This window comes from Streptomyces aidingensis, assembly GCF_900112355.1.
Classification (GTDB): domain Bacteria; phylum Actinomycetota; class Actinomycetes; order Streptomycetales; family Streptomycetaceae; genus Streptomyces; species Streptomyces aidingensis.
Window position 1 is genome coordinate 903146 of sequence record NZ_FOLM01000001.1, and the last position, 56760, is coordinate 959905.

The 56760-nt window shown below is 73.2% G+C and carries 49 protein-coding genes and 1 pseudogene (2 of these 50 only partly in view); 30 read left to right on the forward strand and 20 right to left on the reverse strand.

Annotated features, from left to right (window positions below):
• Positions 1-95: the 3' portion of a molecular chaperone DnaJ gene (gene dnaJ, locus BM242_RS03940; protein WP_093837137.1), read on the forward strand. The gene continues 1039 nt to the left of window position 1, outside the view; 95 of the gene's 1134 nt are visible here — the last part of the coding sequence; its start codon lies off the left edge, out of view; its stop codon occupies positions 93-95.
• A gap of 98 nt (positions 96-193) precedes the next feature.
• Positions 194-937 carry a 16S rRNA (uracil(1498)-N(3))-methyltransferase gene (locus tag BM242_RS03945; protein WP_093837138.1) on the forward strand — a complete coding sequence of 248 codons (744 nt, stop codon included), beginning with the start codon at positions 194-196 and terminating at the stop codon, positions 935-937.
• A 52-nt stretch (positions 938-989) separates the two neighbouring features.
• Here the strand turns inward: BM242_RS03945 and BM242_RS03950 are convergent, their stop codons facing one another.
• Together BM242_RS03950 and BM242_RS03955 are read right to left on the reverse strand one after the other, a co-directional pair.
• Positions 990-1124, reverse strand: coding sequence for a methionine/alanine import family NSS transporter small subunit (locus BM242_RS03950; RefSeq protein WP_093837139.1), 135 nt, complete (start codon positions 1122-1124; stop codon positions 990-992).
• Entirely contained in the window at positions 1124-2683 is a 1560-nt protein-coding gene (locus tag BM242_RS03955) for a sodium-dependent transporter (protein WP_093837140.1), read from the reverse strand. Before BM242_RS03955 ends, BM242_RS03950 begins: the two co-directional genes overlap by 1 nt.
• A gap of 169 nt (positions 2684-2852) precedes the next feature.
• Here BM242_RS03955 and BM242_RS29985 point away from each other — a divergent pair, with 169 nt between their 5' ends.
• From BM242_RS29985 to BM242_RS03980, 5 genes are all read left to right on the forward strand, one after another.
• Positions 2853-6317: a S41 family peptidase gene (locus tag BM242_RS29985; RefSeq protein WP_483883319.1), complete on the forward strand. Its 3465-nt coding sequence runs from the start codon at positions 2853-2855 to the stop codon at positions 6315-6317.
• Between the two features lie 208 nt (positions 6318-6525).
• Positions 6526-7431 (forward strand): alpha/beta hydrolase family protein, encoded by a 906-nt coding sequence (locus tag BM242_RS03965; RefSeq protein ID WP_093837142.1) that lies wholly within the window; start codon positions 6526-6528, stop codon positions 7429-7431.
• 263 nt (positions 7432-7694) lie between these two features.
• Entirely contained in the window at positions 7695-8597 is a 903-nt protein-coding gene (locus BM242_RS03970; RefSeq protein ID WP_093837143.1) for a poly(ethylene terephthalate) hydrolase family protein, read from the forward strand.
• 207 nt (positions 8598-8804) lie between these two features.
• The gene (locus BM242_RS03975; protein WP_093837144.1) at positions 8805-9164 is read left to right on the forward strand and encodes a histidine triad nucleotide-binding protein; all 360 of its coding nucleotides are present in this window, start codon (positions 8805-8807) and stop codon (positions 9162-9164) included.
• Between the two features lie 5 nt (positions 9165-9169).
• A complete protein-coding gene (locus BM242_RS03980) occupies positions 9170-10078 on the forward strand; it encodes a ribonuclease Z (RefSeq protein ID WP_093837145.1) in 909 nt (302 codons plus the stop codon).
• Positions 10079-10120: 42 nt separating this feature from the next.
• On the opposite strand, the gene BM242_RS03985 is transcribed toward BM242_RS03980, so the two are convergent.
• Entirely contained in the window at positions 10121-11095 is a 975-nt protein-coding gene (locus tag BM242_RS03985; RefSeq protein WP_093837146.1) for a helix-turn-helix domain-containing protein, read from the reverse strand.
• Positions 11096-11428: 333 nt separating this feature from the next.
• On the opposite strand from BM242_RS03985, the gene BM242_RS03990 reads away from it, so the two are divergent.
• A complete protein-coding gene (locus tag BM242_RS03990) occupies positions 11429-11716 on the forward strand; it encodes a hypothetical protein (protein WP_175541239.1) in 288 nt (95 codons plus the stop codon).
• Here BM242_RS03990 and era read toward each other — a convergent pair.
• The 6 genes from era to BM242_RS04020 all read right to left on the reverse strand — a co-directional run bounded on the left by era (position 11658) and on the right by BM242_RS04020 (position 17506).
• Positions 11658-12581: a GTPase Era gene (era, locus tag BM242_RS03995; protein WP_093837147.1), complete on the reverse strand. Its 924-nt coding sequence runs from the start codon at positions 12579-12581 to the stop codon at positions 11658-11660. The two genes, BM242_RS03990 and era, sit on opposite strands and share 59 nt — an antisense overlap.
• Positions 12582-12625: 44 nt before the next feature.
• Positions 12626-12976 carry a cytidine deaminase gene (locus BM242_RS04000; RefSeq protein WP_093837148.1) on the reverse strand — a complete coding sequence of 117 codons (351 nt, stop codon included), beginning with the start codon at positions 12974-12976 and terminating at the stop codon, positions 12626-12628.
• A gap of 33 nt (positions 12977-13009) precedes the next feature.
• Positions 13010-14407, reverse strand: coding sequence for a hemolysin family protein (locus BM242_RS04005; RefSeq protein WP_093837149.1), 1398 nt, complete (start codon positions 14405-14407; stop codon positions 13010-13012).
• A 23-nt stretch (positions 14408-14430) separates the two neighbouring features.
• Complete coding sequence (gene ybeY / locus BM242_RS04010; RefSeq protein ID WP_093837150.1) at positions 14431-14928, reverse strand: rRNA maturation RNase YbeY; 498 nt, start codon at positions 14926-14928, stop codon at positions 14431-14433.
• Positions 14929-14963: 35 nt separating this feature from the next.
• The gene (locus BM242_RS04015; RefSeq protein WP_093837151.1) at positions 14964-16061 is read right to left on the reverse strand and encodes a PhoH family protein; all 1098 of its coding nucleotides are present in this window, start codon (positions 16059-16061) and stop codon (positions 14964-14966) included.
• A 92-nt stretch (positions 16062-16153) separates the two neighbouring features.
• Positions 16154-17506, reverse strand: a complete 1353-nt coding sequence (locus BM242_RS04020) for a carbohydrate kinase family protein (RefSeq protein ID WP_093837152.1) — start codon at positions 17504-17506, stop codon at positions 16154-16156.
• 185 nt (positions 17507-17691) lie between these two features.
• Here BM242_RS04020 and BM242_RS04025 point away from each other — a divergent pair, with 185 nt between their 5' ends.
• Positions 17692-19065, forward strand: coding sequence for a family 4 glycosyl hydrolase (locus BM242_RS04025; protein ID WP_093837153.1), 1374 nt, complete (start codon positions 17692-17694; stop codon positions 19063-19065).
• Positions 19066-19261: 196 nt separating this feature from the next.
• Here the strand turns inward: BM242_RS04025 and BM242_RS04030 are convergent, their stop codons facing one another.
• Together BM242_RS04030 and leuA are read right to left on the reverse strand one after the other, a co-directional pair.
• On the reverse strand, positions 19262-19939 hold the full coding sequence (locus tag BM242_RS04030; protein ID WP_093837154.1) for a zinc ribbon domain-containing protein: 678 nt from the start codon (positions 19937-19939) through the stop codon (positions 19262-19264).
• Positions 19940-20122: 183 nt separating this feature from the next.
• The gene (leuA, locus tag BM242_RS04035; protein ID WP_245833823.1) at positions 20123-21838 is read right to left on the reverse strand and encodes a 2-isopropylmalate synthase; all 1716 of its coding nucleotides are present in this window, start codon (positions 21836-21838) and stop codon (positions 20123-20125) included.
• Positions 21839-22280: 442 nt separating this feature from the next.
• Here leuA and BM242_RS04040 point away from each other — a divergent pair, with 442 nt between their 5' ends.
• The 3 genes and pseudogenes from BM242_RS04040 (at position 22281) to BM242_RS04050 (ending at position 24795) form a co-directional block, all read left to right on the forward strand.
• Positions 22281-22922: a polysaccharide deacetylase family protein gene (locus BM242_RS04040; RefSeq protein WP_093837156.1), complete on the forward strand. Its 642-nt coding sequence runs from the start codon at positions 22281-22283 to the stop codon at positions 22920-22922.
• A 25-nt stretch (positions 22923-22947) separates the two neighbouring features.
• Positions 22948-23691, forward strand: a pseudogene (recO, locus tag BM242_RS04045) (DNA repair protein RecO); the annotation flags it as partial.
• Positions 23692-23943: 252 nt separating this feature from the next.
• On the forward strand, positions 23944-24795 hold the full coding sequence (locus BM242_RS04050; RefSeq protein WP_093837158.1) for an isoprenyl transferase: 852 nt from the start codon (positions 23944-23946) through the stop codon (positions 24793-24795).
• 6 nt (positions 24796-24801) lie between these two features.
• Here BM242_RS04050 and BM242_RS04055 read toward each other — a convergent pair whose 3' ends face one another.
• The 4 genes from BM242_RS04055 to BM242_RS04070 form a co-directional block, all read right to left on the reverse strand.
• Entirely contained in the window at positions 24802-25227 is a 426-nt protein-coding gene (locus tag BM242_RS04055; protein WP_093837159.1) for a Fur family transcriptional regulator, read from the reverse strand.
• Positions 25228-25293: 66 nt separating this feature from the next.
• Positions 25294-26169 carry a metal ABC transporter permease gene (locus BM242_RS04060; protein ID WP_093837160.1) on the reverse strand — a complete coding sequence of 292 codons (876 nt, stop codon included), beginning with the start codon at positions 26167-26169 and terminating at the stop codon, positions 25294-25296.
• A 49-nt stretch (positions 26170-26218) separates the two neighbouring features.
• Positions 26219-26974 (reverse strand): metal ABC transporter ATP-binding protein, encoded by a 756-nt coding sequence (locus BM242_RS04065; RefSeq protein WP_093837161.1) that lies wholly within the window; start codon positions 26972-26974, stop codon positions 26219-26221.
• 48 nt (positions 26975-27022) lie between these two features.
• Positions 27023-28135, reverse strand: a complete 1113-nt coding sequence (locus BM242_RS04070; RefSeq protein WP_093837162.1) for a metal ABC transporter substrate-binding protein — start codon at positions 28133-28135, stop codon at positions 27023-27025.
• 172 nt (positions 28136-28307) lie between these two features.
• On the opposite strand from BM242_RS04070, the gene BM242_RS04075 reads away from it, so the two are divergent.
• The 3 genes from BM242_RS04075 (at position 28308) to dusB (ending at position 31454) form a co-directional block, all read left to right on the forward strand.
• Positions 28308-29690 carry a glycine--tRNA ligase gene (locus BM242_RS04075; RefSeq protein WP_093837163.1) on the forward strand — a complete coding sequence of 461 codons (1383 nt, stop codon included), beginning with the start codon at positions 28308-28310 and terminating at the stop codon, positions 29688-29690.
• A gap of 192 nt (positions 29691-29882) precedes the next feature.
• Positions 29883-30170, forward strand: a complete 288-nt coding sequence (locus BM242_RS04080; protein WP_093837164.1) for a hypothetical protein — start codon at positions 29883-29885, stop codon at positions 30168-30170.
• Positions 30171-30257: 87 nt separating this feature from the next.
• Positions 30258-31454: a tRNA dihydrouridine synthase DusB gene (gene dusB / locus BM242_RS04085; protein WP_093837165.1), complete on the forward strand. Its 1197-nt coding sequence runs from the start codon at positions 30258-30260 to the stop codon at positions 31452-31454.
• Here the strand turns inward: dusB and BM242_RS04090 are convergent.
• Entirely contained in the window at positions 31417-33429 is a 2013-nt protein-coding gene (locus BM242_RS04090) for an amylo-alpha-1,6-glucosidase (RefSeq protein ID WP_093837166.1), read from the reverse strand. The two genes, dusB and BM242_RS04090, sit on opposite strands and share 38 nt — an antisense overlap.
• A 62-nt stretch (positions 33430-33491) precedes the next feature.
• Positions 33492-35054: an amylo-alpha-1,6-glucosidase gene (locus tag BM242_RS04095; RefSeq protein ID WP_175541241.1), complete on the reverse strand. Its 1563-nt coding sequence runs from the start codon at positions 35052-35054 to the stop codon at positions 33492-33494.
• Positions 35055-35495: 441 nt separating this feature from the next.
• On the opposite strand from BM242_RS04095, the gene BM242_RS04100 reads away from it, so the two are divergent.
• From BM242_RS04100 to BM242_RS04115, 4 genes are all read left to right on the forward strand, one after another.
• A complete protein-coding gene (locus BM242_RS04100) occupies positions 35496-36719 on the forward strand; it encodes an ROK family protein (RefSeq protein WP_245833780.1) in 1224 nt (407 codons plus the stop codon).
• Between the two features lie 514 nt (positions 36720-37233).
• Positions 37234-39942: a pyruvate, phosphate dikinase gene (ppdK, locus tag BM242_RS04105; protein ID WP_093837345.1), complete on the forward strand. Its 2709-nt coding sequence runs from the start codon at positions 37234-37236 to the stop codon at positions 39940-39942.
• A gap of 151 nt (positions 39943-40093) precedes the next feature.
• Entirely contained in the window at positions 40094-40420 is a 327-nt protein-coding gene (locus tag BM242_RS04110; RefSeq protein ID WP_093837167.1) for a plasmid mobilization protein, read from the forward strand.
• On the forward strand, positions 40417-40902 hold the full coding sequence (locus tag BM242_RS04115) for a hypothetical protein (protein WP_175541242.1): 486 nt from the start codon (positions 40417-40419) through the stop codon (positions 40900-40902). Before BM242_RS04110 ends, BM242_RS04115 begins: the two co-directional genes overlap by 4 nt.
• Before the next feature lie 861 nt (positions 40903-41763).
• Here the strand turns inward: BM242_RS04115 and BM242_RS04125 are convergent.
• Complete coding sequence (locus tag BM242_RS04125; protein ID WP_093837168.1) at positions 41764-42093, reverse strand: hypothetical protein; 330 nt, start codon at positions 42091-42093, stop codon at positions 41764-41766.
• A 151-nt stretch (positions 42094-42244) separates the two neighbouring features.
• Between BM242_RS04125 and BM242_RS04130 the strand changes: the two genes are divergently transcribed.
• The 3 genes from BM242_RS04130 (at position 42245) to BM242_RS04140 (ending at position 44525) form a co-directional block, all read left to right on the forward strand.
• Positions 42245-43111 (forward strand): helix-turn-helix domain-containing protein, encoded by an 867-nt coding sequence (locus BM242_RS04130; RefSeq protein ID WP_093837169.1) that lies wholly within the window; start codon positions 42245-42247, stop codon positions 43109-43111.
• The gene (locus tag BM242_RS04135) at positions 43108-43311 is read left to right on the forward strand and encodes a DUF397 domain-containing protein (protein WP_093837170.1); all 204 of its coding nucleotides are present in this window, start codon (positions 43108-43110) and stop codon (positions 43309-43311) included. Before BM242_RS04130 ends, BM242_RS04135 begins: the two co-directional genes overlap by 4 nt.
• A gap of 113 nt (positions 43312-43424) precedes the next feature.
• Positions 43425-44525: a DUF5954 family protein gene (locus BM242_RS04140; RefSeq protein WP_245833781.1), complete on the forward strand. Its 1101-nt coding sequence runs from the start codon at positions 43425-43427 to the stop codon at positions 44523-44525.
• Positions 44526-44536: 11 nt separating this feature from the next.
• Here BM242_RS04140 and BM242_RS04145 read toward each other — a convergent pair whose 3' ends face one another.
• Both BM242_RS04145 and BM242_RS04150 read right to left on the reverse strand, forming a co-directional pair.
• Complete coding sequence (locus tag BM242_RS04145; RefSeq protein ID WP_175541243.1) at positions 44537-45493, reverse strand: Gfo/Idh/MocA family protein; 957 nt, start codon at positions 45491-45493, stop codon at positions 44537-44539.
• A 192-nt stretch (positions 45494-45685) separates the two neighbouring features.
• On the reverse strand, positions 45686-47845 hold the full coding sequence (locus tag BM242_RS04150) for an outer membrane protein assembly factor BamB family protein (protein ID WP_107365071.1): 2160 nt from the start codon (positions 47843-47845) through the stop codon (positions 45686-45688).
• A gap of 268 nt (positions 47846-48113) precedes the next feature.
• On the opposite strand from BM242_RS04150, the gene BM242_RS04155 reads away from it, so the two are divergent.
• From BM242_RS04155 to BM242_RS04195, 8 genes are all read left to right on the forward strand, one after another.
• On the forward strand, positions 48114-48812 hold the full coding sequence (locus BM242_RS04155) for a maleylpyruvate isomerase family mycothiol-dependent enzyme (protein ID WP_093837173.1): 699 nt from the start codon (positions 48114-48116) through the stop codon (positions 48810-48812).
• A 369-nt stretch (positions 48813-49181) separates the two neighbouring features.
• Positions 49182-50603 carry an ATP-binding protein gene (locus BM242_RS04160; protein WP_245833782.1) on the forward strand — a complete coding sequence of 474 codons (1422 nt, stop codon included), beginning with the start codon at positions 49182-49184 and terminating at the stop codon, positions 50601-50603.
• Complete coding sequence (locus BM242_RS04165) at positions 50600-51013, forward strand: roadblock/LC7 domain-containing protein (protein ID WP_093837174.1); 414 nt, start codon at positions 50600-50602, stop codon at positions 51011-51013. Before BM242_RS04160 ends, BM242_RS04165 begins: the two co-directional genes overlap by 4 nt.
• Positions 51010-51369 (forward strand): DUF742 domain-containing protein, encoded by a 360-nt coding sequence (locus tag BM242_RS04170; RefSeq protein WP_093837175.1) that lies wholly within the window; start codon positions 51010-51012, stop codon positions 51367-51369. The genes BM242_RS04165 and BM242_RS04170 overlap by 4 nt, the downstream gene beginning before the upstream one ends.
• Before the next feature lie 16 nt (positions 51370-51385).
• The gene (locus tag BM242_RS04175) at positions 51386-52012 is read left to right on the forward strand and encodes a GTP-binding protein (protein WP_245833783.1); all 627 of its coding nucleotides are present in this window, start codon (positions 51386-51388) and stop codon (positions 52010-52012) included.
• On the forward strand, positions 52009-53442 hold the full coding sequence (locus tag BM242_RS04180) for a cytochrome P450 family protein (protein WP_093837177.1): 1434 nt from the start codon (positions 52009-52011) through the stop codon (positions 53440-53442). Before BM242_RS04175 ends, BM242_RS04180 begins: the two co-directional genes overlap by 4 nt.
• Before the next feature lie 72 nt (positions 53443-53514).
• Positions 53515-56259 (forward strand): cytochrome P450, encoded by a 2745-nt coding sequence (locus BM242_RS29990; RefSeq protein ID WP_245833784.1) that lies wholly within the window; start codon positions 53515-53517, stop codon positions 56257-56259.
• Between the two features lie 85 nt (positions 56260-56344).
• On the forward strand, positions 56345-56760 hold the start of the coding sequence (locus BM242_RS04195) for an inositol monophosphatase family protein (RefSeq protein ID WP_093837178.1). The gene runs 430 nt beyond the window's last position; the window shows 416 of its 846 coding nt (coding positions 1-416); it begins with the start codon at positions 56345-56347; its stop codon lies beyond the right edge, outside the window.

Consider the following 56760-nt stretch of genomic DNA (forward strand, 5'->3'; position numbering starts at 1 on the left):
CGCAGTTGCGCGGCGAGGAGCGCCCGGCCGGGCAGTTCCAGCCCGGCCAGCAGGGCCTCTTCTCCCGTCTGAAGGACGCCTTCAACGGCCGCTGAGGCCCGCGGTGCCGGGGCGCGCCGCTGCTGCGGTGCTCATCGGGTGTGTGCGGCGGCGTGCGGGGTTCTGGCCGGATGGCGGGAGAGGAACGGGGACGATGAGCGCTCCGGTGTTCGTGTGCGCGGCGGCGGCCGGGGCGGGCCCCGGGGACACGGTGTGGCTGGACGGGGCCGAGGGCCGGCACGCCGTCTCGGTGAAGCGGCTGCGGGCCGGTGAGGAGATCGTGCTCACCGACGGCCTGGGCAGCGGCGCGGCCGGCCTGGTCACCGCGCTGGAGGGCAAGGACCGGCTGGCCGTGCTGGTCACCGGGACCCGCCGGGAACCGGCGCCCGCCCCGTCCCTGACCGTGGTGCAGGCCCTGCCCAAGGGCGACCGCGGCGAGCTGGCCGTGGAGACCATGACCGAGACCGGGGTGGACACGATCGTGCCCTGGTCCGCCGCCCGCTGCATCACCCAGTGGCGGGGCGAGCGCGGCGCCAGGGCGCTGGCCAAGTGGCGGTCCACCGCCCGGGAGGCGGGCAAGCAGTCCCGGCGGCTGCGCTTTCCCGGGATCGCCGGGCTCGCCACCACCGGGGAGGTGGCCGGCCTGCTGGCCGGGGCCGGCCTGGCCGCGGTGCTGCACGAGGAGAGCAGCACCCCGCTGGCCACCGTGCCGCTGCCGGACGAGGGCGGCATCGTCCTGGTGGTCGGTCCGGAGGGCGGCATCGCGCCGGAGGAGCTGGCGGCCTTCGAGGCGGCCGGGGCCACCGCCGTCCGGCTCGGCCCGACGGTGCTGCGCACCTCCACCGCGGGCACCGCCGCCGGTGCCGCCGTGCTCTCCCGCACCGCCCGCTGGCGCTGACCCGCCGCCGCGGCGGACCGGCGCCGGCGGGCGGTCAGCCGCCCCGGAGGCGTCAGACGTGGGGGTGGCCGGGCTGGATGTCGCGGGGGTCGTCGGGGTGGCGGCGCAGCAGCAGGATGGCGGTGAGCAGACCGCCCCAGACAATGGCGATGGCCACGAGCATCATCACGATGGCGGAGGCGGACATTACGGGCGCTTCCCTTCGTCGGGGGTGCTCGGGGCGCCGGGGACGGGAGCGGCTTCGGCGCCGGCCGCCGGGCGGCGGCGCCAGGGGATCAGGGTGAGCAGGACGCCCAGCAGGATCGCGCCCGCCGCCACCGCCCAGCCGGAGTAGACCAGGAACGAGGTCGGATAGCCCTCGTAGTTCTCGTCGAATTCGTTGACCAGGCTGTCGATCATCATCCAGCCCAGCACCAGCGGTGTGATGATCCCCAGGCAGATCCGCCACCACATGCCCAGCCGGACCGCCGAGGTGGCGTCCGCGTCGGCCTGGAGCGCGGGCAGCCTGCGCAGCAGCCAGGAGACCGTGATCACCACCGCCAGCGCGGCCAGCGCGATGCCGTACTGGTTGATGAAGTGGTCGGCCGCGTCCAGGAAGTACAGCCCGCCGTCGGTGGAGAACAGCAGCACCGAGACCACCCCGGTGACCCCGCCGACCAGCAGCACCGAGCGGGTCCGGCCCAGTCCGGTGCGGTCCTGCACCGCCGAGACGATCACCTGCACGATGCTGATCAGCGAGGAGAGTCCGGCCACCACCAGCGAGCCGAAGAACAGCAGCCCGAACAGCCAGCCGGCCGGCATCTCGGAAATCACCTGCGGGAAGGCCACGAAGGCCAGGCCCAGTCCGGAGCCGGAGACCTCGTCCACCCCCACGCCCGCCTGGGCGGCCATGAAGCCCAGGGTGGCGAACACCCCGATCCCGGCGAGGATTTCGAAGGAGCTGTTGGCGAACCCGGCGACCAGCGCCGAGCCGGTCAGATCCGAGCGCCGCCGCAGATAGGAGGCATAGGTGATCATGATGCCGAAGCCGATGGAGAGCGAGAAGAAGATCTGCCCGTAGGCCGCGACCCACACACTGCCGTTGTTCAGCTCGCCCCAGTCCGGGGAGAACAGCGCGTCCAGCCCGTCCGCCGCCCCGTCCAGGGTGAGCGCCCGGATCACCAGGATCGTGAAGAAGATCACCAGCAGCGGGATGAAGATCTTGTTCGCCTGCTCGATGCCGCGCCGCACGCCCATGGCGAGGATCGCCAGCACCACGATCCAGACCGCGATCAGCGGCACCGCCACGCCCGGGACGAACGCCGAGACGTCCCCCGGTTCGTCGGCCAGCTCCAGGAAGTCGGCGAAGAGGAAGGTCTCCGGATCGTCCCCCCAGTCCTGTCCCGCCGAGAAGCCGACATAGCGCACCGCCCAGGCCAGGATGACGGCGTAGTAGGTGGCGATGACGAAGCAGATGGCCACCTGCCACCAGCCCAGCGCCTCGGCCGGCCGGGCGAGCTGATGGAACGCGGCGGGCGGCGAGGCCCGGTACCGCCGCCCGATCGTGTATTCGAGGATGAGCAGCGGAATGCCGGCCGTCACCAGCGCCACCAGATACGGCAGCAGAAAGGCACCGCCACCGTTCTCGTAGGTGACGGCGGGGAAGCGCCAGATGTTGCCCAGTCCGATGGCCGAGCCGATCGCGGCGAGGATGAAGCCCGCCCGGGTGGCCCACTGTTCCCGCGGCCGGTGAGCCTGCTGAGCCATGACACCGTCCCGTCCTGGATGGTCACTTTTCCGGTATTCCGGGGTTTTGGCGATGTCTGGCACGTTAGCAGTGAGTTCGTCCCTTCGCCCGTCCGTGCGCACCGTCCGCGCCCGTAAGGGTGGCGGGGTGCTCTTCCGCACTGTCGGAGCGGACTCTTAGGGTTCCAGGGTGAGCCAACCTGCCTATTTCCGTTTCCCCCATCTGCGGGGCGACGTCATGACCTTCACCGCAGAGGACGATGTCTGGGCCGCCCCGCTGGACGGCGGGCGTGCCTGGCGGATCAGCGCCGACCACGCGCCCGTCAGCACTCCGCGCATATCGCCCGACGGCACCCAGGTCGCCTGGACCTCCACCCGGGACGGTGCCCCGGAAGTGCATCTGGCCCCGCTGGACGGCGGTCTGTCCCGCCGTCTCACCCACTGGGGCAACGGCGAGTCCGGCGTCCGCGGCTGGCTGCCGCCGGGCGAGGGCACCCCCGCGGGCGGTGGTCCGGAGATCCTGGCCATCACCGCCCACGGCCAGGCGTCCGACCGCCGCACCTGGGCCCATGCCGTGCCGGTGGACGGCGGCCCGGCCCGCCGGCTGCCCTACGGCCCGCTGAGCTCGGTGGCCTTCGGGCCGGACGGCGCGGTGCTGCTGGTCTCCGCCGGCCAGAGCCGCGGCCGGGACGGTGCCCGCTGGAAGCGCTACCGCGGCGGCACCGCCGGCAAGCTGTGGATCGACCGGGAGGGCGACGGGCAGTTCGTCCGTGTCCACGCCGGGGTCGACGGCAATCTGGAGTGGCCCATGTGGGTCGGGGAGCGGATCGCCTTCCTCTCCGACCACGAGGGCACCGGGGCCGTCTACTCCTCCCTGCCCGACGGCACGGATCTGCGCCGGCACGGCCCGCTGGACGCCGGCTACGCCCGCCAGGCCGCCACCGACGGCAAGCGGATCGTGTACGCCTGCCGCGGCGAGCTGTGGCTGCTGGAGGACCTGGCGGAGGGCGCCGGGCCGCGGAAGCTGGAGATCCGGCTCGCCGGGCAGCGCACCGCCCGGCAGCCCCGGCCGGTCAGCGCCGCCCGCTGGCTGGGCGAGGCGGTGCCGGACCACACCGGGCGGGGCAGCGCGGTGGAGGCCCGCGGCACCCTGCACTGGGTCACCCACCGGGAGGGCCCGGCCCGCGCGCTGTCCGTCACCCCGGGCGTCCGGGCCCGGATGCCGCGGGTGTTCCGGCTCGACGGTGCCGAGCATGTGCTGTGGGTGACGGACGCCGAGGGGGACGACGCGCTCGCCCTCCGGGCCGCCGCGCCGGAGCCGGACGCGCCCGGTCCCCGGCTGCTGGCCGCCGGGCGGCTGGGCCGGGTACTGGACCTGGCGGTCGCCCCGGACGGCAGCCGTGCCGCGGTGGCCGGCCACGACGGGCGGGTGCTCCTGATCGAGCTCTCCGACGGCACCGTGCACGAACTGGACCGCAGCGAGACGGCCGAGGCCGACGGGCTGGTCTTCTCCCCGGATTCCCGCTGGCTGGCCTGGTCGCACGCGGGCATCGAACCGCTGCGGCAGTTGAAGATCGCGCATCTGGAGGACCGCAGTGTCGCCGAGGCCACTCCACTGCGCTTCCGCGACTTCTCGCCCGCGTTCACCCGGGACGGCAAGCATCTCGCCTTTCTCTCCGAGCGCACCTTCGACCCGGTGTACGACGCGCATGTCTTCGACCTGTCCTTCACCGCTGCCTGCCGGCCGTATCTGCTGACCCTGGCGGCCGACACCCCCTCGCCGTTCGGCCCGCAGCGGCACGGCCGCCCGGTGGGCGGCGCCGCCGCCAAGGAGGACTCCTCGCCCGAGGGGGAGACCACCGCGGCGGACACCCCGGGCGAGCACCGGCAGCAGGGCGAGGGCGAGAACGAGAGCGCGGAGCGGGAGCAGTCGCGGGAACAGGGGGACGGCGGGACGGAGCAGGAGAAGGACAAGTCCCAGGACAAGGACAAGTCCCAGGACAAGGACAAGGGGAAGTCCCAGGACAAGGGGAAGGGGAAGGACAGGGACGGCGAGGCGCCGAGGACCCGGGTGGATCTGGAGGGGCTGGCCGACCGCATCGTGCCCTTCCCGGTCGACGCCGGCCGCCTCAGCGGCCTGCGCAGCTACGCCGGCGGTGTGCTCTGGCTGGACCACCCGGTCAGCGGCGAACTCGGCAGCTCGGTCGGCGCCCCCGGCCACAGCCGCCCCACCACCGCCCTGGTCCGCTACGACCTCAACAAGCTGCGCGAGTCCACCGTCACCGGCGACGCCGACGACTACGCGATCACCGGTGACGGCAAGCAGGTGCTGCTGGAGCAGCACCGCGGCCTGCGCCTGGTGCCCGCCGACGCGGACGCCGACTCCATGGATGAGGAGGACGAGCGCTCCGTCACGGTGGATCTGAGCCGGGTGCGGATCACCGTCGACCCGTCCGCCGAATGGCGCCAGATGTACGAAGAGACCGGCCGCCTGATGCGGGACAACTACTGGCGCCCGGACATGAACGGCGTGGACTGGGACGGCGTGCTGGAGACCTACCGCCCGGTCCTGGAGCGGATCGCCACCCACGACGACCTGGTCGATCTGCTCTGGGAGGTGCACGGCGAACTGGGCACCTCGCACGCCTATGTGGTGCCGCCCGGCCGCCCCGGCCTGGCCGCCCGCCGCCAGGGCCTGCTGGGCGCGGACATCTCCCGGCACGCCGACGGCCGCTGGCGGGTGGACCGCATCCTGCCCTCGGAGACCTCCGATCCGCAGGCGCGTTCCCCGCTCGCCGCGCCGGGTGTGGCGGTCCGCCCCGGGGACGCCATTGTGGCGGTGGACGGTGTTCCGGTCGATCCGCTGACCGGTCCGGCGCCGCTGCTGGCGGGCACCGCGGACAAGCCGGTGGAGCTGACCGTCGCCCCGGCGGACGGCGGCCGGCCCCGGTATGCCGTGGTGGTCCCGATGGACGACGAGGAGCAGTTGCGCTACCACGCCTGGGTGCGGGACTGCCGGGAGCGGGTGACCCGGCTCTCCGGCGGCAGGCTGGGCTATCTGCATGTGCCGGACATGGTCAGCAGCGGCTGGGCGCAGCTGCATCGCGATCTGCACACCGAGGTGGCCAAGGAGGGCCTGATCGTCGATGTCCGGGAGAACCGCGGCGGGCACACCTCCCAGCTCGTGCTGGAGAAGCTGACCCGCCAGATCCTGGGCTGGGACGTGGTGCGGGACAGCACCCGCCCGGTGAGCTATCCGATGGACGCGCCGCGCGGCCCGATCGTGGCGATCGCCAATGAACACGCCGGTTCGGACGGGGACATGGTGACCGCGGCGATCAAGATCCTGGGGCTGGGACCGGTGGTCGGCACCCGCACCTGGGGCGGCGTCATCGGCATCGACTCCCGCTACCGGCTGGTGGACGGCACTCTGGTCACCCAGCCCAAGTACGCCATCTGGCTGCGGAACTTCGAGTGGGGCGTGGAGAACCACGGCGTGGATCCGGATGTCGAGGTCCCAATCCCGCCGCAGGACCACGCGGCCGGGCGTGATCCGCAGCTCGACGAGGCGGTGCGGCTGGCGCTCCAGGCGCTGGAGCGCACCCCGGCGGCCCGGCCGCCGGAGCTGCCGCCGCTGCCCGGCGCCGCCGGGTAGCGGCGCGGGCGGGTGCCGCCGTCCTCCCGGCCCGGGGTGCCGTCACGGTGCCCCGGGCCGGTCGTGCGCCGGTGACGGTGCCGGGGGGAAGACCGGCGATTTGACGGATGTGGGCGCCGCTCTGCTGACGCGAGCATGACGACACTCCGCGCCGCACGGGCGCGGAGACACGGTCGTCCCCTCACTCGCGTAAGGAGCGCACCCCCACATGGAGCCGCAGCACCGACGCAAGAACCGACTCCGCCGCCGTCTCGCGGCGTTCACCGCCGTCCTGGCCCTGGCCGCCGGCGGTGTCGGCGTCACCCAGCTCAGCACCGCCGCCCAGGCCGCCCCGCAGGACCACTGGCGCGGTCCGGACCCGACCGAGCGCAGCATCGAGGCGCTGCGCGGTCCCTACCCGACCTCCACCACCTCGGTCTCCTCCCTGGCCGCCCGGGGCTTCGGCGGAGGCACGATCTACTACCCGTCCAGCACCTCGGAGACCTTTGGCGGTGTGGTGATCGCCCCGGGCTTCACCGCGGGGGAGTCCAGCATGTCCTGGCTGGGCCACCGGCTGGCCTCGCAGGGCTTCGTGGTGTTCACCATCGACACCAACACCCGGCTGGACCAGCCGGCCTCCCGCGGCGACCAGTTGCTGGCCGCGGCCGACTATCTGGCCGAGGACAGCAGCGTCCGCGGCCGGGTGGACGGTGACCGGATGGCCGTGATGGGCCACTCCATGGGCGGCGGCGGGGTGCTGGAGGCCACCGCGGACCGGCCCTCGCTGAAGGCCGGGATCCCGCTGACCCCCTGGAACCTGGACAAGACCTGGGGCGAGGTGCGCACGCCCACCCTGATCATCGGCGCCTCGGCGGACTTCATCGCCTCACCCACCTCGCACGCCACCCGCTTCTACACCGGACTGCCGTCCTCCACCGAGAAGATGTATCTGGAGCTGTCCGGCGCCTCGCACTTCGCGCCCAACATGAACAACACGGAGATCGCCAAGTACTCCATCGCCTGGCTGAAGCGGTGGGTCGACGAGGACACCCGCTACACGCGGTTCCTCTGCCCGCCGCCCTCCGACGGCTGGCTGAGCGAGTTCTCCGATGTGCGTGCCACCTGCCCGTACTGACGGGCGGCGGCATCCGGCGGCATCCGGCAGCATCCGGCCGTCCTGCCCGTACGGCGGCCCGGATCGTATACCGGCGCGGCGGCTGTCCCGCGCCCCGGCGGCACCGGCTTCACGCCGGTGCCGTCCGGCGTTCCACGGGAGCGGCGGGTTCCGACCGGTCAGTATGTGACCGGTGATTTAGCCGATGCCCATTCCGCCGTAACGCCATGAACATGTCGGTGTTCGTTTCCCGTCACCCCCCACCCCAAGGGAGCGCACTGCTCATGGAGCCGCAGCACAAGCTCAAGCGAAAGCCCCGCCGCCGTCTGGCGGCGTTCGTCACCGCGCTGGCCCTGGCCGCCGGCGGTGTCGGCGTCACCCAGCTCAGCACCGCCGCCCAGGCCGCCCCGCAGGACTACTGGCGCGGTCCGGACCCGACCGAGTCCAGCATCGAGGCGCTGCGCGGTCCCTACTCGACCTCCACCACCTCGGTCTCCTCCTTCGTCTCCGGCTTCGGCGGCGGGACCATCTACTACCCGTCCACCACCTCGGAGACCTTCGGCGGAGTGGTGATCGCCCCCGGCTTCACCGCCTACCAGTCCAGCATGTCCTGGCTGGGCCACCGGCTGGCCTCGCAGGGCTTCGTGGTGTTCACCATCGACACCAACTCCACGCTGGACCAGCCGGCCTCCCGCGGTGACCAGTTGCTGGCCGCCGTGGACTACCTGCGCAACTCCAGCAGCGTCCGCGGCCGGGTGGACGGCAGCCGGATGGCCGTGATGGGCCACTCCATGGGCGGCGGCGGCAGCCTGGAGGCCGCCAGCGACCGGCCCTCGCTCAAGGCGGCGATCCCGCTGACCCCCTGGAACCTGGACAAGACCTGGGGCGAGGTGACCACCCCGACCCTGATCATCGGCGCGGAGAACGACTCCATCGCCTCGGTCTCCTCGCACGCCATCCCCTTCTACACCAGCCTGTCGTCCGGTACGGACCGCATGTACCTGGAGCTGGACGGCGCCTCGCACTTCGCGCCGAACAGCAACAACACCGCGATCGCCAAGTACTCCATCGCCTGGCTGAAGCGGTTCGTGGACGAGGACACCCGCTACGAGCAGTTCCTCTGCCCGCTGCCCTCCGACGGCTGGTTCAGCGACTTCTCCGATGTGCGCGGCAACTGCCCGCACTGACGCCCCGCCCCGCCCGGCTCCGCCGAACCGCTGAGCCGCTGAACCGCTGAGCCATCCGCCCACCGCGCCGGCCGGTACGGCATGTACCGGCCGGCGACGGGGGCACCGACCGCCCCCGCGGCACGGACCGGCCGGCCCACCGCCGGTCCGACGCCGCGGGGGCGCGGGTGCGCCCGGGCACCGGCGGCCAGCCGGTAACATCCCTGCATGGCTGGAGAACCGCAGGCGGACTGCCTGTTCTGCAAGATCGTGGCGGGCGAGGTCCCGGCGACCGTCGTGCGGGAGACGGAGACGACCGTCGCCTTCCGGGACATCAATCCGCAGGCCCCCACCCATGTGCTGATCGTGCCGCGCAGGCACTACCGGGACGCCGGTTCGCTGGCCGCCGCCGAACCGGCCGTGGCCGCCGATCTGCTGACCACCGCCGCCGCGGTGGCCGCCGAGGAGAAGATCGGCGAGACCGGCTACCGGGTCGTCTTCAACACCGGCTCCGGCGCCGGGCAGACCGTCTTCCACACCCACGCCCATCTGCTCGGCGGTCGCGGCCTCAACTGGCCGCCCGGCTGAGCCGCGTGGCCGCCCGCGAACTGGTGGTGCTCGGCACGGCCAGCCAGGTGCCCACCCGGCACCGCAACCACAACGGCTATCTGCTCCGCTGGGACGGCGAGGGCCTGCTGTTCGACCCCGGCGAGGGCACCCAGCGGCAGATGGCCCGGGCCGGGGTCAGCTCCCACGGCATCCACCGCATCTGCCTGACCCACTTCCACGGTGACCACTGCCTGGGCCTGCCGGGCGTCGTCCAGCGGATCAGCCTGGACCGGGTGCCGCATCCGGTGACCGCCCACTATCCGGCCACCGGGCAGCCCTACTTCGACCGGCTGTGCTACGCCAGCGCCTATCTGGAGGCGGCGGATCTGCGCCGGCAACCGGTGCGGGAGGACGGCACGCTGGCGGTCACCGGGAGCTACACGCTCGGCGCCCGGCGGCTGTCCCACCCGGTCGACGCCTTCGGCTACCGGCTCAGCGAGCCGGACGGCCGCCGCATGCTGCCGGACCGGCTCGCCGCCCGCTCCATCACCGGACCCGACATCGGCCGGCTCCAGCGCGAGGGCGAACTGCGCGGGGTGACCCTCGCCGAGGTGAGCGAGGCCCGGCCCGGCCAGCACTTCGCCTTTGTGATGGACACCCGGCTGTGCGACGCGGTCTTCGCCCTGGCCGAGGGGTGCGATCTGCTGGTGATCGAGGCCACCTTCCTGGACCGGGACGCCGCCCTGGCCCGCGAGTACGGCCATCTCACCGCCGGCCAGGCGGGCCGGGTGGCCGCCGAGTCCGGCGTCCGCCATCTGGTGCTCACCCACTTCAGCCAGCGCTACAACGCGCCGGAGGAGTTCGCCCGCGAGGCGCGGGCGGCCGGTTACGAGGGCAGCCTCACCGTCGCCGAGGACCTCCAGCGCATCGCGGTGCCGCCCCGCCGCGCCTGACCGGGCCGCCGCCCCGGGAAACGCCGGCCGGGCGGCTTCCCGTCACAGGGCCCGCCGGGCCTGGGCCAGGGCGGCCTTGTGCTCCTCGGTCCAGGCCGCGCCCCGCTGCTCGGCGGGCAGCCCGGCCAGCCCGGCCTCGAAGTGCTCCACCGCCTCGTCGGGGCGGCCCAGTTCCAGGGTGCACAGCCCCATGTTGAGCCGGTTGAACGCGGGCGTCAGCCAGTAGGCGGCCTCCGGCAGCGGCACCGTGGCCGCCGCGTCGGACAGCAGCTCGGCCTGGTCCACCAGGCGCAGCGCATTGGCGGTCTCGCCCATCGCGGCCATGCCGGCCGCGGCCTGGAGCATGTCGGCGAGCCGCTGCGCCGGGTGGGTGCCCGGGGTGAACGCCGCGGCGCTGAACCAGCGGGCGACACCCTGCGGGCACTCCTGCTGCCGGGCGATGTAGCCGCGGAAGTTGAGCGCCTGGGCGGCCAGCAGGCCGTTGCTGATCTCGTCGGCGATCGCCAGGGCCTGGTTCAGCAGCGCCACCGCCCGGGCGTCCTGCCGGGTCTGTGCCTGCAGCCAGCCCGCGAACTGCACGAACTCGGAGGCCACCGCGGCGAGCTGGGCGCGGTGCCGGCCGCGGGCCTCCTTGAGCATGGCGACGACCTCCCGCATCTGGGCCATGACCGCCGGGATCAGGCTCTCCGGGCGGGCCGTGTCGTCCAGCCGCCGGTAGGCCGCCAGCACCCGGGCCAGCGCCTCCACCGTCGCGGCGTCGACCTGCGACGGGCGGGCCGCGCTGCGCGCCAGCCGTTCCTGCTCCTCCTCGCCGGGCACCGTGGCCAGCAGCGCGCCCTGGGCACCCACCAGCCGGTCCAGCGCCTCCGCGAGCTTCCGCGACGGCCGCTGTTTTCCGCGCAGCACCCGGGAGAGATAGGCGACGTCGTAGTGGACGGCTCTGGCGGCGGCCCGCAGCGAATAGCCGTTCTCCGCGAGCATCCTGGCGGACAGCTCCGCGAAGCTCTGCTCACTCATGGTGACCCCGGTGTGTTGACTCCGGGCTCCATGGTAGTCAACGGAGGGTCAACGCAGATCAACTCCCGGGTAGTCGGGCGGTTACTCCAGCATGGTCGGGCAAGCACACGCACCCCGGTGCCGGTTGGCGGGCCGGGAGATGGAGCCGACCTCGGTGAGGAGCACCTGAATGGCCAACAGCACTGCCCGGGTGTGGGGGCGTGCGAAGCGGCGGCCGGCCCCCGGCCCCGCGGGACGCGAGGGACGACCGGGGCCGCAGGGCGGTGAGCCGGCCGCCGCCGGGCACAGAGCCACGCCCCCGCCCCGACCGGCGGGCCGGCGGCGGGTGGGGCCGTGAACGAACAGGCGCCCGGGCTGACGGTGGGGCTGGTGGTGCGGGACACCGCACGCGACCGGCTCGGTGAGGTCGTGGACCTCGGCGAGCGCCGGGTGCGGCTGCGGCCGGTGGACGGCGGCCGGGAATGGGAGGCCGATCCGGGCCGCGTGGTGGTGCTGGGCCGGCACGGCTCCCTGCGCGTCGAACTCGCCCTGGTCAATCAGCGCAGCCGGGCCGCCGCGGACGTCAGAAGCCGAGGCGGCGAAGCTGTCTGGGGTCGCGCTGCCAGTCCTTGGCGACCTTGACATGCAGGTCCAGGTAGACCGGGGTGCCGAGCAGGGCCTCGATATGGCGGCGGGAGGTGGTGCCGACCTCCTTCAGGCGCCTGCCCTTGGGGCCGATCACGATGCCCTTCTGGCTGGGGCGCTCGATGTAGATGTAGGCGTGGATGTCCAGCAGCGGCCGGTCCGCCGGGCGGTCCTCGCGGGGCAGCATCTCCTCCACCACCACCGCGATGGAGTGCGGCAGTTCGTCCCGCACACCCTCCAGGGCGGCCTCCCGGATCAGCTCGGCCACCATCACCTGCTCCGGCTCGTCCGTCAGCTCGCCCTCCGGATAGAGCGGCGGGCCCTCGGGGAGCAGCGGGACCAGCAGCTCGGCCAGCAGACCGACCTGGCGGCCCTCGGTGGCCGAGACCGGGACGATCTCGGCCCATTCGATGCCCAGCTCCCGGCCCAGCGCCTCCACCGCCACCAGGCGCTCGGCCAGGGTGCGGGCGTCCACCAGGTCCGTCTTGGTGACCACGGCCACCTTGGGGGTGCGCTTGATATGGGCCAGCTCCTGGGCGATGAACCGGTCGCCCGGGCCGGTCCGCTGGTCGGCGGGCAGGCAGAAGCCGATCACGTCCACCTCCGCCCAGGTGGTGCGCACCACGTCGTTCAGCCGCTGGCCGAGCAGGGTGCGCGGCTTGTGCAGGCCGGGGGTGTCCACCAGCACGAGCTGGGCGTCCGGGCGGTGCACGATGCCGCGCACCGTGTGCCGGGTGGTCTGCGGCCGGTTGGAGGTGATCGCCACCTTGGTGCCCACCAGCGCGTTGGTCAGGGTGGACTTGCCCGCGTTGGGGCGGCCGACGAAGCAGGCGAAGCCGGAGCGGTGGGCTGGTTCGGTCATCCGGCCATTCTCCCCGATCCGCGGGGATGCTCCGGCCGTCCGGCTCAGGCGGGGACGGTGGTGCGCAGCGTGCCGTCCGGGGCGGCCAGCAGCACGGGCGTGCCGGCGCCGCCGAGATCGCGGACCGCCGACCGGTCGGCCTCCGGAACCGTCTCCGCGGCCGAGACCACGGCCGCCGCCTCCAGCGAGCGGGCGCCGCTGGCCACCGCCATGGCCACGGCGGTGCGCAGCGCGCTCAGCTCCAGCGACGGCAGGGCGACGGTGCCGGCCACATAGGTGCGGCCGGTCTCGTCGCGCACCGCGGCGCCCTCGGGCACACCGTTGCGGGCCCGGGCGCTGCGCGCCAGGGTGATGATCTTGCGGTTCTCGGGATCCATGGCGAGTGCGTCGGTCATGGCAGGAGCGTAGACGCTCGGGAGATCCGGCGGTCAGGCGTCCGGATGGCCGCCGCCGTCCGGCGGGCCGTGGCCCCGGGCGTCCTCCCGGGCGGCGCCGGTCTCCTCCTCGTCCGGCCCGGGCTCGCGGCGCACCGGCTCCACCAGCACGGTGACGATCTTGTTCCGGCGGCCGGACGGCGGCTCGGCGGTGAGCCGCAGCGCCACCAGACGCGGATCGGTGCCATAGCGCCGCTCGGCCCGCTCCCCGGTCAGCTCCACCTCGGCCACCGCCCCGGCGATCGGCACCCGGCCCAGCTCCTTGGCCAGCAGCCCGCCGACCGTCTCCACATCCTGGTCGACGAGCTGCACGGAGTACAGCTCGCCCAGATCGTCCAGGGAGAGCCGGGCGGTGACCCGGTAGCGGTCCTCGCCCAGCGGCTCGGCGGGCGGCAGCTCCTGGTCGTACTCGTCGGTGATCTCGCCGACGATCTCCTCCAGGATGTCCTCGATGGTGATCAGCCCGGCGGTGCCGCCGTACTCGTCGATCACCACGGCCGCGTGGATGCGGTCGCGCTGCATCTCCCGCAGCAGGTCGCCGGCGTTCTTGGTGTCCGGCACAAAGGACGCCGGGCGCATGGCGTCGGCCACCCGCTCGCCCTCCGCCTCCCGGCTGATGTGCGTCTTGCGGGCCAGGTCCTTGAGATAGACGATCCCGACGATGTCGTCGTCGTTCTCGCCGGTGACCGGGATGCGGGAGAAGCCCGAGCGCAGCGCCAGGTTGAGCGCCGCCCGGATGGTCTTGTCCCGGCCGATGGTGATCAGATCGGTGCGCGGCACCATCACCTCGCGGACCATGGTGTCGCCCAGCTCGAAGACCGAGTGCACCATCCGGCGTTCGGCGTCCTCGATCAACTGGTCCCGCTGGGCCAGGTCCACCATGGCCCGCAGCTCGGCCTCGGAGTCGAACGGGCCCTGACGGAAGCCCTTGCCCGGGGTCAGCGCGTTGCCCAGCAGGATCAGTGACTGGGTGAGCGGCGCCAGCACCCGGGCCAGCGGGATCAGCACATGGGCGGCGGCGGTGGAGGTGACCTCCGGATGCTGGCGGCCGATGGTGCGCGGCGAGACCCCGACGGCCACGAAGGAGATCAGCAGCATCACCGCGAAGGCCACGGCCAGCGCCTGCCAGCCGGAGTCGATGGCCTCCAGGCAGGCGTAGGTGACCAGGACGGCCGCGGCCGTCTCGCCGGCCACCCGCAGCAGCAGCGCCAGATTGAGATAGCGCGTCGGGTCCTGGGCCACCACGGCCAGCCGGGCGGCGCCGCGGCGGCCCGCCCGGACCGCCTCGTCCGCCCGGTAGACGGAGATCCGGCCCAGCGCGGCCTCGGCACAGGCGGCCAGCCAGGCGAGGAACACCAGCGCGGCGACCGCGGTGAGAAGGGAGCCGTTCATGGTCCGCCGGTCAGCTCCTCGGCTCAGCTCATGGTGGGGGCGGGCGAGGGGCCGGTGCGCCCGCGTTCGGCGCGCCAGCCGTCCACGATGGCCTTCTGGAGGCCGAACATCTCGGCGCGCTCGCCCGGGTCCTCGTGGTCGTAGCCCAGCAGATGCAGCACCCCGTGCACGGTGAGCAACTGGAGTTCGTCGTCCATGGAGTGCCGGGTGGGCGCGTCGGCGCCCTGCCGGGCGGCGACCTCGGGGCACAGCACGATGTCGCCCAGCAGGCCGGGCGGCGGCTCCTCGTCGTCCCGGGCGGGCGGGCGCAGCTCGTCCATGGGGAAGGACATCACGTCCGTGGGGCCGGGGAGATCCATCCACTGCACATGGAGCTGGGCCATCGCCGCCGCGTCGACGGCGATGACCGACAGCTCCGACAGCGGATGGATGCGCATCCGGGCCAGGGCGTAGCGCGCGATGTCGAGCACGGCGGGCTCGTCGAAGTCCTGGCCCGACTCGTTGTTCACTTCGATGGCCATGCGGCAGTCAGTCCTCGTGGGCGGGGTCGGCGCGGTCACTCTCCGCCGCGGCGCCGTCCGCCGTCCCGCGGCCGGTCGGCCGGCGGTCGGCCGGCGGTCCGGTGCAGGGCCCCGTGATCGGTGCCGGTGCTGCGGTCGTACCGGTCGTAGGCGTCCACGATACGGCCGACCAGCTTGTGCCGGACCACGTCGCTGCTGCTGAGCAGGGAGAAGTGCACATCCTCCACGCCGTGCAGGATCTCCTGCACCTGACGCAGCCCGCTCCTGGTGCCGCCGGGCAGATCGACCTGGGTGACATCGCCGGTGATCACGATCTTGGAATCGAAGCCGAGCCGGGTGAGGAACATCTTCATCTGCTCGGGATTGGTGTTCTGCGCTTCATCCAGAATGATGAAGGCGTCATTGAGCGTACGTCCGCGCATATAGGCCAGCGGCGCCACCTCGATCGTGCCCGCCGCCATCAGCCTTGGGATGGAATCGGGGTCGATCATGTCGTGCAGGGCGTCGTAGAGCGGGCGCAGATACGGATCGATCTTCTCGTAGAGCGTGCCGGGCAGAAAGCCGAGCCGCTCGCCCGCCTCCACCGCGGGACGGGTCAGAATGATCCGGTTGACCTGCTTGGACTGCAGATACTGCACCGCCTTGGCCATGGCCAGATAGGTCTTGCCGGTACCGGCCGGCCCGATGCCGAACACCACGGTGTGCCTGTCGATGGCATCGACATAGCGCTTCTGGTTCAGCGTCTTGGGACGGATCGTCCGGCCGCGGTTGGACAGGATGTTCTGGGTGAGCACCTCCGCCGGGCTGGCGCCGGGGCCCTCGCCGCTGCTGCGCAGCATGGCGATGGACCGCTCGACGGCGTCCTCGGTCATCGGCTGACCGGTGCGGAGCACCAGCATCATCTCGTCGAACAGCCGCTGGACCAGGGCCACCTCGCCGGGCTCACCGGTGGCGCGGATCTCATTGCCGCGGACGTGGATGTCCACGCCGGGGAAGGACGTTTCGATGACGCGCAGCAGGGCGTCGCCGGATCCGAGGACCGTCACCATGGGGTGGTTGGCCGGCACGGTGAACCGGGCTGTGGCCGCCTCTTCGGCGGGAGCCGCTGCCTGCTGAGTGGGTGTGTGGGTCATGGGCGGTCCCGGGGGACCTCTTCATCCCTCTCTGGAACTCGGGGGCCGGAGAAGTCCAGCCTACGACGCCGGGCCGACAACGCCCTAGGCAATTACCCCAAGTCATCCCCCCTGGCCCTCCGCGACCCCCGCGACCCCCGCGACGCCCGCGAGTCCCGGCGGCCCCCGCCGTCCGGCCCGGCCGGCCGGGGGCCGTTGTCCAGCAGGGGGAAGCCGAGGGTGGGAATGGCGCGGGGCAGCGGGGCGCAGGAAGCCGTCCAGCGGCCGGCCCCGGCCGGCTCGGCGCAGCCCGGCAGCAACCGGTCCAGAAAGGCGTAGCGGGCCAGTGCGGGGGGCACGGAGCGGCTTCGGGCCCCTTGGGCCGCGCCCCGGGCACGGGCCCACCAGGCGGCGATCTGGGCCCATCCGGGGGCGGACAGCGAGCCGCCGAACTCCTGCACCGACAGCGCGGCGGTCAGCCCGGCGAACGCCAGCCGGTCCGGCAGCGGCCAGCCGGCCAGCGTGGCGGTGACGAAGCCGGCGATGAAGACGTCCCCGGCGCCGGTGGTGTCCAGCGCGTCCACCGGTATCGCCGGCACGGAGGCCGTCTCCCCGCTCCGGCCGTCGGCCGCGCAGGCGCCGTCCTCGCCCATGGTCACCACGGCCACCGGCACCCGCTCGGCCAGCCGCCGGGCGGCGGCCAGCGGGGTGTCCGCGCCGGTGTAGCGCATGGCCTCGGCGGCGTTCGGCAGAAACGCCTCGCAGTGCGCCAGCCCGGGCAGCGCCGCCAGATCCCAGCGGCCGGTGTCGTCCCAGCCCACGGTGGCGAACAGCCGGCTGCCCGCGCGGGCGGCCGGGACGATCCACTCCTGGTCCCGGTCCGGCGTCAGCGAGACCACACAGGAGCGGGAGCGCGGGGTGGTTCCCGGAGCGGGGGAGCCGGGATCGGGCGTCGGCGCGGCATGGCCATGCGTGATCATGGTGCGTTCGCCCTCGTAGGCGAGCGAGACGGTGACCGGGGAGTGCCAGCCGGGAATGGTGCGCGAGTGCGACAGGTCGATGCCCTCGCCGCGCTCCAGCGTCTCCCAGCAGTACTCGCCGTACTTGTCGTCCCCGAACGCGGCGGCCAGCGAGGTGCGCAGGCCCAGCCGGGCCAGGGCGGTGGCCATGTTGGCGATGCCGCCGGGGCTGGAGCCCATGCCGCGCGCCCAGTTCTCGGTGCCGCGCACCGGAGCGGCGTCCAGCCCGGTGAAGACGATGTCCAGGAAGACCGTGCCGGTGAGGAAGACGTCGCAGGGCGGATCGCCTGGGTGGCGCAGCCCGCCCAGCGGATCGACCGGCCGGTGCGGCCGGGTGCCGCCGGGGGAGGCCGCGGGCCGCTCGGCGGCCGGCTCCTGCCGCCCGCCCGACGGCCGCACCGCCCGCACCGGCACCTCCAGCGGCAGCCGCCGCGCGGCCTTGCCCATGGCCGAGGGGGGCGAAGGAACCGATGAAGGAACCGAAGGAACTGAAGGAACTGAAGGAACTGAGGAAGGTGAGGGGTCTGTGCTGGTGTCCACCGTCTGCTCCCGGTCGTCAGTCGTGAGATTGGGCGGCTCGGATCCGCCGCCGCCCGACCGATGTGACCGTTATCTACGGTACGTTCCCTTGCGTGAGGCTATCGATCATCGGCGGCGGCGGCTTTCGTGTCCCCCTGGTATACCGGGCCCTGCTGACAGACGGCGGCGCGGAAGGCGGCGGACCGCCCTTTTCCCGGCTTTTTTCCGACATCGTGCTCTATGACGCCGATCCGGCGCGGGCCGAGGTGATCGCGGCGGTGCTGCGCGGTCTGCGCGACACCGGCGGCCCGGGCGGCCCGGGCGGCCCGGGCGAGGGCCCGGCGGTGCGGGTGGCCGCCGATCAGGACGAGGCGCTGCGCGACGCCGACTTCGTCTTCTGCGCGATCCGGGTCGGCGGCACCCGGGCCCGCGCCCGGGACGAGCGGCTGGCGGTCGCCGAGGGCGTGCTCGGCCAGGAGACGGCCGGCGCCGGCGGCGTGCTCTACGGCCTGCGCACGGTCCCGGTGGCGGTGCGGCTGGCCCGCCGGGTGCGGGAGCTGGCCCCGCGGGCCTGGGTGATCAACGCGACCAATCCGGCCGGCATGGTCACCGAGGCCATGGCCACGGTGCTGGGACACCGGGTGATCGGGATCTGCGACTCCCCGGTGGGCCTGGTGCGCCGGGCCGCCCGGGCCGCCGGCCTGGACCCGGCCGCGCCCGCACTCGGCTACGACTACCTGGGCCTGAACCACCTCGGCTGGCTGCGCACCCTGGTCCACGACGGGCGGGACGTGCTGCCGGACCTGCTGGCCGACTCCGACGCGCTCGGATCCTTCGAGGAGGGCCGGCTGTTCGGCGCCGAATGGCTGCGGGCGCTGGGCGCGATCCCCAACGAGTATCTGTACTACTACTACTTCCGCCGGGAGTCGCTGGAGAAGGAGTGGGAGGCGACCGAGACCCGGGGCGAGTTCCTGGACCGGCAGCAGTCGCAGTTCTTCGCCCGGGCGGCGGCCGAGCCGCCGGCCCGGGCGTACGAGCTGTGGCAGGCCGCCCGGCGGGAGCGGGACGAGACCTATCTCGCGGAGGCCAGAGAGGCCACCGGCGGCTGGCAGCGGGACGCCGAGGACCTGGACGAGGGCGGCTACGAAGGGGTGGCGCTGGCCACGATGCGCGCCATCCACAACGACCACCGGGTCCGGATGATCCTCAATGTGCGCAACGCCGGGACGGTCACGGCGCTGCCGGACGGCGCGATCATCGAGACGGTCTGCGAGGTGGGCGCCCAGGGCGCGCACCCGGTGGCCTGCCTGGAGCCGGGGCCGGCCGAGCTCGGCCTGATGCTGCTGGTGAAGGCCGCGGAGCGGGCCACCATCGAGGCGGCGCTCACCGGCTCCGAGGACGCGGCGTGGCGCGCGCTGGCACTGCACCCGCTGATCGACTCCCCGGCCGTGGCCGCCCGCCTCCTCGCCCGCGCCGCGGGCCGCTGACCCGCGTCCCGCGGGGGCCGTCCCGCGGGTTGCCCGGGAGCGCTCGTTGCGGGAGGGGCCGCCGGGTCGCGTGGGTCGCGAGGCCCGGGCAGGCCGGGCGGTCCGGCCGCGGCGGTGCGGGCCGCGGGGCGCGTTGTGCGGGCCGTTGGGGACGCCGCCGCGGTGCGGGCGGTCCGCGGGTTCCCTCGCAGGCGGGTCAGCGGTTGGAACTGCCGGCGCGGGCGGCGGTGAGAAGGCGTTCGGTGTCGGTCGGCGCCAGCCCCAGCGCGGCGCCGGTGACGGCCAGCATCTCGCTCTCCGCGGCGCCATAGGGGCCGTCCGCCAGCGCGATCCGGGCGCCGCGCAGCAGCAGCCCCTCGCGTCCGCCCGCCGAGAGCTGCGGGGTGAGCGCGTGCAGCGCGACCCGCAGCTCCATGGCGATCGCGGCCTGCCCCTCGGAGGTCAGCGCGGCCAGCAGGGTCAGCAGCCGCTCCTCGGTGCAGTCGGCGAAGCCCGCCGCCCGCACCTCGTCCACCGCGGCCTCCCGCACCGCGCGCCGCTCGGCGCCGCCGGCCGCCAGTACCGCGATGGCCACCGTGTGCACCGCGTCCCGCAGCAGCGCGGTCAGCCGGGTGGTGGTCGGCACGTCCAGGGCGGACAGCGGGAAACGTCCATGGCAGTACGAGCACTCCACCACCGGCTCCGCCTCGCCGCGCGGCAGCACCGGCACGCCCACCACGCGCAGCCTGCGCCGCCCGGACAACTGCTGATAGCAGCGGTCACCGCCGCAGTCCGGGCAGAAGAATTCTCCGTCGGCCACCACGCGCCATGCCGTGCGGACGCCCACCGGCCGAGGCCGCCGGCCGCCGCTGCTGGAGCCCCGGGAGTGCACCACGCCGTACCTCCGTCACTGTCCGGCAACCGTGCCGTGAGGAAGTGATGTTAGCCACATCACCCGGCCGGCGTCAGTACCCCGTCGCCGGGAAGTGCGCGCGGAAGCCGCCGGCCCCTCCACCCAAGGACACGGCCCGGTCCCCGCGGACCGGGCCGTGCGGGCAGCGGCCGGGGCCGTCCGGATCTAGCGGCCGGCCGCCCGGTTCACCGCGGAGACCACCGCCTTGAGCGAGGCGCGCACGATGTTGGCGTCGATGCCGACGCCCCAGCGCACCTTGTCGCCCACCGCGATCTCGATGTACGCGGCGGCCTGCGAGCCGGCGCCCTCGCTCATGGTGTGCTCCACATAGTCCAGCAGCCGGACGTCGCCCTCCGCCTGGTCGATCACCCCGGCCCGGGCCAGCGCGTCGAAGAAGGCGGCGATCGGGCCGTTGCCCGCCCCGGTCAGCACGGTGTCCGCGCCGTCCACCACCGCGTCGACGGTGAGCGCGTCGTGCCCGTCGGTGGAGGTGGAGGTCTGCGCGCCGCGCAGCGCGACCCGGCCCCACGGCGCGTGCGGCGTGGGCAGGTACTCGTGGCAGAAGATGTCCCAGATCTGCCCGGGGGTGATCTCGCCGCCGTCGGCGTCGGTGCGCTCCTGGATGATCCGGGAGAACTCGATCTGCATCCGGCGCGGCAGGTCCAGCTTGTAGTCGTTCTTCAGGACGTATGCCACGCCGCCCTTGCCGGACTGCGAGTTGACCCGGATCACCGCCTCGTAGGAGCGGCCCACGTCCTTGGGGTCGATCGGCAGGTAGGGCATCTCCCAGACCAGGTCGTCCGCGGACACCCCGGCCGCCGCGGCCTCCGCCTGGCGCGCCTCGAACGCCTTCTTGATGGCGTCCTGGTGGGAGCCGGAGAAGGAGGTGTACACCAGATCGCCCACATAGGGGTGGCGCGGGTGGACCTCCATCTGGTTGCAGTACTCCCAGGTGCGGCGGATCTCGTCGATCCGGGAGAAGTCGATCCTCGGGTCCACGCCCTGGGAGAAGAGGTTCATGCCCAGGGTGACCAGGTCGACGTTGCCGGTGCGCTCGCCCTGGCCGAACAGGCAGCCCTCCACCCGGTCCGCCCCGGCCATCACGGCCAGTTCGGCGGCGGCCACCGCGGTGCCCCGGTCGTTGTGCGGGTGCGCGGACAGACAGACATACGCGCGGCGGGAGAGGTTGCGGGACATCCACTCGAAACGGTCGGCGTAGGTGGAGGGGGTGGACCGTTCCACGGTGGCCGGCAGATTGAGGATGATCTCCCGGCCCTCCTCGGGCTGCCAGACGTCCATCACCCCCTCGCAGACCTCCAGCGCGAAGTCCAGCTCGGTGTCGGTGAAGATCTCCGGGCTGTACTGGTAGCCGAAGACGGTCCGGTCGTCCAGCAGCTTCTCGGCGTACTCCATCACCAGCCGGGTGCCGTCCACCGCGATCTGCTTGACGTCCTCACGGGAGGCGTCGCCGAAGACCACCCGGCGGAACACCGGGGCGGTGGCGTTGTACAGGTGCACGGTCGCGTTGCGCGCGCCGGCCAGGGACTCCACGGTGCGCGCGATGAGCTCCTCACGCGCCTGGGTCAGCACCGAGATGGTGACGTCCTCGGGGATCGCCTCTTCCTCGATGATCGAGCGGACGAAGTCGAAGTCCGTCTGCCCGGAGGCCGGGAAGCCGACCTCGATCTCCTTGTAGCCCATGGCCACCAGCAGGTCGAACATCTTCCGCTTGCGGGCGGGGGACATCGGGTCGATCAGCGCCTGGTTGCCGTCCCGCAGATCGGTGGAGAGCCAGCGCGGCGGGGCGGTGATGCGGCGGCCCGGCCAGGCCCGCTCGCGCAGCTCCACGGCCTGGAACGGCCGGTACTTGTGCACCGGCATCCCGGAAGGGGCCTGGCGGACGGTGGCGGCGGTCAGCGGGGTGGCGCGGCCGATGGTGCCCCGTGCCCCGTCCTCCTGACCGGATACGCCGGGGGTGTCCCCGGACGTGGACGCCGGAGAAGCGGTCGACGAGGAAGGCGAGGAAGACGAGGAAGACGAGGAGGCAGGGGAAGGTGAGGCGGAGGAAGGGGTGGCGTTCATGATGCTGGTGGCTCCTGGAGGGTCGAACCGAAGGAACGACGGGCAGCGCCGGACTCCGCGGGGAGGGGCCCGTCTTCTACCGGCCCTCGCCGCGGCGGCTAAGGAGAAGCATCTGGAAGCGCATCGTCGTCCAATGTAGCCCACCGGCACCGGCCCGCCCCGCCCGTATCAGTATGCGAGAACCCGCACACCGTTCCGGGGCCGTCTACCGGTGGTCTCCGTGGTGGCGATACTGAGAGTCATGTCACCGACTTCCGCCCCGAGCGTGGCTCTCACCTTCGACGACGGGCCCGGCCCGTACACCGCCGGGCTGCTGGACACCCTGGACGCCCACGGCGCCCGCGCGACCTTCTTCGACGTCGGCGAGATGGTGGCCGCCCGGCCGGAACTGGCCCGCCGGCAGGCCGGCGCCGGCCATGAGATCGGCAATCACTCCTGGAGCCATCCCCGGCTCACCGGGCTGAGCGAGCGGCGGCTGCGGGAGGAGATCGACCGCACCTGCGCCGTCATCGAGCAGACCACCGGGAGCGCGCCCGGGCTGCTGCGCCCGCCCTTCGGCGACCATGACGAGCGGGTCCGGCGGGCCGCCGGGATGCCGCTGATCATGTGGAGCGTGGACCCGGAGGACTGGCGGATCAAGGACACCGGCCATGTCACCCGGGCGGTGCTGGACGCGGTGCGGCCGGGGGACGTGGTGCTGATGCACGACATCCAGCCCACCACGGTGGCCGCGGTGCCGGAGATCCTGCAGGTGCTGAGCGGGCGCGGCTACCGCTTTGTCACCGTGAGCGAGCTGTACCGCGAACTCCAGGACGAGAAGCCGCTGCGCCCGGGCACCGCCTATGACCGCCCCGGCGGCGCCCCGGCCGGCCGGGCGGGCTGAGACAGCGGGCTGAGAGAATGGCCGCATGACTCTGTTCCGGGACGACGGCGTGGTGCTGCGCACCCAGAAGCTCGGGGAGGCGGACCGGATCATCACCCTGCTCACCCGGCAGCACGGCCGGGTGCGGGCGGTGGCCCGTGGGGTGCGCCGCACCAAGTCGAAGTTCGGCGCCCGGCTGGAGCCCTTCTCCCACGCCGATGTGCAGTTCTTCGCCCGGGGCAGTGCCCTGGTGGGGCGCGGACTGCCGATGTGCACCCAGACGGAGATCATCGCGCCCTACGGCCGCGGCATCGTCTCCGACTACGCCCGCTACACGGCCGGCACCGCCATGCTGGAGACGGCGGAACGGTTCACCGAGCACGAGGGCGAGCCCAATGTCCAGCAGTATCTGCTGCTGATCGGGGCGCTGCGCACCCTGGCGGCCGGTGCGCACACCCCCGGCCTGATCCTCGACGCCTATCTGCTGCGCTCCCTGGCCTGCGGCGGCTACGCGCCCAGCTTCGACGACTGCGCCCGGTGCGGGCTGCCCGGTCCCAACCGCTTCTTCTCGGTCTCGGCCGGCGGCTCGGTCTGCCCGGACTGCCGGGTGCCGGGCAGTGTGGTGCCCTCCCCGGCCACCCTGCGGCTGCTGGGCGCGCTGCTCTCCGGCGACTGGCCGACCGCCGACGCCACCGAGGCCCGCCATGTCCGCGAGGGCAGCGGACTGGTCTCGGCGTATCTGCACTGGCATCTGGAGCGCGGGCTGCGCTCGCTGCGGTTCGTGGACCGCGCCGCCGCCGCACCGCAGGAGTCCCCCGGGCCGCCGGCCGCACCGGGGGCACCTTCCGTCCCGGCGGACCGGGACCCGGCCGGAAGCCGCCCGGGCCCCGGCTGAGCCCGGGGACATCTCGGCGCCGGGCCGTCCATCGTGGGCCGCCCGCTCCGTCCGATACGCTCCTTCAGAGCAGAACACACCGCCCGTACCCGATCCCGCCGGACCGGCATGCCGCCGCTGTCCGGACCCGCCGAAAAGGAACCGCCCATGGCCCGCCGCGGAGCGCCGTTGCGGCAGCGTCGCCAGTACCGCATCCCCGACCCGCACCCCACGGGAGCGCGCCCGCCGAAGATCCCCGGCGAACTGATCCCCAAGCATGTGGCGATCGTCATGGACGGCAACGGCCGCTGGGCCAAGGAGCGCGGCCTGCCCCGCACCGAAGGCCACAAGCGCGGCGAAGCGGTGGTCCTGGAGGTGGTCAAGGGCTGCCTGGAGCTGGGGGTGAAGAACCTCTCCCTGTACGCCTTCTCCACCGAGAACTGGCGGCGCTCCCCGGAGGAGGTCCGCTTCCTGATGGGCTTCAACCGGGATGTGATCGACCGCCGGACCGACGAGCTGGACGAGATGGGTGTCCGCATCCGCTGGGCCGGACGCGAACCGCGGCTGTGGAAGTCGGTGGTGAAGAAGCTGCGGGTGGCCGAGGAGCGCACCCGGGACAACGACGCCATGACCCTCTACATGTGCGTCAACTACGGCGGCCGGGCCGAACTCGCCGACGCCGCCGCCCGGATGGCCGCGGACGTCCGGGCCGGCCGGCTGGACCCGGCCCGGGTCACCGAGAAGACCCTGAGCCAGTATCTGTACTGGCCGGACATGCCGGATGTGGATCTCTTCGTCCGCCCCTCCGGCGAGCAGCGCACCTCGAACTATCTGATCTGGCAGAGCGCCTACGCCGAGCTGGTCTTCCAGGACATCCTGTGGCCGGACTTCGACCGCCGGCATCTGTGGGACGCCTGCGTCGCCTACGCCTCTCGCGACCGGCGCTTCGGCGGCGCTCTCCCCAATCCGGTGTCCGTGCCCGCCGCCGAGGGCGGCCCCCGGGCCGGGCAGGGCGGCTGACGCCGCTCAGCGGTCCCGGGGACCGGGGGCGGCGCAGTCGTGGCAGACGCCGAAGATCTCCAGGGTGTGGTTGATGTCGGTGTAGCCGTGCTCGGCGGCGACCGCCTCCGCCCAGCTCTCCACGGCCGGGCCCTCCACCTCGACCGCCCGGCCGCAGTGCCGGCACACCAGATGGTGGTGGTGGTCGTCGGTGCTGCACCGGCGGTAGACCGCCTCGCCCTCCCTGGTGCGCAGCACATCCACCTGGCCGGCGTCGGCCAGTGACTGCAGGGTGCGGTAGACGGTGGTCAGCCCCACGGACTCGCCGCGGTGCTTGAGCATGTCGTGCAGCTCCTGGGCGCTGCGGAATTCGTCGACCTCGGCCAGCGCCGCGGCCACGGCGGCGCGCTGCCGCGTCGCCCGGCCTCGGACCGGCGGGCCTGCCGTCGCCACGATTGCCTCCTGTGCGTGTCCTGTGCCTGCTGCGCCTTCCCGGGCCCGTCCATTGTGCCAGGCCCGTCAGTGCGCGGGGGCGGCGGCCGGAGCCGCCCCGGGCGCACCGGCCCGGGCCGCGCGCCGCGCCCGGCGCCGGGCGAGCGGGGTGGCCAGCAGCGCGGTCAGCGCGAACAGCCCGATGGCCAGCAGCACAATGGTGGCGCCCGGCGGCACGTCCACGTAGTAGGAGGAGACCGTGCCGGACAGGGTGACCGTCACGCCGAAGGCGATGGCCAGGCCCAGGGTGGCCGCGAAGCTGCGGGCGGTCTGCTGGGCGGCCACCACCGGGATCACCATCAGCGCGCTGACCAGCAGCAGGCCCACCACACGCATGGCGACCGTGACGGTGGCCGCGGCGGTGACCGCCAGCAGCAGATTGAGCAGCCGCACCGGCAGCCCGGTCACGCGGGCGAATTCCTCGTCCTGGCAGACCGAGAACAGCTGACGGCGCAGCCCGAAGGCGATCAGCAGCACCACGGCGGTCAGCAGCACGATGGTGGTGATGTCCGAGGGCGAGACCGTGGTGATCGAGCCCCAGAGATAGCTGGTCAGATTGGCGGTGGTACCGCCCGGCGCCACATTGACGATCATCACGCCGCCCGCCATGCCGCCGTAGAACATCATGGCCAGCGCCACGTCGCCGCGCGCCTTGCCGGAGTACCGGACCAGCTCCATGATCACCCCGCCGGCCACCGAGACCAGCACCGCCATCCACACATGGCTGGTGGAGAAGAGGAAGCCGAGGGCCACCCCGGTCAGGGCGACATGGCCGATGCCGTCGCCCATCAGCGCCTGCCGGCGCTGCACCAGATAGATCCCGACGGACGGCGCCGCGACACCGATCAGCAGGGCGGCCAGCAGCGCGCGCTGCATGAAGGCGGGTTCCAGGAATTCGGGCATGGCGCTCACCGCGGGAGAAGGAGTGGTCGGGGGAGAAGGAGCCGGGCGGTCACAGGATGCCGGGCTGGAGCTGCGGCCGGGCGGAGGGCTCCACGGCGTCGGCCGGATGGCAGGGATGCGCGTCCGGAAGCTGCTCGGGCCGGTCCGCGGTGCGCTCCACCCGGCCGCCGGAGAGGATCACGGCCCGGTCGATCAGCGGCGCCAGCGGCCCCAGCTCGTGCAGCACCACCAGCACCGCGGTGCCCTCCCCGGCCAGCCGGTCCAGGGTGTCCGCCAGCACCTGCTGGCTGGCCAGGTCCACCCCGGCCAGCGGCTCGTCCATCACCAGCAGATCCGGCTCGGTGGTCAGCGCGCGGGCGATCAGTGCCCGCTGGTGCTGGCCGCCGGAGAGCGAGCCGACCGGCTCCCGGCCCCGGTCGGCCAGGCCCACCACCGCCAGCGCCCGGTCCACCGCGGCCCGGTCGGCGCGGCGCAGCGGGCGCAGGCCGCGGCGGGCCAGCCGGCCGGCGGCCACGATCTCCCGCACGGTGGCGGGCACGCCGCCCGCGGCGGTGGAGCGCTGCGGAACGTAGCCGATCCGCTGCCAGTCGCGGAACTCGCGCACCGGGGTGCCGAACAGGCGCAGCTCGCCGCCGGTCAGCGGAACCTGCCCGACCACGGCCCGGACAGTGGTGGACTTCCCGGAGCCGTTGGCGCCGAGCAGGGCGACCACCTCACCGGGGTGGACGGTCAGATCCACCCCGCGCAGCACGGGATGGCCGCCGAGTTCGGCGGTTCCGTTGCCGAGGGATATGACGGGCTCCATGGGGTCTCTTCTCTCTCCGGGCCGGGGCCGGGGGCCGGGCCCGGTGGCTCAGGCCGCGTCCGCGCCCAGCGCCTTGCGCAGGGCTTCCAGGTTGGCACGCATGACTTCGAGGTAGTCGGCGCCCGGTGAATCCTCGGTGATTCCCTCCAGGGGGTCCAGAACGGCGGTCTCCAGGCCCAGGTCGCCCGCGAGGGTGCGGGCGGTCTCGTCGCTCACCAGGGTCTCGAAGAAGACCGTGGTGACATTCTCATGCTCGGCGATGTCGTGCAGCTCCTGCATCCGGGCGGCGCTGGGCTCGGACTCCGGGTCCAGCCCGGCGATGGCCTCCTCGTGCAGGCCGTAGCGCTCGGCGAGGTGTCCGAAGGCGGCATGGGTGGTGATGAAGGTGTCGCCGGTGCGGCCGGCCAGGCCCTCCTCGTATTCGGCGTCCAGGGCGTTGAGCTCGGCGATCAGCGCGTCGGCGTTGTTGTGGTAGTCGGCGGCGTGATCGGGGTCGGCCTCGGCGAAGACCTCGGCCACGCCCTCGGTGACCGCGGCGTAGGCGACCGGGTCCAGCCAGATGTGCGGGTCGCCGCCCTCGTGGTCGTGCCCGTCGTGCGAGTCCTCGGCGTGCCCGCTCTCTTCTTCGGCGTGGGTGTCGCCTTCGGCGTGGCCCTCTTCTTCGGCGTGGGTGTGGCCTTCTTCGGCGTGGCCTTCTTCTTCGGCGTGGGTGTCGCCCTCGGCGTGGCCCTCTTCCTCGCCGTGGCCGCTCTCCTCTTCGGCGTGGGCGCCGGCCAGGGAGAGGGCTTCGGCGGTGTGGGCGGCGCCGGCCTGCTCGATGGCCTGGTCGACCGCGGGCTGGATGCCCTCCAGGTAGACGATCACATCGGCCTCGCTCAGCGAGGCGGTCTGCCGGGCGGTGAGCTCCATGTCGTGCGGCTCGGTGCCCGGGGCGGTCAGCGTGGTGACCGAGACCAGATCGCCGCCGACTCGCTCGGCGACGAATTCCATGGGGTAGAAGCTGGCGATCACATCGAGCCGCCCGTCGTCCCCGGAGCCGGTACCCGAAGAGTCCTCGGAACAGGCGGTGAGGGTGAGGGCGCTCAGCGCCGCGGTGGCGCCCAGCGCGAGGGCGGTGGTGGATATCCGGGCCTTGCGGCGGCGGGTTCTGTGATCGCTCATGACAGCCATTTTCAGATGAGATGGAAACCATTGTCAATTGCGAGCCCGGTCACTTCACCCCCCGTACGGACTGCCCGTGAGCCGCGTCCGCACCGGTACAACCGATTTGCTGCGGGACCCCGTAGCGCCGGTACGCTGGGGCAATTCCACCGACGTCATGAAGAGAGCACTCGTGGCAGCCGACAAGATCGACACCATCGTCAGCCTCAGCAAGCGCCGGGGCTTCGTCTATCCCTGTAGTGAGATCTACGGCGGCCAGCGTGCCGCCTGGGACTACGGGCCCCTGGGAGTCGAACTCAAGGAGAACGTCAAGCGCCAGTGGTGGCGCCACATGGTCACCTCGCGCGAGGACGTGGTCGGCATCGACTCGTCGGTGATCCTGGCCTCCGAGGTGTGGGAGGCGTCCGGCCATGTCGCGACCTTCACCGATCCGCTCACCGAGTGCACCTCCTGCCACAAGCGTTACCGGGCGGACCATCTGGAGGAGGCCTACGAGGCCAAGCACGGCAGGCTGCCCGAGCAGGGTCTGGCCGACCTCAACTGCCCCAACTGCGGCAACAAGGGCACCTTCACCGAGCCCAAGCAGTTCTCCGGGCTGCTCTCCACCCACCTCGGCCCCACCCAGGACTCCGGCTCCATCGCCTACCTGCGGCCCGAGACCGCCCAGGGCATCTTCACCAACTTCGGGCTGGTGCAGACCACTTCGCGGAAGAAGCCGCCGTTCGGCATCGCCCAGACGGGCAAGTCCTTCCGCAACGAGATCACCCCGGGCAACTTCATCTTCCGCACCCGCGAGTTCGAGCAGATGGAGATGGAGTTCTTCGTCAAGCCGGGCGAGGACGAGCGCTGGCACGAGTACTGGATGGAGCAGCGCTGGAACTGGTACCGCGGGCTGGGCATGCAGGAGGCCAACCTGCGCTGGTTCGAGCACCCCAAGGAGAAGCTCTCCCACTACTCCAAGCGGACGGTGGACATCGAGTACCGCTTCAACTTCCAGGGCGGCGAGTGGGGTGAGCTGGAGGGCATCGCCAACCGCACCGACTTCGACCTCTCGGCGCACAGCCGGGCCAGCGGCCAGGACCTGAGCTACTTCGACCAGGAGGCCGGGGAGCGCTGGGTGCCGTATGTGATCGAGCCGGCGGCGGGCGTGGGCCGGACCATGCTGGCCTTCATGCTGGACGCCTATGTGGAGGACGAGGCGCCCAACGCCAAGGGCAAGATGGAGAAGCGCGTGGTCATGCGGTTCGACCCGCGGCTGGCGCCGGTGAAGGTGGCGGTGCTGCCGCTGTCCCGCAACCCCGAGCTGTCGCCCAAGGCGCGTGGCCTGGCCGACACCCTGCGCGGCCACTGGAACATCGAGTTCGACGACGCGGGCGCCATCGGCCGCCGCTACCGCCGCCAGGACGAGATCGGCACCCCCTTCTGCGTCACCGTCGACTTCGACACCCTTCAGGACAACGCGGTCACCGTCCGCGAGCGGGACACCATGAAGCAGGAGCGGGTCTCGCTGGACCAGGTGGAGAGCTATCTGGCCAGCCGCCTGGTCGGCTGCTGAGACGCCGGTAGCCGCCCGGCGACGACTTCGTCACGACATCGCCACAGAGCCCGGTGCGAGCCGCCAACCGGCGGAAACGCACCGGGCCTTGTGCTTCACTGGGCCGCATCCAACCACCGCGCCGGCCATGTCGACGGGGACCAGACAACGACGGCGGCACGGTCCGATCTGTACTCAACGGGAGAGAGACGGATGCTGACGACGAGCACCGTCCGTGGGATCGCCGCCTCCGGCGCCGCCCACCAGGTCCGCATAGGACGCGATTACCACTACTACGGGGAAGCCCGTTACCTCGCCTGCGACACCTGCGGTGACCAGCGGACGGTGACGGAGGACGGGGCGCGCGCCGCCGCCGAGAGCCATCTGGTCGGCGACCACGGGGTGTGCACCGCGTGCCGCACCGAGTTCTCCTCGCTGCCCTGGCTGCTCGGCCTGCTCAGTCTGGCGGCGGTCCTGGTGGCCATGATCGTCGCCTCCTGAGCCCGGGCGCGGCCCCCGCCGGCCGGGGTGGGACAATGGGAGGTCGTTGTGCCCGTTCCGACGATTCTCCCGAGGACCGCTCTGCCCATGGTGACGCAGACTCCGACGCCCACCGCGCAGCCCCGGCCGCAGCCGGCGCCGGCCGCCGCACTGCGGCTGGGGCCGCACGAAGTGTGGCCGCCGGTGGTGCTGGCCCCGATGGCGGGGATCACCAACGCGCCGTTCCGCACCCTGTGCCGGGAGTTCAGCGGCGGCAAGGGCCTGTTCGTCAGCGAGATGATCACCAGCCGGGCGCTGGTCGAGCGCAATGCCAAGACCATGCAGCTGGTGCACTTCGACGCCGCCGAGAAGCCGCGCTCCCTCCAGCTCTACGGCGTCGACCCGGCCACCGTGGGCCGGGCCGCGCGGATGATCCGGGACGAGGATCTGGCCGACCACATCGACCTCAACTTCGGCTGTCCGGTGCCCAAGGTGACCCGCAGGGGCGGCGGCTCCGCCCTGCCCTACAAGCGCAATCTGCTGCGCGCCATCCTGCGCGAGGCGGTGGCCGGCGCCGGACCGCTGCCGGTGACCATGAAGATGCGCAAGGGCATCGACGAGCGGCACCTCACCTATCTGGACGCCGGGCGGATCGCGGTGGAGGAGGGGGTGACCGCCATCGCGCTGCACGGGCGGACGGCCGCGCAGCACTACGGCGGCACCGCCGACTGGGACGCCATCGCCCGGCTGAAGGAAGCCGTCCCGGAGATCCCGGTGCTGGGCAACGGCGACATCTGGTCCGCCGAGGACGCGCTGCGCATGATGCGCCGCACCGGCTGCGACGGGGTGGTGGTGGGCCGCGGCTGTCTGGGCCGCCCCTGGCTGTTCGGCGATCTGGTGGCCGCCTTCGACGGCCGGGGCCCGGCCGGCTATGCCCGCCCCTCGCTGCGCGAGGTGGCCGCCGTGATGCTGCGCCATGCCCGCCTGCTCGGCGAGTGGCTGGGCGACGAGCGGCGCGGCGTGATCGACTTCCGCAAGCATGTCGCCTGGTACACCAAGGGTTTCCAGGTCGGTTCGCAGGCCCGCCGGGAGCTGGCCGTGGCCGGTTCGCCGGCCGAACTGGCCGGACTGCTGGACGGCCTGGATCTGGACCAGCCCTGGCCCGCGCACGGCGCCGAGGGCCCGCGCGGCCGGACCACGGGACGCGAACGGGTCGTCCTGCCCGAAGGCTGGCTGGACGACCCGTTCGCTTGCTCCCCCATGGTGGTCAGTGCGGACGCGGAGCTTGACACCTCCGGAGGCTGACGGGAATCCCGGACGGGTTGGCGGCGGCCCCGCGGCGCGGCCCCACGGCATGGCCCATCGAGCGTTCCCGGGCCGCGGCCACCGCCGTGAGCAGCGCGAACGGCGCCGCCGCCGCCCATGCCTGCGGGGTGCAGGCGTGCGGGTAGGGCACCGGCCGGGGGGCGTCCTCGGTGGAGTAGCCGGCGATCACCTCGGGCAACCGGTAGTCATGGGCGGCGGCGATCCGCACCAGACCGCGGGCCACCGCCCGGGTCTCCTCCCGCAGCCCGTAACGTGCCAGTCCCAGAGCGATGACCGCGTTGTCATGCGGCCAGACGCTGCCGCAGTGGTAGGACAGCGGATGGTAGGCGCCCTGCCCGGCGGCCAGGGTGCGCACCCCCCAGCCGGAGAAGAAGTCCGGCTCCAGCAGCCGCCGGCCGACCGCGGTGGCCTGCTCGGGGCCGAGAATCCCGGACCACAGCAGATGCCCGGCGTCCGAGCCCAGCGCGTCGGCGGGGCGCCCGGACTCGTCCAGGGCCAGGGCCGGGAAGCGCTGCCCGGGCATCCAGAAGTCCCGGGCGAAGCGGGCCTTGAGCTCGTTCGCGGCCTGCTCCAGCCGGGCCGCGTACCCGGTGTCGTGCCAGAACATCCGGGCCAGCCAGGCGGTGCGGCGCAGCGCGTCGTAGGCGTAGCCCTGCGGGGCGGCGGCCCGCACCACGCCCTTGACCGGTGCGCCGTCGGCGAAGCAGATGGCGCCGGGGGAGTCCTTCCACGACTGGTTGGACAGGCCGCCCTCGTCGGGGTGGTAGGCCAGATAGCCGCAGTCGTCCAGCCCGCCGTGGGTGAACATCCAGTCCACGGCGGCGCGGGCGTGCCGCTCCAGCCGCTGCGCCGGTTTGTCGTCCCCGGTGCGCTCGGTGTAGGCGCCGAGCAGCACCAGGAACAGCGGGGTGGAATCCACCGAGCCGTAGTAGCGGCCGTAGGGCACCTGCTCGAAGTAGGCCAGCTCGCCGTGGCGCACCTCGTGCACGATCTTGCCCGGTTGGGCCACCCGGGCGGCGTCCTCCTCGGCGGCCTGGGTGGCCGCCAGGGCGGGCAGGGTGGCGGCGGCCAGCTCCGGCCGGTGCGGCAGGGTGAACAGGGAGGTGAACAGGGCGTGCCGGGCGAGCAGGGTGAGGAACCAGGGCACCCCGGCGGCCGGCACCCGCAGCATCTCGCCGTCCGGGCCGGCCGCGGGGATGCGCAGGCCGGCCAGGTCGGCCAGAGAGCGGGCGCAGGTGCGGGCCAGATCGGGCCAGTCGGAGCCCTCCCAGGGCAGCGGCGCGGCGGTGAGGAACTCGTCCGGGCCGTCGGCGGATTCCGGCGCCCCATAGGGCTGGGCGGCGGCCCGCAGCAGCAGTTCGACGGTGGCGTGCGGCGCCAGCTCGATCCGCCAGACCAGGCGGCGGGCGCCGCTTCCGGTCTCCTCCACCTGGTCGGGCGGGGGCACCGAGGTGATCTGGGTGCTGGCGTGCCACTCGTGCCGGTGATAGCCGAACTCCACGCCGTCGTCGAGGAGTTCGCGGGTCCGGTGGGTACAGCTCTTGTCGTACCAGCGGTGGTCGGAGCGCAGTTCGAACTGGTCGGTGAAGTCGGCGTCCACCGTGAGCGCCACTAATGCGCTGCTGGTCTCGGCGCGGTTGCTGGTCAGCCGCAGCCGTTCCATGAGCGTCCCGGAGGTGACGGTCTGCTCGCGGAAAACGGTCAGGGCCGGCGGCTCGCCGCGCCCGCTGGGCGGGACGAGCACGCAGGACGCGGTCATCCCTCCCTCGGAGGCGGGCACCAGAACGGTGGGCGTGGAGCCGTCCACCGTCAGTTGCCACCGGCTGAGATGCCGGGCATCGAACGCGAACAGCCCGTCGGGCGAGCTGCCGCGTGCTCCGGTGATGTCACCGGAGGGCCCTACTGCGGCGAAGGTGCCGTTGTGCACCAGCAGCCTGTGGTGCGTGGCGTTCATCGGGGGCGTCCCTCCCTTTTTCGCCGGTCACGCGCCGGGCGCGTGGGGATGGTCTGGCTGACTCAGGGCAGTGGCTCCGCCGTCGGGGCCGTCCCTGATGCCGCGGCCCGGGTCCCGGTGCCGTCGGCGGTGAGGGCGGGTGTGTCCGTGGCACTCGTGGTGCCGGCGACGGTTCCCGCCGTGCAGGGCTGCGCCGGGGCGGCCGGCTCGTCCGCTGCGGGCTGTGCTGCCTGCGACAGCCCCGCGTCCGTCCCCAGGTGCCGGACCTCGGTCTCCAGCAGGTCCGCGGCGAGTGCCGCAGTCCAGCTGAAGTTCCGCGCGCCATGCGGTTGTTCGGTGTACGGGTCGAGGTATTCGGCGAAGCCGGAGTCGGCGGCGGCGCCGAGTATCGCGGAGCGCAGTCCGGCGGCCCGTGCGGGCCTGCCCTGTTCCCTCAGACCGCGCTCGATCAGCCAGTTGACGTTGAACCAGGCGGGACCGCGCCAGTAGCGCGAGGCGTCGAACGCCTTGCCGCACAGGTCGTAACTGGGCACCAGGCGGGTGCCGTGGCCCAGGGAGAAGTGCTCGCCTTCCATGGTGCGCAGCAGCGCGTCGGCGATGTGCCCGGGCAGGCCCGGGACGACCAGGGGGAGCAGGCCGGTGGCGCTGCGCGCGGGCAGCGTGCGGCCGGCGATCAGGTCATGGCACAGGAACAGGCCGGTGCGGCCGTCCCAGCACCGCTTGACCAGCGCGTTGGTGAGTTCTTCGGCGTGGATGCGGTGGTCGGTGGGGTCGGCGCCCAGGGCCTGGGCTATCTCGGCCAGGGCGTGCTCGGCGAGGATCAGCAGCGCGTTGAAGCCCGGGTCCTCGACGGCGAAGGAGTGCGGGGTGCGGGCGTCGTGGTAGCCGTGGTCGCGGTAGGTGCGGGCCAGCGCCACATAGCGGCGGTAGTCCAGATCGGTGGGGCGGTCGCCGGGGTCGCCGTGGTCCAGGTCACAGCGGCGGAAGGAGCCGGGCGGGGCCGGTGCCACCCGGGCCAGCGGCGCGTCCCAGCAGGGACTGTTGTCCATCCCGGACTCCCAGGGGTGGACGATCGCGGCCAGTCCGCGTCCGCCCAGGTCGCGGGGGCCGGTGAGATAGCGCTGCCAGGCGGTGAGCTTCGGGTAGAGGCCGGCCAGGAAGCCGGTGCGGCCGGAGCCGGCCGGATCGGCGAGATGGGTCAGCCAGGCGGCCAGCGCGTGCACCGGGGGCTGCACCAGGCCGGAGGTCTGCACCGTGGCGGGCGCCCCGGCCGCGGCGCCGTCCGTGGCGGAGCGCCAGAAGTCCGGGCTGGGGAAGTAGGCGTCCAGCGGGACGGCGGGGTTGAAGACGATGTGCGGCACCCGGCCGTCCGCCCACTGGGCGGCGAACAGGGTGGTGAGTTCGCGGCGGGCCCGCTCGGGCGCGAAGTGCCGCAGGCCGATGGCGATGAACGCGGAGTCCCAGCTCCACTGGTGCGGGTACAGGGCCCGGGAGGGCACGGTCGAGCTGCCGGTCCAGTTGTCGTGCAGCACCCGGCGGGCGCGGCGCAGCAGGCCGGCCGGGGTCCAGCCGGGGTGCGCGGTGCCGGCGGGGCGCTGCAGCGCGGTGGTGAGGGCGGTCGTCATGCCACCGCCCCTGACCGGGCGGTGGCGGTGGCAGGGCTGTCGCAGGTGACGCAGGTCACCGGGGTGGCGTGCATGAAGGTGGAGTTGTATGCGATCCGGCCGGGACGTCCGCCCTGGCCGAAAGTCCCGAAACCGACAGAAGGCGCGATCCGGTGATGCGGGAACAACCGGTCATTGCGGTGCACATGGGCCTCCGAGGGCGGGTCAGCGTCGTCGCTTATGGCGAAGATACCTTAGGGTTACGCGCGCTTAACATGCAAAAGTCGAGTCGTAATACATCCTTGATGTACGGAAGTTGGTGCTAGCCCGTCAGAGTGAGGGGTTCTGGGGGAGGATGGCAAGAGGCACCGCGCGAAACACGTACACGCGGCCAACACCGCCAGCTCACGCCCGGGTAATCCGGGCGGGGGAAACTTACGTATGGGGAGAGCACGCAGAAGCATGGGCGACGACGGGAACGCCGGGGCCATGTGGGTGAGCCAGGCAAGCGCCGGGCATCTGCTCCAGCTCATTCGGAGCGGGCAGGCGACCACGCGCGGCGAGCTGCAGCGCGTCACCGGGCTGGCCCGGTCGACCGTGAGCAGCCGGCTGGACCAGCTCTTCGGTGCCGGCTGGATCCGCGAGGCGGCGGCCGGTCCCTCCACCGGCGGGCGGCCCGCCATGCGGCTGGAGTTCGACGCCGGGCACGGTGTGGTGCTGGCCGCCGTGCTGGAGACCCGGCACGGCCGGGCCGCGGTGCTCGATCTGGCCGGCCGCATTCTCGCCGAGCAGGTGGGGGACCTGCTCATCGACGTCGGCCCGGAGAAGGTGCTGGGCCAGGTGGGTGACTGGTTCGCCGCGCTGCTGGCCGAGCTGGGCGTGGACGCGGGCGCGGTCTGCGGCATCGGCCTGTCCGTCCCCGGCCCGGTGGAGGCGTCCACCGGCACGGTGGTGCAGCCCCCGATCATGCCCGGCTGGGACGGCTACCCGATCCCCGACCGGATGCGCCAGGTCTTCCGCGACCAGGTGGGCGGCGACCCGGCCGTGCCGGTGCTGGTGGACAACGACGCCAATCTGATGGCCTACGCCGAGCAGCGCCTCGGCCACCCCGACTGCGCGGCGTTCCTGCTGGTCAAGGTCTCCACCGGCATAGGCGCCGGGATCGTGGTGGACGGCCAGATCTTCCGCGGCATCGACGGCGGCGCCGGTGACATCGGTCACATCCGGCTGCACGATGCCGCCGAGGCGCTGTGCATGTGCGGCTCCTACGGCTGCCTGGCGGCCGTGGCCAGCGGGCGCGCCCTGGCCCGGCAGCTCACCGACATGGGCATCCCCACCGCCTCCGGCTCGGGCGTGCGCGAACTGCTCTCGGTGGGGCAGCCGGACGCGCTGCGGCTGGCCCGCAGCGCCGGGCGGCGGGTGGGCGATGTGCTGGCCACGGTGGTCACCCTGGTCAATCCGGGGGTGCTGATGATCGCCGGAGACCTGGCCGGCGCGCCCTTTGTCACCGGGGTGAGGGAGCGGCTCTACCAGCTCACCATGCCCCGCACCACCACCCATCTGGAGGTGGTCACCTCCCGGCTCGGCGACCGGGCCGGGCTGACCGGGGCGGCGCTCCATGTGGTGGAGCATCTCTACGCCCCGGCCCAGGCGGATCTCCGGCTGTCCCGGCAGGCCGCGGCCTGACCCGCGCCGCCGCGCCCGCGCCTCCCGCCCCGGCCGCGCCCGCCGCCCCGGCCGCGCCGCCGGGGGCCGGACGGCCCCCGCGCTGACCCGAACGGCCGATCCCGGAAGAGGCGGGAGCGGCCGTTCCCTGTCGGTGTGACTCCGCTCACCGCAGCAGTCGCGGGCTTCCCGCCCCCGAGGGGGTCGCGGCCCGGCGCGGACCGGTCCCGGAGCAGGACGCGGGCGCTGTGCCGCCCCGCTTCCCGGGCCCGGCTCCGGGGGGTCGTCCCCTTCCCGGCCGAGGGCTTGCTGTGCGCAGCGCGCGAACGTGGTCGAAAATCCCACACAGATCTATATATGCAGCCCTTTGTCCGCGTGACTCTTGCCACGCATGATGGCAAGGACGCTCAGATGAGCGTCTTGCGGGGTACTCTCCCGCTGTCAGGGCAGCCATTCCGCGAGGAGTCGTCCCGTGCCGGAAATACAGACCAGAGCGCCGTCCCTCACGCTCGATGCGAACACCCCGGCCCCACCGGTGAAGTACGTCTACGACTTCTCCGAGGGCAACAAGGACCTCAAGGAACTGCTGGGCGGGAAGGGCGCCAACCTGGCCGAGATGACCAGGCTGGGCCTGCCGGTCCCGCCGGGCTTCACCATCACCACCGAGGCCTGCCGGGCCTACCTCCGCACCGGTGCCGAGCCGCCGGAGCTGCGCGACGAGGTGAGTGCGCACCTCGCCTCGCTGGAGGCCACGATGGGCAAGCGGCTCGGCACCGGCGCCGATCCGCTGCTGGTGTCGGTGCGGTCCGGCGCGAAGTTCTCCATGCCGGGCATGATGGACACCGTTCTCAACATCGGGCTCTCCGACGAGTCGGTGGACGCCCTGGCCCGGCAGTCCGGCAATGAGCGCTTCGCCTGGGACTCCTACCGCCGGCTCATCCAGATGTTCGGCAAGACCGTGCTCGGCGTCGACGGCGACCTCTTCGAGGACCGGATCGAGGAGCTGAAGCGGGCGGTGGGCGCGGCCACCGACGTGGAGCTCACCGCCGGCCATCTCAGGGAACTGGTCGCCGACTTCAAGCGGATCGTGCGCGAACAGACCGGCCGGGACTTTCCGCAGGAGCCGCGCGAGCAGATGGACCTCGCCATCCAGGCGGTCTTCGACTCCTGGAACGGCGACCGCGCCCGGCTCTACCGGCGGCAGGAACGCATCCCGAACGACCTGGGCACCGCGGTCAACATCTGCGCCATGGTCTTCGGCAACCTGGGCCCGGACTCCGGCACCGGCGTCGCCTTCACCCGCGACCCGGCCGGCGGCCACCAGGGCGTCTACGGCGACTACCTGTGCAACGCCCAGGGCGAGGACGTGGTCGCGGGCATCCGCAACACCGTGCCGCTGGCCGAGCTCGAAGCCCTGGACAAGACCAGCTACGACCAGCTCATGTCCATCATGGAAACCCTGGAGAACCACTACCGGGACCTGTGCGACATCGAGTTCACCATCGAGCGCGGCAAGCTGTGGATGCTCCAGACCCGGGTCGGCAAGCGCACCGCCGCCGCCGCGTTCCGGATCGCCACCCAGCTCGCCGACCAGGGCCTGATCAGCGAGGCCGAGGCCCTCCAGCGGGTCACCGGCGCCCAGTTGGCCCAGCTCATGTTCCCGCGCTTCGACAACGGCGCGGACGCCACCGGGGCCGCGACCCACCTGGCCACCGGCCTGGCCGCCTCGCCCGGCGCGGCGGTCGGCAGGGCGGTCTTCTCCTCCGAGGCGGCCGTGGCATGGGCCGGGCGCGGCGAGCGCGTCATCCTCGTCCGCCGCGAGACCAACCCCGACGACCTGGACGGCATGCTGGCCGCCGAGGGCATCCTCACCTCCCGCGGCGGCAAGACCTCGCACGCCGCCGTGGTGGCCCGCGGCATGGGCAAGACCTGCGTCTGCGGCGCCGAGGCCCTGGAGGTGGACACCAAGGCCCGCCGGCTCTCCCTCACCGACCGCAACGGCGACGCCGTCGTCATCGGCGAGGGCGACCTGATCTCCATCGACGGCAGCAGCGGCAAGGTCTACGCCGGCGAGGTGCCGGTGGTCCCGTCCGAGGTCGTGGAGTACTTCGAGGGCGGCGTCGACCCGCTGGCCCCGGACACCGACGACCTGGTGCGCGCCGTCCACCGCATCATGACCTTCGCCGACAATGTCCGCCGGCTGCGGGTCCGCGCCAACGCCGACACCGCCGAGGACGCCGCCCGGGCGCGGCGCTTCGGCGCCGAGGGCATCGGCCTGTGCCGCACCGAGCACATGTTCCTGGGCGAGCGGCGGGAACTGGTCGAGCACCTGATCCTGGCCGGCACCGACGAGGAGCGGGCCGCCGCCCTCACCGCCCTGCTGCCGCTCCAGCGGGCCGACTTCACCGAGATCTTCGAGGCCATGGACGGCCTGCCGGTGACCGTCCGGCTCCTCGACCCGCCGCTGCACGAATTCCTGCCCGACCTCACCGAACTCTCGGTCCGGGTGGCCCTCAACGACGCCACCCCCGGCACCGACCCGGACACCGCCGACACCGACCACCGGCTGCTGGCCGCCGTGCAGCGCCTGCACGAGCAGAACCCGATGCTGGGCCTGCGCGGGGTGCGGCTCGGCCTGGTGATCCCCGGCCTGTTCTCCATGCAGGTACGGGCGATCGGCGAGGCCGCGGCCGACCGCAGGGAGGCGGGCGGCGACCCGCGCGCCGAGATCATGATCCCCCTGGTCGGCACCGTCCAGGAGCTCGAACTCGTCCGCGACGAGGCCGAACAGATCATCGCCTCGATCGAGCGGGAACGCGGCGTCTCCCTCGCCATCACCCTCGGCACGATGATCGAACTGCCGCGCGCCGCCCTGACCGCCGGCCAGATCGCCGAATCCGCCGACTTCTTCTCCTTCGGCACCAACGACCTCACCCAGACCGTCTGGGGCTTCTCCCGCGACGATGTCGAGGGCAGCTTCTTCAGCGCCTATCTGGAGAAGGGGGTCTTCGGGGTCTCGCCGTTCGAGACGATCGACGTGGACGGCGTCGGCGCCCTGGTCCGGGCGGCGGTCCGGGCCGGCCGGGCCACCCGCCCCGACCTGAAGCTCGGCGTCTGCGGCGAGCACGGCGGCGACCCGTACTCGGTCCACTTCTTCCACGAGGCCGGACTCGACTACGTCTCCTGCTCCCCGTTCCGCATCCCGGTGGCCCGCCTCGAAGCCGGCCGCGCCGCCGCGGACTGACCCGGCCCCCGGTGGCCGCCGCCGACCCCGACCCTCACCGACGGCGGCCCCCGGTTCCCCACAGGGGGCGGCATCTGTGCGGAGATGCCGCCCCCTCTCCTTTTCCCGGCACGCTGCCCATGAGGTGTAATACGCGTCATATACTTGGTTCATGGCCCGAACCAGGATCAGCATCAGCCTCGACGAGGACCAGGCGCGGCGGATCAGGGAGCACGCCGAGCGCGCGGGCATGGATGTCTCCGCCTACCTGGTCAACGCGGCCATAAGGCAGATCGCCGAGACAGCGGCGGCCGAGGCCCAGTTCGCCCGGGTGGACCACATCATCGCGGAGGCGGAGGCCGCCGCCGCCGATCTTCCGCCGCTGCCGGAGGTCACCGACGACGATCTCACCGAGGAGGAGCGGCGGAGGGTGCAGTCGGCGGTGGATCTGGTCCTCGGCCGGGGCCATGACACCGGCCGTGGGGGAGCGGCGGCGTGACCGGCCGGGTGCCCGTCTACGACACCGGCATGCTGATCGCCCTTGCCGACCGCAAGCCCGGGGCCTGGCGGCTGCACGACAGGCTGCGGGAATCGGTCCACCGGGCCGTGGTTCCGGGGCCCGTGCTGGCTCAGGTCTGGCGTCCGAGCCCGGCGGCCGTCCATGCCCTTGCCCGGGTGATGAAGGACTGCACCGTACCGCTGGCGCGCAGCGCCGCGCCCGCCATGCGTGCCACCGAAGCCGGTCAGATGACCTGCATGGGCTGCGCCACGGCCCTGGACCTCGCCGAGTGGCAGCGGATCGGCGCGGCGCTCGGCCGGGCCGGGCTGCCGCCGAAGAAGCGTCCGGACGCGGTGGACGCGCTGGTGGTGCTGACCGCCGCCCGGCATGGAGCCGCGGTGGTGTTCACCAGCGACCCGGACGACATCTCGGCCTGTCTGACCGCCCTGGACGCCCGCGACGTCCACGTCTTCCCGCTCTGAGCACCCCGCGGCCCGGCCCACCGGACGGCACTCGGCGCGCGGCGGCGCTGCCCCACGCGCCGGCTGGGTGACCGGCAGCGGCATCGATTCGGCGGTGCGCTCCCCGACGCTCACCAGGTAGTCGTCCGGCACCAGTCCGAGACGCTGCCGTTCCGGGGGCGTTCAGTAGGCGGCGTTGTGCCCGGCGAAGCTGCCGTGGCCGCCGTGCGAGAGGAGTCATCTGAACGGCTTGTGGACGGGGTAGCGTCGGGCACGGACATTCGACGACGAAGGGCGGTAAGACATGCCCGGAACGACGCAGTTGCGCGTCTACACCGTCAAGGACGGCCTGTTGGACGAGTGGGCGCGGCGTTGGCGGGAGGAGATCGTGCCACTGCGTCTGGCGATGGGGTTCACCATCCGGCGGTGCCTGGCTGGACCGGGAGCGCAGCCAGTTTCTCTGGCTCATCTCTTACGACGGTCCTGGGTCCTTCGCCGAGCGCAATGCGGAGTACTGGTCCTCCGCAGAGCGCGAGGCGATGCGGCTGGACCCCGACGACTATCTGGAGCGGACCGAGGAGCGGGCGGTTGACCCGGTGCTGTGACGCCGGCGTGTTGCCGTCGTAGCAATCAGGGTGCGGAGGGCATCATGTGCTGCTGCCGGGGCCGTACCGGAACGAGCAGGACTTGGAGCAGAAGTTCCAGTCGCCGCCTCATGCCCCTCCCGTACGGAGCGAACTTCCGTTCGGTCCGCAGCCTCCGCTGGTCCCTCCGACAACGGATCATGTTACTCCGCGCGAAGCGGTCGAGGCAGTGTGCGACGAGAGGACGGGCCATGCGGTCAGGGGCGGCACCGCTGCGGAGAATGCCGCCCCGTCCCGGTCACGCGGTGGCGGTGACGTCGAGCCAGTGGAGTTCGACGGGGCCGCCGGTGAGGCGGGTGAAGAGAGCGACGGCCCGGTCGGGGGAGCCCAGGCGGTAGGTGCTGGTGCCGTTGACGCAGATGACGTGCTGCTCGCCGTCGTCGTCGGCGCAGTGCATCCCCCACGCCGCGACGCAGGCGTCCGGCTCCCCGTCCTCCGTCTCCCACCGGCTCACGACGGCGAATGCCCGTGGCGCGGTGTCCTGCACGAGTCCGCGCAGTTCCGCCTGAAAGTCGAACGCGGTCTCGACCGGGCCGGCCTCGCCTTCGGGCGACGGTACGGTGTCCATGAAATTCTCCTGTTCTGCCGACGGTTGACTCTCGGGTGCCACTCACCGTAGGACAGGAAGTAGAATGTTTTCTCCCTGAGAGTAGAATTGATCCGCCAAACCCCTCGTTGGGGTGATTCTGCGAACAGATCGACTGACAGAGGAGGGGCGTGTGCCGCCGAGGCAGTTCCCGACGGCGAGGCAGCTGCGCCTCGGCCAGGAATTGAAGAAGCTGCGGGAACGCGCCGGTCTGACGGCCCGCGAGGCCGGGGAGATGATCGGCGCGAACCAGGCCCGGATCAGCAACATCGAGACCGGGCGCTTCGGTGTCAGCGCCGAACGCATCCGCACTCTGGCGGCCAACTACGGCTGCCATGACGAGACGCTGATCGAGGCACTGATCGGCATGACGGGCCGACAGGAACGCGGCTGGTGGGAGAAGTATCGTGGTCTTCTTCCCGATGCCATGCTCGACCTCGCCGAGACCGAGCACTTCGCCAGGGATGTCCAGGCCGCCAGTGTGTTGCACATTCCCGGTGTGCTCCAGACCGAGGCGCACGCCAGGGCGCTGTTCCGGGAGGCTGTCCCGCCTCTGGAGGACGCCGACGTGGAGACCCGGGTGTCCTTCCGGGCGATGCGCAGACAGATCCTCCAGCACCCCGACCCGGTCCCCTTCCGTGCCGTGGTTCATGAAGCCGCACTGCGGATGCGGTTCGGTGGGCTGCGGACATCCCGTGACCAGCTCATGCACTTGGTGGAGATGAGCGAGCGGCCGGCTGTGGAGCTTCTGGTGATTCCCTTCGCAGGTGGCGTCTTCGCCGGTTCGGGTCAGTCGGTCAACTACTTCGCCGGGCCGATCCCGCAACTGGACACGGCGCAGCTTGACCAGTCGCACGGCCCGCTGCTGGTCGACAGCGCCGACCAGCTGGCCAAGTACCGGTTGATCCTGGACAAGATGAAGGCGGCAGCGCTCGGCCCGCAGGAGTCACGGGACTTCGTCTACGCCATCGCCAAGGAACTGGAAAGGGAGCAGACATGAGGGAGTACGGCGTGGCCTGGCAGCGTTCCTCTCGTTGCCAGGAGGCATCGAACTGTGTGGAGCTGGGCCACGGCCCGCGTGGCTGCGGGACGGAGGTGCTGATACGGGAGAGCGCGGAGCCCGGAACGGTGCTTGCGGCCAGTACCGTGCGGCTGCGGGCGCTGCTGGTGTCGATCAAGGGCGGGACCCTGCCGGGGTGAGGGGCGTGTAGGGGCGGGCGGCCGGTTGTCCGGTGCCGATCGCGCGCTGGTTTCTCGTGGGGAGGTTGGTGAACCCGCTGACAGCCGTGGGCCGGGGTGGGCACAATGCGCGCATGTTTGATGACAGTGTGCAATGGCCGGACTTTCTCTCCGTGCATGTGGACCGCCGGGGCGGGCCGGTGTCCCAGGTGGCGGAGGCCGATGCGATGGACGCCGCGCACCGGTATCCGAACGTGGTGCTGCGCGGCCCGGTCTTCGGCGTCGCGGCCCAGGGGCCGGAGGACGGGCGGCGCTGGCGGGTGGTGATCGAGGTGACGGCCGTCTGTCCCCAGGTGGCGCGGGACAGCCTCAACTCGCTGCTGTGGTTCCGGGCCAAGGACGACACCGACGATCCGGCCGAGCGCCGCGAACTGCTGGCCGCGGTCGGCCGGCTGGACACCGAGCGGGTGGACGAGCTGACGGTGCGCGGCACCCGCTTCCGGGTGGTGCGCGGCGACGAGTACGCCCGGGTGGGCGAGGCGGGCTTCGAGTCGTCCCGGCCGACCGACCGCGAGCCGCCCCACCTGTCCTGGGAACCGTCTCGGGACCGGACGCCCTCGCCCGACAAGGGCTTTGTCATCGACCACGCCCGCGCCACCGGGGCCATGGAGAGCGCCGAGCGGCTGGCCGTCCGGCAGCTCTGCTACACCGGCGACCGCTATCCGCCCGCCGTGCGCGAGGATTCGGCCCGGGCCGTGCGCACCCACCCCGGTGTGGTGCTGCTGCCGGTCACCTTCACCGTGGCGGAGGGCTCGGACTCCGCGTCCTGGGAACTGGTCGGCGGCCTGCACTTCACCCCGCACGAGGCCCGCCGGTCGCTCTACCGGTGCCTGACCGAACTGTGGCCGATGATCTACGAGTACGACGACGCCACCCGCCGGGAGTACGCCCGCGCCGCCGAGCGCTTCCGGGCCGCCGGCCGGGCCGACGAGATGACGGTGAGCGGGCGCGGCTTCCGCATCCTGCGGACGGTGCGCATGGTGCGGATCGGCCCGGACGGTCCGGAGCCGCCGCGCCCCTCGGACTTCAACACCTCGGCCCCCATGAAGATCCACCCCACCATGGACGAGCACGGCAACATCACCATGGACGAGTCGCCGGAGGAGCCGGAGGAGCCGGGGGAGTGGGAGGAGGCCGGGCCCGGGGCCGCCGGGATGCGTGACGCCCGCGGCTGAGGCGACGCTCCTCAGGCCGGCTCCGGCACCGCGTGATGGAGCTCGGTGAGCACCGCGGCGGCGTCGAAGCGCAGCAGCGGATCGGGCTGCTCGGAGAGCAGGCTGTCGTAGAGCGGGCGATAGTGGGCGACCTTGCGCGGTGTCAGGCCGTCGTTGCCGTGGGCGACCAGCAGCCGGCCGCGGCTGTCGGCGGCGAAGCCGGTCATGGCGGTGTGGTCGATCCAGACCTCCACACCGGAGTCCGCGAAGGCGAGCACCGTCTCCTTGCTGCTGGCGCCGGTGCACCAGCTGGTGCGCAGCCGGGCCGTGCCCGTCGTGCCCCGGGAGCGGAACGCGTAGGTGCGCCAGGAGCTCGCGCCCCGGTCCAGCGCCCGGGTGGAGAGCGGCTCGGTGATCTCCACGAACCGGGACAGCATGCTGAGCTGGTTGGCCCCGGAGTCCAGCCAACTGGACAGATAGGAGGCGAACGCCTGCTCGACCCGGACGATGTAGGGGTCGTGGAAGGCGGAGGTGATCGCGGTGACCGGCCCCCACTCGGGATGCCGCTCGATCTGCGTGGCGGCCCACCGCACCTCGGGCGAGAACGCGAAGTGGTGCGCGGCGAAGACCCGGTCCCGGACGTCGGCCGTGTTGTTCAGGGCGCGCAGCCGGGCCAGCGAGCCCAGGTCGTGCACCAGGGGTTTCTCCACCAGCACCCGGGCCGCGGACCGGGTGAGGACGAGTTCGGCCAGGTCGGCGTGGGTGTCCGTGGGCGTCGCGAGGATGACGAGATCCGGCCGGTGGTGCTCCAGCGCCGTCACCAGGGCGGGGTAGTGGCGGGGCGCGCTGCCGCGGAACTCCGGCGGCTCGCTGACCCCGGGGTCCACGGTGAAGGCGAGGGACACATCGGGCCGCTCGGCCAGCACATCGAGGTGGGTGCGGGCGATGACGCCGAGGCCCGCCAGGCCGATCCGTACGGAACGGTTCATGGGGAGGGACATCCTTCCTGGTGCGCGGCCCGTCACATGATCAGCATCGTCCCGGAACCGGCGCACACCGGTCCGGCAAACACGCCGGGCACCCCGGGACCGGGAAACACTGGGTCCGGCGGCCGGCGGCGTTCCGGTGTCGGGGGATGGTACGGCGGGCGTGTGCGGCCGCTGTCTGCGGCCCGCCGCCGGTCAGCTCGGCGGTGAGGCCGAATGGGTGAACATGCGGACGGCGTAGAGGAAGCCATCCGCACTGGCGATGTAGAGGAGGCCGTCGGCAACGGCCGGAGAGGCGACCACGTCCCCGCCGGTGGCGAAGCGCCATACTTCCTCTCCGGTTTCGGTGTGCAGCCCGTGGACGGTGCCGTTCTGGCTGCCGAAGTAGACCACCGAGTCCTCCACCACGGGTGAGGAACGCACCCGGCCTCCGGCCCCGAACTGCCACTGTTCCTCGCCTGTCGCTGCGTCGAGCGCATAGAGCCGCCCGTCGTCGCTGCCGGCGAAGAGCACACCGCGGGAGACTGCGGCGGCCGTGCGCACCGGGCCGCCGGTCGGGAACCGCCAGAGTTCGGTGCCGGTGCCGGTGGCAAGGGCGTAGAGGTGCCCGTCGTCGCTGCCTGTGCAGAGCACCTTGCCGGAGACGACGGGCGAGGCGTATACCGGTCCCTCCGTCCGGAATCGCCACTGCTCCGTGCCGTCGGTCGCGTCCAGGGCGTAGATCCGGCCGTCCTCGCTGCCGACATGGACGACGCCGTCGTAGGTGGCTGGCGTAGAGCTTACGTAGCCGCCGGTGGCGAAGCGCCACATCTCGGAGCCGGTCCGGCCGTCCAGGGCGTATACCTGTCCGTTGCCGCTGCCGAAAATGACGATCACGCCGTGGGCGGCGGTCGCGGTGAGTGCCGGGGCCGCCGTCGCCGCTTCCCCGGCCCGGAAAATCCAGAGCTCCTCACCGGTCTCTGCCTGCAGCGCGCGGACCATTCCGTCGCGGTCGCCGAAGCAGAGCGTTCTGCCGGTCACTGCGGCCGATCCCATAGCCTCGCGGACGTCGGCCCAGAACTCCCATCGCTGCTCGCCGGTGGCCGCATCCAGCGCGAGAAACCGGCCGTCCGGGCCGCCGAAGTGGACCAGTCCGCGGGAGATCACCGGAGAGGAGGTGAGGGATCCGCCGGCCCTGAAGCGCCACACCTCGGCGGCGTTGCCGGATTCCGTGCCGAGCCGGGCGGCGATTTGCCAGGCGGTCAGGCCGCCGGCGGCGACAGCCGCTCCGGCGCCCAGGACGAGCAGGGAGCGGCGCCGGGGCAGACGGGGTGCCGGGTGTCCGCCCGGGGCGGGTGCCGGGGTGGTCGGGGCGCTGTGCACAGCGGATCGCCCGGGGACGGCAGACGGCGGCCGGGCGGGCTCGGTGGGGGTGGCGGGCGCGGGCTGTGATGCGGGCCCTGAGGACGCGGCAGCGGGCTGGGCGGCGGGCAGACCGAGGGCGGTGGCGACGGGGGTGGGCAACCACACCGGGCCGGTGTGGTCGGGCAGAGCGACGGCCGGGGTGCCAGGTCCGGTGAGCCGGTCCAGGAGAGCGGAGAGGTCCGGGCGCTGCCCGGGGTCCTTGGCCAGGCAGTCGGTGAGCAGCGGGCGGAGGCCGCCCGGGACGGCGTCGAGATCGGGAGCCTCGTAGACCACCCGAAAGTTGACGGAGTGGGCCGGGCCGGTGCCGAACGGCCCGGCCCCGGTAGCGGCGTAGGCCAGCACCGCGGCCAGGGAGAAGACATCGCCCGCCGGGCCGGCCTGACCGGAGGCGACATGCTCCGGGGACATGAACCCGGGCGTGCCGATGACCGTGCCGGTGCGGGTCAGGGCGGTCACCTCGGCGGCGACCGATATTCCGAAATCGATCACCCGGGGCCCGTCCGGCGCGAGCAGAATGTTGGAGGGCTTGAGATCCCGGTGGACCAGACCCGCCCGGTGGATGGATTCCAGGGCCTCGGCCAGGCCGGCGCCCAGCGCGCGCAGGGACGGTTCCGGCCAGGGGCCGTGCACGCTCACCGCGTCGGCCAGGGACAGGCCCGGGATGTAGGCAGTGGCCAGCCAGGCCGGGGTGCCTTCCGGATCGGCGTCGATCACGCTCGCCGTGAAGGCGCCGCTGACCTTCCGGGCCGCCGCTGCCTCGCGGGCGAAGCGGCGCCGGAAGTCGGGCTCCGCCGCCAGCTCCGGCCGCACCACCTTCACTGCGACCAGCCGCCCGGCCCGGGACCGGCCCAGGTACACCTGGCCCATGCCGCCCGCGCCCAGCCTCCCGGTTATCCGGTACGGCCCCACCCGCTCGGGATCCCCGGGCGCGAGTGCCTCGAATGCCGGCATGGCTCCCCCAGTTCCTCTCCGGTCCCGGCTCCCGCCCCGCGCGGGTCCGCCCCATCCTGTCGCATCCCCAGGGCCTCTGCCAGCTTCCGTGGCGGGATGCGCAGCGGCGGCGCCGGTGTCCCGCCGGGTGTCGCGGCGCTCCCGCGGGTGCCTGCGGCCCTGCCGCCGTGCGGTTACCGGTACCCGGCCGGTTCTCCGGAATCTGTCGGCATTCGGCGGTTCCAGGTCCCAGGGACAGCTGCCGTCGACGCCGAGTACCGTTTCCGGCATGGACTCAGCCGCGTATCTCGGTCATCTCCGCCGCGAACTCGACGCCTTCCGTGCCTGTCTGGCCGGCGGGGAGCTGTCCGCCCCGGTCGAGACGTGCGGGGAGTGGACCCTGCTCGACCTCGCCGGCCATCTCGGCGGCCAGAACCTGTGGGTGGCCACGGCGGTGACCGAGCGGCGCGGGGATTACCGGGCCGGGCCCCCGCCCCGGGAGCGCGCCGCCCTGCTGGCGTGGTACGACACCACATGCGCGGCCATGCTGGAGGCGCTCTCCGGAGATCCGGCCGCCGAGGCATGGACCTTCCACCCGCCGCACACCATCGGCTTCTGGCAGCGCCGCCGGGCCCTGGAGACCCTGATCCACCGCTGGGACGCCGAGCACGCCCTCGGCGGGCCCGCCGGCCCGCCGGACCCCGCGCTGGCCGCGGACGGCGTGGCCGAGGTGTTCGAAATCATGGCGCCGCGTCAGATCGTGCGCGGCCGGGCCGCGGAGCCCGTCCGGGCGCTGCGGGTCGCGGCCACCGACACCGACGGGTCCTGGACCTATGGCCCGGGCGAGCCGGTGGCCACGGTCAGCGGCCCGGCCGGGGATCTGCTGCTCCTGCTCTGGGGGCGGCTGCCGCACACCGCCCCCTCCCTCACCTGGCACGGCGACCCGGAGTCCGGCCGGCAACTGCTGAACGCCCCGCTGGTGCCCTGACCCCGCCCCTTCTCCTCCCGGCGCTGCCCCCCGGTCACCGGAAGTGACCGAGTGGGGGCCGGGTGTATACGATCGGTGGCGGTGCCGGCGGCGGGGCGAGGACCCGGTCGCGGCCGGGGCCCTGGGCCGCAGCCCGCGACCGGCCACTGAACGCGTGCGGGTGTTCGGTTGGGTGAGTGGTGTGCTGAACATCCGTGTAACTCCGTGTTAAGCACAGTTTGCCGACCGACTTCCTCATTGCGCCACCCGGTGCTAGCGTTCGGGCCTCACCGGAGCCGGTAACCATGGGGCGGGGCCGAGCCGTTGGTGTTCCCCCGCCCGTTCCCCCGTGCGGCGCTCCGGGTCTGTCCCTGCTCCCATGAGGAACCCATGACACGTCACCTCCCGGACGCGGTGTTCTGGCTGCTCGCGGCCGGCCTGCTGACCGCCGTGGTGCTGTGGATGCGTCAGCGGCGGGTCACCGCCGTGGTGCGGAGCCGCTGCGATCGCCTCGCGGACGGAATCCGCTCCCGCGACGACGAGATCCGCCACCTGGCCGCCGTCCGGCTGCCCGCCATGGAGGAATCGCTGCACCGCCCGGCCGAGGTGCCCGGCCCGCTGGACGAACTGCTGGCCCGCACCGACTTCGGCAAGGGGCTCCAGGTCGTCGCCGAGCGCTTCGCCGACGCCGCCGCGGACGCCCGCGCCCGCGCCGAACGCTCCGCAAAGGCGGCGCTCAAGACCTCCATGCGCTCCATCCAGGCACTCGCCAACGAACAGCAGATGTTCATCTCCGAGATGCAGGAGCGGCACGACGACCCGGCCGTGCTGCACGACCTGCTCGCCATCGACCACGCCAACGCCCAGTTCAGCCGGCGCGCCCAGGCCATCGCCGTGCTCTGCGGCTCCTGGCCCGGCCGGCAGCGCGCCGCGGCCCCGCTGGACGAGGTGATCCGCGGCGCCACCTCCCGCATCCGGGACTACCGGCGCATCCGGATCGCCGGCCAGGTCGATCTGGCGGTGGTGAGCCGGGCGGTCGAGCCGGTGGTGCTGGCCGTGGCCGAACTGCTGGACAACGCCGCCCGCCACTCCCAGCCGCACACCAGCGTGGAGGTCAGCCTCCAGGGGGTGCACAACGGCGCCTGCGTGGTGGTCGACGACGCGGGCGTGGGCATGGACAGCCAGGTGGCGCGGCGCGCCGCCGCGCTGCTCACCGGCCGGCGCGGGGTGGACGTCACCCGGCTCGACGACCCGCCGCAGTTCGGCTTCCCGGTGGTCGGGGTACTGGCCGCGCGCTACGGCTTCAGCGTCTCGGTGGACACCCAGTCCCCCTACGGCGGGGTGCGCGCCGTGGTGTTCCTGCCCAGCGCGCTGCTGACCCAGGTGACCGAGGAGCCGCCGCCCGGGCCGGCGGACGAGGGCGGGGAGCGGGACGGGCGGCCGTCCGCGTCCGCCGCCGGGGACGGCGCCGGGCCCCCGGAGCCGACCACGGCCGGCGGGCTGCCCCGGCGCCGACGGCGCGCCCGCGCGGACGAGCCGCCGGCGGACCCGGCCGGCTTCCCCGGGGAACCGGAGGCGGCGGACGCGGCGGAGGCAGCGGAGGCAGCGCAGCCGGCCGGGCCGGCCGGGCGGGCGGCGGATACGGCGGACGACCGGGCCGCGCGGGACGCCGCCCGCCGGATGGGCGCCTTCGCCCGCGGCACCCGGACCGGCCGCGACGGCGAGGACCCGCGGCCGGACGCCCCGCGGCCACCGGACCGCGGCGCACACCACGACCAGGCACCGGGCGACGAACGGAAGGGCCGAGGATGATCCCGCGCACCACCAACGAGCTGGGCTGGATGCTCGACGACGTGCTCAAGGTGCCGGAGGCCCGGCACGCCATCCTGCTGTCCGCCGACGGCCTGCTGCGCGCCCACTCCGCGCACATCTCCGTCGACGACGCCGAGCGGCTGGCCGCCGGCCTGTCCGGCCTCCAGTCCATCAGCCGCACCACCGCCGAGTTCTGCGGCAGCCCGGAAGCGCCCTGGCGGCAGACCCTGGTGGAGTTCGCGCACGGTTTCGTCTTTCTGGTCGCCGCCGGCGAGGGCGCCTATCTGGCCGTCTCCACCACCGAACAGGTCGACATGGAGGCCGTCACCTACCGCATGCACAAGCTGGTCGACCGGCTGGGGCGGGAACTCACCAGCCCGGCACGGCAGGACACCGGCAGCGAGGCATGACCGCAGCCCGGCGCCGGAAAGCGGGGCTGGTCCGGCCGTATGTGGTCACCGACGGCCGCGCCTATCCGTCCCGCAACACCCTCGATCTGGTCACCCTGCTGGTGGCGGTGAACGGAGAACCGCTCACCGGCCTCAGCCCCGAGAAACGCCGGCTGGTGGAGCTGTGCCGCCCGGGCTCACTGTCGGTCGCCGAGGTGGCCGTGCACCTGGAACTCCCGGTCAGCGTCACCAAGGTGCTGATCGCCGACCTGATGGACAGCGGCCACCTGGTCACCCGAACCCCGATACCACCCGCCCGGCCCGGCAACGGCCGGGTCCTCCAGGAGGTGCTTGATGGACTTCGCGCGCTCCTCTGACCCAACCGGGACAACCGTGCGTCCGGCCCGCCCATGGGATACCACGGACACCGATGTCTATCTGCGGCGCAGCGTGCAGTTCGCGGTGAAGCTCCTGGTCGTGGGGCACTTCGCGGTCGGCAAGACCACCCTGGTCGGCTCCATGTCGGAGATCCCGCCGCTGCGCACCGAGGAGATCATGACCCAGGCCGGTGCCCTGGTGGACGACCTGGCCGGCGCCCGGGACAAGAAGACCACCACGGTCGCCATGGACTTCGGCCGGCTCACCCTCAACGACCGGCTGGTGCTGTACCTGTTCGGCGCGCCCGGCCAGCAGCGGTTCACCCAGTTGTGGCGGGACATGACGCGCGGCGCGCTGGGCGCGCTGGTGCTCGCCGACACCCGCCGCCTCAAGGAGTCCTTCGACGTCATCGGGCTGCTGGAGGAGCACGGACTGCCCTATGCGGTGGCCGTCAACGAGTTCGACGACGCGCCCGTGTACGACCTCGGCGAGCTGCGCGAGGCCCTCGACCTGCTGCCCGAGACACCGCTGGTGCGGTGCGACGCCCGCGACCGCCGCTCCTCGGCCCGCGCCCTGATCGCGCTGGTGGAGTACCTGATGGAGCACCCGCGCTGGCAGCCCCACCCGCTGGAGTACATGTGACCGGCCCGGACGCCGGTCCGGCCGGCGGCGGCCCCCCGGCCGAGCCGCTGTACACCCCCGAGTTCGCCGCCGATCCCGGCGCCGTCTACGCGCGGCTGCGCAAGCTGGGCCCGGCCGCCCCGGTGGAACTCGCCCCGGGCGTGCCCGCCACCCTGGTCACCGGCTACGCCGAGGCCCTGCATGTGCTGCGCAGCCCCGAACTCTTCGTCAAGGACCCGCGCCGCTGGCCCGCGCTGCGGGACGGCACCGTGCCGCCCGTCTCGCCGGTCGGGCTGACACTGTCCCACCGGCCGCACTGCTACACCGCGGACGGCCCGGAGCATCTGCGGCTGCGGCAGGTGATCGGCGACGCCCTGGACCGGCTCGACCCCGGCACGCTGCGCGCGGTGGTGGAGGAGCAGGCGGGCGGCCTGATCGACGCGCTGATCGGGCGGGCCGCCGGGTCCGGGGGCCGGGCGGACCTGCTCGCGGACTATGCGGTGCCGCTGTCCGCGCTGGTCTTCGACCGGATCGCCGGCTGTCCGCCCGCGCATGCCGCGCGGCTCCAGGAGGCGGCGGCGGAGCTGCTGGTCACCCACCGGCAGGGCGGCGACCCGGCGGCCGGCGAGGCCGCCTGGGCGGCTCTGCTGGCGCGCATCCGGGAGCTGATCGCGGAGCGGCGGCGCCGGCCGGGGGCCGATCTGCTGAGCTGGATGGCGGAGCACCCGGCGGACCTGACCGATACCGAACTCGCCCACCAGTTCATGCTGCTGGCGTCGTTCGCCGTGCCGCCGCAGCACAATCTGATCGCCGCCGCGCTGCGGCTGCTGCTGGCCGGCGACGGCCTGCCGGTGGCCGAGGCCGTCGAGGAGGCACTGTGGACGGACTCCCCGCTGGCAGGCCGCGCGGTGTACTTCCCGGTCCGGGACGTGCCGATGGGGGAGACCGTGCTGCCCGCCGGGCGGCCGGTGGTGGTCGGCATCGCCGCCGCCAACGCCGAACTGGCCCCGGAACCGGAGCGGCGCCGCGGCAACCGCGCCCATCTGTCGTGGGGCGCGGGCCCGCACGGCTGCCCGGCGCGCGGGCCCGCCCGGCTGATCGCGACGGTGGCCGCCGAAACCCTGCTGGAACGGCTGCCGGACCTCGCCCTCGCCGTTCCGGCGGAGGAACTGCGCTGGCTGCCGGGGCCGTTCTTCCGCGCCCTGGCGGCCCTGCCCGTCACCGGCATCCCGGCCGCCCCGCCACCGGGCCCCCGCCCGGCCGCCGCCACCGCGTCCCCGCCGGACGGCGGCCCCGGGCAGCCCGGGCGGCCCGGGCTCTCCGGGGAGACGGGGGAGTCCGGCCGCGGGGGCGGGGACCAGCCCGCGGGGGCCCGGTTCGCCGTCACCCGGAAGCCCACGGCGCTGGCCCGGATGCAGGCCGCGCTGGCCCAGTGGTGGCGCGGTGAATGAGATGCCCGCCGCGCCCGCCCCGCCCGGATCCCCGGACACCCCCTCGTACCGAACCGCCATCCAGGAGGGCAAGTGACGTCCCAGCCCGCGTCCGATGCCTCGGCCACCCTCACCACTCCGTCCGCTTCCGCCGGCCCGCCCGGCCCGTCCGCCCCGCCCGCCCGGTCCGCGGAGCCGCTGTACGGCGCCGCGCTGGCCGGTGACGCGCAGGGCCTCTACGCCCGGCTGCGGCTGGCCGGCCCGATCGCGCCGGTGGAGCTGGCGCCCGGGGTGCGGGCCATGCTGGTGACGTCCTACGACACGGCGCTGCGGGTGCTGCGCAGTCCGGAGCTGTTCTCCAAGGACCCGCGCCGCTGGCGCGACCTGGCCGAGGGCCGGGTGCCCCCGGACAGCCCGGTGCTGCCGATGATGGTCCACCGCCCCAACGCCCTGTGGAGCGACGGCCCCGGGCATCAGCGGCTGCGCCAGGCCATCACCGATTCCCTGGACCGGGTGGAACCCGCCGAACTGCGCGCCTGTACCGAGCAGAGCGCGGACACCCTGATCGATCGCTTCGCACCGGACGGCACGGCCGATCTGCTGAACCAGTACGCCAAGGTGCTGCCGCTGCTGGTGTTCAACCGCCTCTTCGGCTGCCCGGCCGACTATGGCGACCTGCTGGTGGAGGGCATGTCCGGCATCTTCGACGGACGGGACACCGAACGCTGCGACCGCCTGCTCACCACGACCGCCGCCGGCCTGGTCGCGCTCAAGCGCCGGGAGCCCGGCCCGGACGTGGTCACCCGGCTCATCGGCCACCCGGCCGGGCTCACCGACGAGGAACTCGTCCACCAGCTTGTGCTGCTGCTGGGTGCGGGCACCGAGCCGGAGCAGAACCTGATCGCCAACACCCTGCGGCTGCTGCTGGCCGACGAGCGGTTCGCCGCCTCCGTGACCGGCGGGCAACTGCCGGTCGAGGACGCGCTGGACGAGGTGCTGTGGAAGGACCCGCCGCTGGACAACTACGCGGTCCACTACCCGGTGCGGGATCTGGAGATCGACGGGGTGGCGCTGGCCGAGGGCGTTCCGGTGGTGATCAGTTTTGCCGCCGCCAACACCGATCCGGGCCATGCCTCTCCGCAGCGGGCGGGCAACCGGGCGCATCTGGCGTGGAGTGCCGGTCCGCATGCCTGTCCGGCGCAGGGGCAGGCCCGGCTGATCGCCACCGTGGCGGTGGAGCGGCTGCTGGACCGGCTGCCGGAGGTGGAACTGGCGGTGCCGGAGGGGGAGCTGGCCCGCCGGCCAGGCCCGTTCCACCGGGCTCTGGCGGCCCTCCCCGTGCGCTTTCCCCCGGAGCACGAGCTCTCCGGCGCCGGGCCGGGGCCCCGCTCCGCACCCGAGTCCGTGCCCGAGTCCGTGCCCGTGCCCGCCCCGGCGGCGGCCGGGGCGCCGCCCCCCGGCTGTCCCGCGCACCGGGGCCGGGGCGCGGCCGAGCCGCTGTACGGCTATGAACTGGCCGGTGACGCGCAGGGCCTCTACGCCCGGCTGCGGCTGGCCGGCCCGGCCGCACCCGTGGAGCTGGCGCCCGGGGTGCGGGCGATGCTGGTGACGTCCTACGACATGGCGCTGCGGGTGCTGCGCAGTCCGGAGCTGTTCTCCAAGGATCCGCGCCGCTGGCGCGACCTGGCCGAGGGCCGGGTGCCGCCGGACAGCCCGGTGCTGCCGATGATGTGCTACCGGCCGATCGCGCTGTTCACGGACGGGGAGGAGCACCGGCGGCTGCGGGCCGCCGTCACCGATTCCCTGGACCGGGTGGACTCGGCCGAGCTGCGGCTCCACGCGGAGCAGAGCGCGGACACCCTGATCGACCGCTTCGCACCCGACGGCCGGGCCGATCTGGTGAGCCAGTACGCCAGGATGCTGCCGCTGCTGGTGTTCACCCGCCTCTTCGACTGCCCGCCCGGCCTGGGCGGCCGACTGGTCGATTCGCTGGCGGCGATCTTCGACGGCCGCGATGCCCGGGCCAACCACCAGCGGCTGGTCGAGACGGCCGCCGCCCTGGTCCGGCTCAGGCGGCAGCGGCCGGGCACCGATGTGCTCTCCTCCCTCATCACCCACCCCTCCGCGCTCACCGACGAGGAACTCGTCCACCAGCTCAGCCTGCTGATGTCCGGCGGCACCGAGCCGGAGCAGAACCTGATCGCCAACGCGCTGCGGCTGCTGCTGGCCGACGAGCGGTTCGCCCTCGGCCTGGCCGGCGGGCAACTGCCGGTCGAGGACGCGCTGGACGAGGTGCTGTGGCAGGACCCGCCGCTGGACAACTACGCGATCCACTACCCGGTGCGGGATGTGGAGATCGACGGAGTGCGGTTTCCGGCGGGGGCACCGGTGGTGATCAGTTTTGCCGCCGCCAACACCGATCCGGGCCATGCCTCTCCGCAGCGGGCGGGCAACCGGGCGCATCTGGCGTGGAGTGCCGGTCCGCATGCCTGTCCGGCGCAGGGGCAGGCCCGGCTGATCGCCACCGTGGCGGTGGAGCGGCTGCTGGACCGGCTGCCGGAGGTGGAACTGGCCGTTCCGGAGGGGGAGCTGGCCCGCCGGCCCGGCCCCTTCCACCGGGCCCTGGCGGCCCTCCCCGTGCGCTTCCCGCCCACCGCGGGGGAGGCGGCCGGCCCGGACGCGCCGCCGGCGCCCGGGCCGCGCCCCGCGCCGGATGCGGAACCCGCGCCGTCCGGCGCGGCGGGCGGCGGGCCGGATGCCACCGCGGCGCCGCCGCGCGGCCGTGCCCTGCGGCGCACCTGGACGGCGCTCGGGCACTGGTGGCGCGGCGGGGAGTAGCGCGGCTCGCGGCCCACCGCGGCCGGTCCGCGACGCCCCCTCCCCGGCGCCTGCGGGCCGGGAGGGGTGGGTAGGGTCGGTGGCCATGAGCGGCGGACGGGCGGGCGGGGGCGAGGACCCGGCGGTGCTGCTGGCCGTGGCCGAGCGGTGCTGCCGGGAGGCGGCCCGGCGGCTGCGGGCCGGCGCGGGCGGCGCCACCCGGGCGCACACCAAGCCGGGGCGCCGCTTCGACCAGGTCACGGCCGCCGACACCGCCATCGAGGACTATCTGGCGACGGCCCTGACGGCCGCCGTGCCGGGCTCCGCGGTGCTGGGCGAGGAGCGCGGCGGCCGGGCCGGCACCGGCGGCATCACCTGGTATGTCGACCCGGTCGACGGGACCGGCAACTTTGTGCGCGGGCTGCCGCTGGTGTGTGTCTCGGTGGGCGCCGCCGTGCACGGGCGGGTGGTCGCGGGCTGTGTGGTGGACGTCTTCCGGGACGAGTGCTTCACCGGCGGCGA

Coding starts and splice junctions, on each gene's coding strand:
- BM242_RS04000 (WP_093837148.1), bottom strand. CDS start 12,976: ATGACCGACGCACTCGCCATGGATCCCGAGAACCGCAAGATCATCACC.
- BM242_RS03985 (WP_093837146.1), bottom strand. CDS start 11,095: ATGAGTGAGCAGAGCTTCGCGGAGCTGTCCGCCAGGATGCTCGCGGAG.
- leuA (WP_245833823.1), bottom strand. CDS start 21,838: ATGCCGGTGCACAAGTACCGGCCGTTCCAGGCCGTGGAGCTGCGCGAG.
- BM242_RS04050 (WP_093837158.1), top strand. CDS start 23,944: ATGGCCCGCCGCGGAGCGCCGTTGCGGCAGCGTCGCCAGTACCGCATC.
- BM242_RS03975 (WP_093837144.1), top strand. CDS start 8,805: ATGGCTGGAGAACCGCAGGCGGACTGCCTGTTCTGCAAGATCGTGGCG.
- BM242_RS03970 (WP_093837143.1), top strand. CDS start 7,695: ATGGAGCCGCAGCACAAGCTCAAGCGAAAGCCCCGCCGCCGTCTGGCG.
- ybeY (WP_093837150.1), bottom strand. CDS start 14,928: ATGGCCATCGAAGTGAACAACGAGTCGGGCCAGGACTTCGACGAGCCC.
- BM242_RS03950 (WP_093837139.1), bottom strand. CDS start 1,124: ATGTCCGCCTCCGCCATCGTGATGATGCTCGTGGCCATCGCCATTGTC.
- BM242_RS03945 (WP_093837138.1), top strand. CDS start 194: ATGAGCGCTCCGGTGTTCGTGTGCGCGGCGGCGGCCGGGGCGGGCCCC.
- BM242_RS04135 (WP_093837170.1), top strand. CDS start 43,108: ATGAGGGAGTACGGCGTGGCCTGGCAGCGTTCCTCTCGTTGCCAGGAG.
- BM242_RS04015 (WP_093837151.1), bottom strand. CDS start 16,061: ATGACCCACACACCCACTCAGCAGGCAGCGGCTCCCGCCGAAGAGGCG.
- BM242_RS04020 (WP_093837152.1), bottom strand. CDS start 17,506: ATGGGCAAGGCCGCGCGGCGGCTGCCGCTGGAGGTGCCGGTGCGGGCG.
- BM242_RS04095 (WP_175541241.1), bottom strand. CDS start 35,054: ATGACGACCGCCCTCACCACCGCGCTGCAGCGCCCCGCCGGCACCGCG.
- BM242_RS04165 (WP_093837174.1), top strand. CDS start 50,600: ATGATCCCGCGCACCACCAACGAGCTGGGCTGGATGCTCGACGACGTG.
- BM242_RS03965 (WP_093837142.1), top strand. CDS start 6,526: ATGGAGCCGCAGCACCGACGCAAGAACCGACTCCGCCGCCGTCTCGCG.
- BM242_RS04170 (WP_093837175.1), top strand. CDS start 51,010: ATGACCGCAGCCCGGCGCCGGAAAGCGGGGCTGGTCCGGCCGTATGTG.
- BM242_RS04145 (WP_175541243.1), bottom strand. CDS start 45,493: ATGAACCGTTCCGTACGGATCGGCCTGGCGGGCCTCGGCGTCATCGCC.
- BM242_RS04070 (WP_093837162.1), bottom strand. CDS start 28,135: ATGAGCGATCACAGAACCCGCCGCCGCAAGGCCCGGATATCCACCACC.
- BM242_RS03955 (WP_093837140.1), bottom strand. CDS start 2,683: ATGGCTCAGCAGGCTCACCGGCCGCGGGAACAGTGGGCCACCCGGGCG.
- BM242_RS04090 (WP_093837166.1), bottom strand. CDS start 33,429: ATGAACGCCACGCACCACAGGCTGCTGGTGCACAACGGCACCTTCGCC.
- BM242_RS04150 (WP_107365071.1), bottom strand. CDS start 47,845: ATGCCGGCATTCGAGGCACTCGCGCCCGGGGATCCCGAGCGGGTGGGG.
- dusB (WP_093837165.1), top strand. CDS start 30,258: ATGGTGACGCAGACTCCGACGCCCACCGCGCAGCCCCGGCCGCAGCCG.
- BM242_RS04065 (WP_093837161.1), bottom strand. CDS start 26,974: ATGGAGCCCGTCATATCCCTCGGCAACGGAACCGCCGAACTCGGCGGC.
- BM242_RS04040 (WP_093837156.1), top strand. CDS start 22,281: ATGTCACCGACTTCCGCCCCGAGCGTGGCTCTCACCTTCGACGACGGG.
- BM242_RS04155 (WP_093837173.1), top strand. CDS start 48,114: ATGGACTCAGCCGCGTATCTCGGTCATCTCCGCCGCGAACTCGACGCC.
- BM242_RS04005 (WP_093837149.1), bottom strand. CDS start 14,407: ATGAACGGCTCCCTTCTCACCGCGGTCGCCGCGCTGGTGTTCCTCGCC.
- era (WP_093837147.1), bottom strand. CDS start 12,581: ATGACCGAACCAGCCCACCGCTCCGGCTTCGCCTGCTTCGTCGGCCGC.
- BM242_RS04060 (WP_093837160.1), bottom strand. CDS start 26,169: ATGCCCGAATTCCTGGAACCCGCCTTCATGCAGCGCGCGCTGCTGGCC.
- BM242_RS04160 (WP_245833782.1), top strand. CDS start 49,182: ATGACACGTCACCTCCCGGACGCGGTGTTCTGGCTGCTCGCGGCCGGC.
- BM242_RS04100 (WP_245833780.1), top strand. CDS start 35,496: ATGGGCGACGACGGGAACGCCGGGGCCATGTGGGTGAGCCAGGCAAGC.
- BM242_RS04080 (WP_093837164.1), top strand. CDS start 29,883: ATGCTGACGACGAGCACCGTCCGTGGGATCGCCGCCTCCGGCGCCGCC.
- BM242_RS04110 (WP_093837167.1), top strand. CDS start 40,094: ATGGCCCGAACCAGGATCAGCATCAGCCTCGACGAGGACCAGGCGCGG.
- BM242_RS04125 (WP_093837168.1), bottom strand. CDS start 42,093: ATGGACACCGTACCGTCGCCCGAAGGCGAGGCCGGCCCGGTCGAGACC.
- BM242_RS04140 (WP_245833781.1), top strand. CDS start 43,425: ATGTTTGATGACAGTGTGCAATGGCCGGACTTTCTCTCCGTGCATGTG.